The organism is Gorillibacterium timonense, from assembly GCF_001457415.1.
In the GTDB taxonomy this organism is placed as follows: Bacteria; Bacillota; Bacilli; order Paenibacillales; family NBRC-103111; genus Gorillibacterium; species Gorillibacterium timonense.
This window is the reverse complement of sequence record NZ_LN881723.1, coordinates 343,246-400,916: the sequence shown is the minus strand read 5'-3', so window position 1 is coordinate 400,916 and position 57,671 is coordinate 343,246. Positions and strand designations below refer to the sequence as shown.

Annotated in this window: 50 protein-coding genes and 1 pseudogene (1 of these 51 running past the window's edge); 43 read left to right on the top strand and 8 right to left on the bottom strand. The window is 54.9% G+C overall.

What is annotated here, in order from left to right:
* Window positions 1-425: the 3' end of a leucine--tRNA ligase gene (gene leuS / locus BN2684_RS09655; RefSeq protein WP_058301964.1), read on the top strand. The gene continues 2,056 nt to the left of window position 1, outside the view; only the last 425 of its 2,481 coding nucleotides appear in the window; its start codon lies beyond the left edge, outside the window; its stop codon occupies window positions 423-425.
* A gap of 154 nt (window positions 426-579) precedes the next feature.
* On the opposite strand, the gene comER is transcribed toward leuS, so the two are convergent.
* Window positions 580-1,404, bottom strand: coding sequence for a late competence protein ComER (gene comER / locus BN2684_RS09650; RefSeq protein ID WP_108722186.1), 825 nt, complete (start codon window positions 1,402-1,404; stop codon window positions 580-582).
* A 285-nt stretch (window positions 1,405-1,689) separates the two neighbouring features.
* On the opposite strand from comER, the gene BN2684_RS09645 reads away from it, so the two are divergent.
* From BN2684_RS09645 to holA, 6 genes are all read left to right on the top strand, one after another.
* Complete coding sequence (locus BN2684_RS09645; protein WP_058301963.1) at window positions 1,690-2,355, top strand: ComEA family DNA-binding protein; 666 nt, start codon at window positions 1,690-1,692, stop codon at window positions 2,353-2,355.
* 93 nt (window positions 2,356-2,448) lie between these two features.
* Complete coding sequence (locus tag BN2684_RS09640; protein WP_058301962.1) at window positions 2,449-2,961, top strand: deoxycytidylate deaminase; 513 nt, start codon at window positions 2,449-2,451, stop codon at window positions 2,959-2,961.
* A 125-nt stretch (window positions 2,962-3,086) separates the two neighbouring features.
* Window positions 3,087-5,684, top strand: a complete 2,598-nt coding sequence (locus BN2684_RS09635) for a ComEC/Rec2 family competence protein (protein ID WP_058301961.1) — start codon at window positions 3,087-3,089, stop codon at window positions 5,682-5,684.
* 217 nt (window positions 5,685-5,901) lie between these two features.
* Window positions 5,902-6,450 carry an RNA polymerase sigma factor gene (locus BN2684_RS09630; protein WP_058301960.1) on the top strand — a complete coding sequence of 183 codons (549 nt, stop codon included), beginning with the start codon at window positions 5,902-5,904 and terminating at the stop codon, window positions 6,448-6,450.
* Window positions 6,447-7,616 (top strand): zf-HC2 domain-containing protein, encoded by a 1,170-nt coding sequence (locus tag BN2684_RS09625; RefSeq protein WP_058301959.1) that lies wholly within the window; start codon window positions 6,447-6,449, stop codon window positions 7,614-7,616. The genes BN2684_RS09630 and BN2684_RS09625 overlap by 4 nt, the downstream gene beginning before the upstream one ends.
* A gap of 188 nt (window positions 7,617-7,804) precedes the next feature.
* Window positions 7,805-8,791, top strand: a complete 987-nt coding sequence (gene holA / locus BN2684_RS09620; RefSeq protein WP_058301958.1) for a DNA polymerase III subunit delta — start codon at window positions 7,805-7,807, stop codon at window positions 8,789-8,791.
* 215 nt (window positions 8,792-9,006) lie between these two features.
* Here holA and rpsT read toward each other — a convergent pair whose 3' ends face one another.
* Window positions 9,007-9,279 (bottom strand): 30S ribosomal protein S20, encoded by a 273-nt coding sequence (rpsT, locus tag BN2684_RS09615; protein ID WP_058301957.1) that lies wholly within the window; start codon window positions 9,277-9,279, stop codon window positions 9,007-9,009.
* Between the two features lie 178 nt (window positions 9,280-9,457).
* On the opposite strand from rpsT, the gene gpr reads away from it, so the two are divergent.
* The 8 genes from gpr (at window position 9,458) to BN2684_RS09575 (ending at window position 18,728) form a co-directional block, all read left to right on the top strand.
* Complete coding sequence (gene gpr, locus BN2684_RS09610) at window positions 9,458-10,456, top strand: GPR endopeptidase (RefSeq protein ID WP_058301956.1); 999 nt, start codon at window positions 9,458-9,460, stop codon at window positions 10,454-10,456.
* 213 nt (window positions 10,457-10,669) lie between these two features.
* Window positions 10,670-11,443 (top strand): HAD family hydrolase, encoded by a 774-nt coding sequence (locus BN2684_RS09605; protein ID WP_058301955.1) that lies wholly within the window; start codon window positions 10,670-10,672, stop codon window positions 11,441-11,443.
* A gap of 226 nt (window positions 11,444-11,669) precedes the next feature.
* Window positions 11,670-12,953: a stage II sporulation protein P gene (locus BN2684_RS09600; protein WP_058301954.1), complete on the top strand. Its 1,284-nt coding sequence runs from the start codon at window positions 11,670-11,672 to the stop codon at window positions 12,951-12,953.
* Between the two features lie 3 nt (window positions 12,954-12,956).
* Window positions 12,957-13,442 (top strand): hypothetical protein, encoded by a 486-nt coding sequence (locus BN2684_RS09595; protein WP_058301953.1) that lies wholly within the window; start codon window positions 12,957-12,959, stop codon window positions 13,440-13,442.
* A gap of 199 nt (window positions 13,443-13,641) precedes the next feature.
* A complete protein-coding gene (gene lepA / locus BN2684_RS09590) occupies window positions 13,642-15,456 on the top strand; it encodes a translation elongation factor 4 (RefSeq protein WP_058301952.1) in 1,815 nt (604 codons plus the stop codon).
* 206 nt (window positions 15,457-15,662) lie between these two features.
* The gene (gene hemW / locus BN2684_RS09585) at window positions 15,663-16,817 is read left to right on the top strand and encodes a radical SAM family heme chaperone HemW (RefSeq protein ID WP_058301951.1); all 1,155 of its coding nucleotides are present in this window, start codon (window positions 15,663-15,665) and stop codon (window positions 16,815-16,817) included.
* A gap of 833 nt (window positions 16,818-17,650) precedes the next feature.
* On the top strand, window positions 17,651-17,986 hold the full coding sequence (locus tag BN2684_RS09580; RefSeq protein ID WP_058301950.1) for an SMI1/KNR4 family protein: 336 nt from the start codon (window positions 17,651-17,653) through the stop codon (window positions 17,984-17,986).
* A gap of 286 nt (window positions 17,987-18,272) precedes the next feature.
* Window positions 18,273-18,728, top strand: coding sequence for a hypothetical protein (locus BN2684_RS09575; protein ID WP_058301949.1), 456 nt, complete (start codon window positions 18,273-18,275; stop codon window positions 18,726-18,728).
* A gap of 278 nt (window positions 18,729-19,006) precedes the next feature.
* On the opposite strand, the gene BN2684_RS09570 is transcribed toward BN2684_RS09575, so the two are convergent.
* Window positions 19,007-19,504: a DoxX family protein gene (locus tag BN2684_RS09570; RefSeq protein WP_058301948.1), complete on the bottom strand. Its 498-nt coding sequence runs from the start codon at window positions 19,502-19,504 to the stop codon at window positions 19,007-19,009.
* A gap of 471 nt (window positions 19,505-19,975) precedes the next feature.
* Between BN2684_RS09570 and BN2684_RS25175 the strand changes: the two genes are divergently transcribed.
* From BN2684_RS25175 to dnaJ, 8 genes are all read left to right on the top strand, one after another.
* The gene (locus BN2684_RS25175; protein WP_058301947.1) at window positions 19,976-20,392 is read left to right on the top strand and encodes a MarR family winged helix-turn-helix transcriptional regulator; all 417 of its coding nucleotides are present in this window, start codon (window positions 19,976-19,978) and stop codon (window positions 20,390-20,392) included.
* 441 nt (window positions 20,393-20,833) lie between these two features.
* A complete protein-coding gene (locus tag BN2684_RS09555; protein ID WP_058301945.1) occupies window positions 20,834-21,301 on the top strand; it encodes an N-acetyltransferase in 468 nt (155 codons plus the stop codon).
* Window positions 21,302-21,598: 297 nt separating this feature from the next.
* Window positions 21,599-22,627 (top strand): heat-inducible transcriptional repressor HrcA, encoded by a 1,029-nt coding sequence (gene hrcA, locus BN2684_RS09550; RefSeq protein ID WP_058301944.1) that lies wholly within the window; start codon window positions 21,599-21,601, stop codon window positions 22,625-22,627.
* Between the two features lie 31 nt (window positions 22,628-22,658).
* Window positions 22,659-23,570 carry a TCP-1/cpn60 chaperonin family protein gene (locus BN2684_RS09545; protein WP_058301943.1) on the top strand — a complete coding sequence of 304 codons (912 nt, stop codon included), beginning with the start codon at window positions 22,659-22,661 and terminating at the stop codon, window positions 23,568-23,570.
* A complete protein-coding gene (locus tag BN2684_RS24930; RefSeq protein ID WP_058301942.1) occupies window positions 23,546-23,896 on the top strand; it encodes a TCP-1/cpn60 chaperonin family protein in 351 nt (116 codons plus the stop codon). The genes BN2684_RS09545 and BN2684_RS24930 overlap by 25 nt, the downstream gene beginning before the upstream one ends.
* A gap of 373 nt (window positions 23,897-24,269) precedes the next feature.
* The gene (gene grpE / locus BN2684_RS09535; RefSeq protein ID WP_058301941.1) at window positions 24,270-24,836 is read left to right on the top strand and encodes a nucleotide exchange factor GrpE; all 567 of its coding nucleotides are present in this window, start codon (window positions 24,270-24,272) and stop codon (window positions 24,834-24,836) included.
* A 140-nt stretch (window positions 24,837-24,976) separates the two neighbouring features.
* Window positions 24,977-26,818: a molecular chaperone DnaK gene (dnaK, locus tag BN2684_RS09530; RefSeq protein ID WP_058301940.1), complete on the top strand. Its 1,842-nt coding sequence runs from the start codon at window positions 24,977-24,979 to the stop codon at window positions 26,816-26,818.
* A gap of 119 nt (window positions 26,819-26,937) precedes the next feature.
* A complete protein-coding gene (gene dnaJ / locus BN2684_RS09525; protein WP_058301939.1) occupies window positions 26,938-28,053 on the top strand; it encodes a molecular chaperone DnaJ in 1,116 nt (371 codons plus the stop codon).
* 239 nt (window positions 28,054-28,292) lie between these two features.
* Here dnaJ and BN2684_RS09520 read toward each other — a convergent pair whose 3' ends face one another.
* The gene (locus BN2684_RS09520; protein ID WP_148449932.1) at window positions 28,293-28,586 is read right to left on the bottom strand and encodes a hypothetical protein; all 294 of its coding nucleotides are present in this window, start codon (window positions 28,584-28,586) and stop codon (window positions 28,293-28,295) included.
* A gap of 434 nt (window positions 28,587-29,020) precedes the next feature.
* Here BN2684_RS09520 and BN2684_RS09515 point away from each other — a divergent pair, with 434 nt between their 5' ends.
* The 9 genes from BN2684_RS09515 to BN2684_RS09475 all read left to right on the top strand — a co-directional run bounded on the left by BN2684_RS09515 (window position 29,021) and on the right by BN2684_RS09475 (window position 37,220).
* A complete protein-coding gene (locus BN2684_RS09515) occupies window positions 29,021-29,260 on the top strand; it encodes a hypothetical protein (protein WP_058301937.1) in 240 nt (79 codons plus the stop codon).
* On the top strand, window positions 29,253-29,624 hold the full coding sequence (locus BN2684_RS09510; protein ID WP_058301936.1) for a hypothetical protein: 372 nt from the start codon (window positions 29,253-29,255) through the stop codon (window positions 29,622-29,624). The genes BN2684_RS09515 and BN2684_RS09510 overlap by 8 nt, the downstream gene beginning before the upstream one ends.
* Before the next feature lie 283 nt (window positions 29,625-29,907).
* Window positions 29,908-30,960 (top strand): 50S ribosomal protein L11 methyltransferase, encoded by a 1,053-nt coding sequence (prmA, locus tag BN2684_RS09505; protein WP_058301935.1) that lies wholly within the window; start codon window positions 29,908-29,910, stop codon window positions 30,958-30,960.
* Between the two features lies 1 nt (window position 30,961).
* On the top strand, window positions 30,962-31,669 hold the full coding sequence (locus BN2684_RS09500) for a site-2 protease family protein (RefSeq protein WP_058301934.1): 708 nt from the start codon (window positions 30,962-30,964) through the stop codon (window positions 31,667-31,669).
* Between the two features lie 148 nt (window positions 31,670-31,817).
* Window positions 31,818-32,696, top strand: a complete 879-nt coding sequence (locus tag BN2684_RS09495; RefSeq protein ID WP_058301933.1) for an RsmE family RNA methyltransferase — start codon at window positions 31,818-31,820, stop codon at window positions 32,694-32,696.
* Between the two features lie 7 nt (window positions 32,697-32,703).
* Entirely contained in the window at window positions 32,704-34,050 is a 1,347-nt protein-coding gene (mtaB, locus tag BN2684_RS09490) for a tRNA (N(6)-L-threonylcarbamoyladenosine(37)-C(2))-methylthiotransferase MtaB (RefSeq protein ID WP_058301932.1), read from the top strand.
* 70 nt (window positions 34,051-34,120) lie between these two features.
* Window positions 34,121-34,546 (top strand): NUDIX hydrolase, encoded by a 426-nt coding sequence (locus tag BN2684_RS09485; protein ID WP_058301931.1) that lies wholly within the window; start codon window positions 34,121-34,123, stop codon window positions 34,544-34,546.
* Window positions 34,543-35,229 carry a deoxyribose-phosphate aldolase gene (gene deoC, locus BN2684_RS09480; protein WP_058301930.1) on the top strand — a complete coding sequence of 229 codons (687 nt, stop codon included), beginning with the start codon at window positions 34,543-34,545 and terminating at the stop codon, window positions 35,227-35,229. The genes BN2684_RS09485 and deoC overlap by 4 nt, the downstream gene beginning before the upstream one ends.
* Window positions 35,230-35,507: 278 nt before the next feature.
* A complete protein-coding gene (locus BN2684_RS09475) occupies window positions 35,508-37,220 on the top strand; it encodes a methyl-accepting chemotaxis protein (RefSeq protein WP_058301929.1) in 1,713 nt (570 codons plus the stop codon).
* A gap of 60 nt (window positions 37,221-37,280) precedes the next feature.
* Here BN2684_RS09475 and BN2684_RS09470 read toward each other — a convergent pair whose 3' ends face one another.
* Window positions 37,281-38,240, bottom strand: a complete 960-nt coding sequence (locus tag BN2684_RS09470; protein ID WP_058301928.1) for a Na/Pi cotransporter family protein — start codon at window positions 38,238-38,240, stop codon at window positions 37,281-37,283.
* 103 nt (window positions 38,241-38,343) lie between these two features.
* On the opposite strand from BN2684_RS09470, the gene BN2684_RS09465 reads away from it, so the two are divergent.
* The 6 genes from BN2684_RS09465 (at window position 38,344) to BN2684_RS09445 (ending at window position 43,462) form a co-directional block, all read left to right on the top strand.
* Window positions 38,344-39,726: a class I SAM-dependent rRNA methyltransferase gene (locus BN2684_RS09465; RefSeq protein WP_392389006.1), complete on the top strand. Its 1,383-nt coding sequence runs from the start codon at window positions 38,344-38,346 to the stop codon at window positions 39,724-39,726.
* A 263-nt stretch (window positions 39,727-39,989) separates the two neighbouring features.
* Window positions 39,990-41,000, top strand: a complete 1,011-nt coding sequence (locus BN2684_RS09460) for a tetratricopeptide repeat protein (protein ID WP_058301926.1) — start codon at window positions 39,990-39,992, stop codon at window positions 40,998-41,000.
* 10 nt (window positions 41,001-41,010) lie between these two features.
* Entirely contained in the window at window positions 41,011-41,550 is a 540-nt protein-coding gene (locus BN2684_RS09455) for a metalloprotease family protein (protein WP_058301925.1), read from the top strand.
* 176 nt (window positions 41,551-41,726) lie between these two features.
* Window positions 41,727-41,894, top strand: coding sequence for a hypothetical protein (locus BN2684_RS24480; RefSeq protein WP_159065779.1), 168 nt, complete (start codon window positions 41,727-41,729; stop codon window positions 41,892-41,894).
* Between the two features lie 103 nt (window positions 41,895-41,997).
* Window positions 41,998-42,699 (top strand): lysophospholipid acyltransferase family protein, encoded by a 702-nt coding sequence (locus BN2684_RS09450; protein WP_058301924.1) that lies wholly within the window; start codon window positions 41,998-42,000, stop codon window positions 42,697-42,699.
* 109 nt (window positions 42,700-42,808) lie between these two features.
* Window positions 42,809-43,462, top strand: coding sequence for a tetratricopeptide repeat protein (locus tag BN2684_RS09445; protein WP_058301923.1), 654 nt, complete (start codon window positions 42,809-42,811; stop codon window positions 43,460-43,462).
* Between the two features lie 215 nt (window positions 43,463-43,677).
* Here BN2684_RS09445 and BN2684_RS09440 read toward each other — a convergent pair whose 3' ends face one another.
* From BN2684_RS09440 to BN2684_RS24475, 3 genes are all read right to left on the bottom strand, one after another.
* Window positions 43,678-44,046, bottom strand: a complete 369-nt coding sequence (locus BN2684_RS09440) for a VOC family protein (protein ID WP_058301922.1) — start codon at window positions 44,044-44,046, stop codon at window positions 43,678-43,680.
* A 92-nt stretch (window positions 44,047-44,138) separates the two neighbouring features.
* A complete protein-coding gene (locus BN2684_RS09435) occupies window positions 44,139-45,029 on the bottom strand; it encodes a carbohydrate kinase family protein (protein ID WP_058301921.1) in 891 nt (296 codons plus the stop codon).
* Between the two features lie 160 nt (window positions 45,030-45,189).
* Window positions 45,190-45,330, bottom strand: a complete 141-nt coding sequence (locus BN2684_RS24475) for a hypothetical protein (RefSeq protein ID WP_159065778.1) — start codon at window positions 45,328-45,330, stop codon at window positions 45,190-45,192.
* 166 nt (window positions 45,331-45,496) lie between these two features.
* Here BN2684_RS24475 and BN2684_RS09430 point away from each other — a divergent pair, with 166 nt between their 5' ends.
* From BN2684_RS09430 to BN2684_RS09410, 5 genes and pseudogenes are all read left to right on the top strand, one after another.
* A complete protein-coding gene (locus BN2684_RS09430; protein ID WP_159065777.1) occupies window positions 45,497-46,552 on the top strand; it encodes an ArsR/SmtB family transcription factor in 1,056 nt (351 codons plus the stop codon).
* 98 nt (window positions 46,553-46,650) lie between these two features.
* Window positions 46,651-50,397, top strand: a complete 3,747-nt coding sequence (locus BN2684_RS09425) for a PD-(D/E)XK nuclease family protein (RefSeq protein WP_058301919.1) — start codon at window positions 46,651-46,653, stop codon at window positions 50,395-50,397.
* Window positions 50,394-54,860 (top strand): UvrD-helicase domain-containing protein, encoded by a 4,467-nt coding sequence (locus BN2684_RS09420; protein WP_058301918.1) that lies wholly within the window; start codon window positions 50,394-50,396, stop codon window positions 54,858-54,860. Before BN2684_RS09425 ends, BN2684_RS09420 begins: the two co-directional genes overlap by 4 nt.
* Before the next feature lie 113 nt (window positions 54,861-54,973).
* Window positions 54,974-56,146, top strand: a pseudogene (locus BN2684_RS09415) (exonuclease SbcCD subunit D); the annotation flags it as partial.
* A 218-nt stretch (window positions 56,147-56,364) separates the two neighbouring features.
* On the top strand, window positions 56,365-57,671 hold a 1,307-nt coding region (locus BN2684_RS09410; RefSeq protein ID WP_148449962.1), incomplete at its 3' end, for an AAA family ATPase.

Sequence of the window (57,671 nt, the reverse complement as noted above, 5' to 3'; positions counted from 1 at the left end):
TCACCGAGGATTATGAAGCGCTCCGCTTCAATACCGCGATCAGCCAGCTCATGATCTTCGTCAATGAAGCCTACAAGACCGAATCTCTGCCGCGTCAGGCGATGGAGAACTTCGTGCAGCTGCTTTCGCCGCTTGCTCCTCATATCGCGGAAGAGCTGTGGGAGCAGCTCGGGCATACGGGCTCGATCACCTATGTCGCATGGCCGGCTTATGAGGAAGCGCTGACGGTAGACGATGAAGTGGAAATCGTCGTGCAAGTGAACGGCAAGATCGCCGACCGCGTGAAGATCGCCGCCAATCTCGACCAGCAAGCCATGCAGGAAGCGGCGATGGCGCTGCCCAAGGTGCAGGAGGTAACGGCGGGCAAGACGGTCGTCAAGGTGATTGCGGTCAAAGGCAAGCTGGTCAATATTGTGGTGAAATAATCGTACGCAGCGCTGAATGCGCTGTGATGGGTCAGCGGTTCCGGGGTCGTGCAAGAGTAAGATAACGTACCGCGCTTGTCCAAACGAAATCGAGAAAAAGGGAAGAGCGAGCCGTCAGGAGGCTTTGCTCTTCCCTTTTTCATGACGGTAAGGCTTATCCGCGCTCGAACAGCTCCGCCACCTTCTCCGCATCCTCGCGGAACTTGGCATGGGTGCTTCCGATCAGGCGGGTGAAGGTGCTCCCGAGCTCCTTTTCGAGCAAGCGGAGCGCCTCTTCGGTTATTCCTCCGGGAACTGCAACTCGCTTGATGACGTCCTCTGGGGACATTCCGCCCGCAGTCAGCAGCATCCCTGTCCCGAGCAGCATCTCGCTGGCCATCCGCTCCGCTTCGGAGCGGTTGATGGCTGCGATCTCGACAGCGGCATCAACCAGCTTGGCGAGCAGGAAGGAGAGAAACGCCGGACCGCAGCTGGATAAGTCGGAGCTGATCCGAGTATGCTCCTCGCTCACCTCGAGCGGGCGGCTGATCGGGGCGAGCAGCTGTTCCAGACGCGCTTTATCTTCGGGCCGGACGCGGCTTCCGTAGATGCATAGCGCTGCGCCGCTCAGCACATAGTTGGTTACGCTCGGGATGACCTTGATGATCTTGCCGGGCAAGCGCTCTTCCAATTGGCTCAGCATGACGGGACTGGTGATGGATACGATGAGCTGGTCCTCCCGGCATAGCGGAGCGATCACCTTTAGCAGAGCGGGAAAGTCTCCCGGTTTTACGCACAGAAAGAGGATGTCGCTGTCGGCCGCGACTTCCACGGCACTGCTTGCCGACCGCAACCCGGGAAATCGTAACGCAAGCTGTTCGGCTTTGGCGGGAGTGCGGTTGGCAGCTACAATCTCTTCCGGACGCAGGGCACCCGAGCGGATGAAAGCTTCGATGAGAATGCTCCCCATACTTCCGGTACCGATAAAGCCTGTCAACACGTGAATCCCTCCTTATCCGTGCAAGGAGCCCGGAACGGAATATAAAAGTTCCCTTCACTCTATGCAGGCAGCGGCGATTGTATTCCTGTACGAATCGAGAAAGGGCGGCCGGGGAATTGGACTTGCCTAATGAAAGTGGAAGGGTTATAGTGGAAGAAATGGAAAAATGGTCGGCGGAAGCACCGCCTCTGTTCATCGATAACGGTGAATGGAGGCGGTGTTTTCTTGTTCGAGTAAGGAACGAAGTTCAGGTGAACGAATTTTAAGGGAGAGGATGAAGCGGATATGGGAATGATGATCCTCCAATACCGCAAGCGGATCGTGCTTGCGTTCATCGCGCTGATGCTTACGGGAGGCGGATTCATGCTGGGGCGCTTAACGGAACGGGAGCCGGAGCAGGCGAGCGGCTTATCCCGGATGAACGAACAGGTGGAAGCGGCGTTACACGTGGAGCCGAAGGTGACCAAACCGAGCGCATCCCTACAGGATCAGGAGACAGAACCGGCGACGGAACCAGCCGCGAAAGCAGCTGTGAGCACTTCTCCGCTTAGGAGCTCGGAATCCGAGCAGAAGCCTGCGGAAGCCGCTCCGTCGCAGGCGACAGAGGTGAATACCGGCACCGTCCCAACCAGCGGGTCCGCTCCGGCAACGAGACCAACGGATCAAACGGATGTCGCCTCAGCTGCAGGAGGCATCATCCCAGCGCCATCCGAACCCAGCGCCGCACCGGTTGCGGCGGAAACCCGTGCATCGGGTTTGCTGGATCTGAACACGGCTACCTTGGAGGAATTGATGGAGCTTCCCCGTATCGGAGAAACGAAGGCGAAGGCGATCCTCCAGTACCGAGAGCAACATGGCGGCTTCCGCTCCGCGAGCGAGATCACCGAGGTGAAGGGTATTGGGGAGAAAACGTATGAGTCCTTCAAAGACCGGATTACGGTGATTCGATGATTCCAAGCGCAGCGGGCCGCTAAATCCTTCCCTTTTCTCCCTAGGTGTGAGAAAATAGGCACAAATTCGAGGCTTGGCCCACAGGAGGCGCACATGGCAATCAAAAAAGATTGGGATACCTACTTTATGGATATCGCCTTCATGGCTTCAACTCGTTCCCAATGCCCGCGCAGGCATGTCGGTGCCGTGCTGGTGCAGGGGAAGAAGCTGCTCGGCTCCGCCTACAACGGTGCCCCGATGGGAGTACCGGATTGCAATGAAGCCGGCTGCATGCTTACGGAGGAATACGAGGTGCAGGTGATCGACGGGCAGGAGAAGGTCGTCAAGAAGCAGCGCTGCATCCGTACCATCCATGCGGAGCAAAACCTGCTGCTCTTCACCGACCGAATCGACCGGGAAGGCTCGACCGTGTATGTCACCGACCAGCCGTGCTGGACTTGCGCAAACATGCTGGCGAACAGCGGGATCAAGGAAATCGTCTACCATCGGCCTTATCCCAAGGATAACGAGAAGGTGCTTCAATTGATGCAGGCGAGAGGGATCGTCTTTCGCCAGTTGAACGTGTATGAACCGCCGGAGAATACCCTCACGGAAATTGTCAATTGAAGCTTATGCAGCGCCTAGCGACCCATACCGCCTAAATCGCATATCGGCAATTCGGAGGAAGAACCCCGCCTGATGGATGGCGGGGTTATCTTTTTATATGAGGGAAAGAAGGGAGACCAGACCGCTTGAAAAGTCGGCTCGTCAGAGGAACAATGGCCTTACTTGGGGGCTATACCACTGCCATTTCGGTTGGACCGATTCCCGCTTCAGGCTTTTTGCTGCTGGTTTCCTTGCTCATTCTCGTCGGAACAGCGGTTTATTCGGCGCTCGCTCCGAATGGGGGAACGAATGTATCTCGTAATCGAGGCATTGGCGGCGGGATCGCCCGCAAGGCTTATCCGCTTCTGCTGCTCGCGTTGTCCTCCTGCTTCTATTACAGTTGGACCGACTCTCGCAATGAGACGAAGCTGCCGTTAGCAGGGGCTTATGATCAGGTGGAGGGGTATGCAGATGTGACCGGCGTTATCCTCGCGCCCGTCGATGTGGATGGAGATCGGGCTACCTTCTATTTAGAAGCGTCGAGGGTGGATCTTGCGAATTACCCCGTTTACCAAGGTAGCGAGAAATTGCGGGTGACGGTGCGTCTGCTTCATCAGGAGGAGCAAGCATCCGCAGCTTCATGGAAACGGGGCGATCTCTTACGCTTGTCGGGCGAGCTGCTTCGCCCGGAGCCAGCGCGCAACTTTGGAGGTTTTGATTACCGAGAGTACTTGCGCCGCCAGCATGTTCATTTCCTGCTCAGCGTGAAGGGAGTCGATGGAATCGAGCGGGAGGAGCATGCTTCGTCCGCATTCTCCCTCACGACCTTGCTTAGAAGTGTCGATGCCCTGCGGGAAAAGCTTGCTCTGGCGGTTGCCGCTGCCTTTCCGGAGGATCAAGCCGGGTATATGAGCGGGCTCATCCTCGGGATTACAGACGGCATCGATCCCGAGCAGTACGAGCAGTTCTCCGAGCTTGGCCTGACGCATCTTCTCGCGATTTCTGGCCTCCATGTCGCCGTGTTTGTCGCTGCTTTTTTGTGGCTGTTCGGCTTGCTTCGCATCCCGAAGGAAACCGGCAGCCTGATCGTGATGGGGCTTCTTCCGTTCTACGTTCTTCTGACCGGCGCGGCTCCATCTATCCTTCGCGCAGGCTTGATGGCGATGCTGGCTCTCTATGCCGCCCGGAAGAATCGCTTGAAAGATGGGCTCCATTTGGTGTGTCTAGCCGCCATCGCCATGCTGCTGTGGAACCCGTTCTATGCACTGGATGTTGGGTTCCAGCTGTCCTTTCTCGTCACGGCGGGCCTGATCCTCGGCGTTCCCGCGATGTCCCGCCTCCTGCCGGTCAAGCCGCTTATGCTGAACGGATCGTTGTCCGTCGCCTTAGTCGCCCAATTGGTCTCCTTTCCGCTCACTGTTTTTTATTTCAATCAAGTCTCTCTTCTGTCCTTGGCAGCAAACCTTTTACTCGTCTCACTCGTCAGTTTCATAGTGACTCCCGGAGGGACTCTGGCGATGCTGGCGGCGCTTGCTCATCCACAAGCTGCGAAGCTGCTGGCCTGGCCGGTATCTGCCATAAACCGGGTTACGTTCGGTATTATTGCTTGGATGAACGGATTCCCCCAGTTCCGGGTCGTTTGGCCGTCTCCACCCGCCTGGTGGATTCCGCTGTATTACGGCTGCGGAGGAATCCTGCTACTCACAGCGGCGAAAGCAAAGGACGCAAAATCACGGAGAAAGCTGGGGCTTGATTTGCCCGAACGGCGTTGGATCGGGGAAAAGGTGAACGGGCTCAGCCTATCGCGCGTCCGAAATGTTTCCGGGGTTCTGCTCGTCCTTCTGCTCGTTTTCGGCTGCGTCCCGCAAGAGGAGAGATCCGGTGCGATAGGCACGATTTCCTTCCTCGACGTTGGTCAGGGAGACTCGATTCTCATCCGCACCCCTGGACACCGGAACCTGTTGATCGACGGCGGCGGAACCGTCCTCTTTCGCAAGTCCGGAGAAGAGTGGAAGGAACGCCGCGACCCTTATGAGGTCGGAAGAAAGCTCCTGGTACCCCTCTTGAAGAAAAGAGGGATCGGGACGATCGATACCCTCATCGTCACCCATCTGGATGATGATCATTTCGGGGGCCTTCAAGCGCTTTTGGAGCAACTGACGGTGCATCGGATCGTATTTAATGGTACCCTAAAAGAGAGTAGCAGCGCGGAACGGTTCTTTCGTACAGCCGCCCGGAAGGGAATTCCGCTCCTGCAGGCGAGGGCGGGGACCCGGTTTATTCCTGATTCCGATACGGAGCTTCTCTTTCTAAGTCCAAATAGAGAAGCAGATGTTTTGGCGGAAGCTGCAGAGCAGAACGAGATTTCCCTCGTCTTTCAACTGACGATGTTTGACAGCCGGTTTCTCTTCACCGGAGACATGGGCCAGACCACCGAGCGTTCCTTACTGGAGGGGGAGACCCTGCCGCATGGATCGTTACTCGGAATCGATGTTTTAAAGGTCGCTCACCATGGCAGCAAGAATTCGACAGGGGTGAGTTGGCTCTCTTATTGGCATCCCCGTTATGCCGTCATCTCCGCGGGTAAGAACAACCGGTACGGGCATCCCTCTGAGGAGACACTGAAGCGGTTGCAAATCGCCCAGGCGGAAGTCCTGCGGACCGATCTGCAAGGGGAAATCCGCATGAAGGTGACCCGCAAGGGACTGCGAATCGAGTCGAAGCTGGGTGGAGAATTGAAGTAGACTCGCATATCCATTGGAAAATGTGACCGCGAAGGCAGGGAATCGGCTTTCGGCGGAGAAATAGGAAGAGGGGCCCGTGCGCCCTTATTTAGGGTTGTCCGGATTTCATGACTTTTCTTATCGAACAATCCAATGATTGGATCGACACTTTTTCTTAGAACCTGCAACCTTTTGACTGTACGCTCCGTCTGAGAGGTTGCAAGAGAGGGGGACCTCCGTGGTAGCGCCTGAAACCATCAAGGCGGCACAAGCGGGAGACCGTGATTCACTCGTCACTCTTTTGCGGGAAATCGAGCCGCATGTCTATAAGACGGCCTTTTACATCTTAAACAATGAACAGGATGCCATGGACGCCTCTCAGGAAGCCTTGATCCGCATCTACCAGAAGATCGGGACGTACGAAGAGCGCGCCATGTTCAAAACATGGGTGCAGCGGATCGTAACCAACATCTGCATCGATAAATTTAGACGGACCAAGCCCTCGGTCTCCATTGACGAGCACGAGATGGTCTTTCCGTCGGGGCAATTCGTCGAGGACGAGGTTCTTGCGACGTTCGCCTCCAAGGATATTGTCGAGGCCATCGACAAGCTGCCGGTTCAGCACCGGACGGTTGTCGTGCTTCGCTATCTCCAGGACTTTAGCTATGCCGAGATCGCGGATTCGTTGAATTTGCCGATCAATACGGTCAAATCCTACTTGTTCCGGGCGAGACAGCAATTGCAGCATTTACTCCAAGATTATCAGAAGGGTGGTGTTCGGGGATGAGTTGTTCGGAAGTGATGGAACTCATGCAGAGATATTTGGATCATGACCTTACCGAAATGGAACAGCAGACCATGGTTTCGCATTTCAGTCACTGCCCCGAATGTGCGGCGATGTTCGAGCGTCTGCAGCAGCTATCCGAAGGGCTGGAGGCATTGCCGGATGTTCGCCCGCCCTATAGCATCGTCGATTCCATTCTGCCCATATTGGATGAGCCGCTGCCGGAGAAGCCCGTATTCACCTCGGTTCCCGGCGGCCGTCAAACCGCAGCCCGCAAGGATCGCCGCAAGCTTCTTCCTCGCGTGATGTATGGCGGGACGGCTGCAGCGGCGCTCATTCTTGGCGTGTTTCTCTTCCAGTCCTATTACTCCGGTATGCACTCCGGCGCGGAGAACACCGCCATCGATGCCGGGGCACCTTCCGTAGGAGGACAAATCGGAAGCGGAGCTCCCGAAGCGGGGGATGTGAACCCCCAACAACCTGAGAAAACCATGCTCGCCGATAAAATGGCAAGCCCGTCTCCGGATGAGGGTTCAGAGGCGAAATCGAAGCTGATGACTCCGAATACGGCGGATTCGCACCCGGCGGCAGATTCTCTCCGCGCACAAGATCAATTCGGTCAAGCTGCTTTTAACGGGAGCGATGCCAAGCGAAGCGCTTCGACCGAACAAGCCGCTGCTCCCGATCGGGGATTGACATCATCCATCGCAACCGCCCCGGAGGAAAGCAGCAGCACTCCTGATTCCGGCAGCGGCGAGCATTCGATTACCGGTCTTGTACCGGAAACCAAACTTCCGGAGACGCCTACAAGTGGAACCGGAGCCTTTGTCAAACCGGTCGAGATTTCGAAGGACGACACGCTGGATGCAGCGAAATCCGGCCTATCCAACTACAGCAGCGGCGTGCTACTGAGCAGCAACGTGGATTTGTCTCGGCTGGCCTCTCCCAATGACAAGTACCTGGCCTCGGTGGAGAATCAGCGGGTTACGATCCGTGACACGAGTGGAACGATTGTTTTTGGTTCACCTGTTCAATGGGAAGACGGGGATACGGTGCAGTTGACCGAATGGGCAAACAACTATCAGCTTCTGTACGTGGTGAAGAGAAGCGACGGAGATCTCTACGAATACATGATCGATTTGGCGCTCAAAAAAGAGCTAAAGAAATAAATCGGCGATGCATTTCGGATAAGCCCTCTGCATATGCTACTGTAACGGATGTACAAGGCGTATAATCGCCTATGCGAGGGTTTCTAGAGCCTTAAGCAGGGTGTTTATATAAAGGGACGGCGTACTGCCACAAGGCGGCGCGCCGTTTCTTTGTGTTATAATGATCGTACTTATGTGGAGGTGCGGTTATGGCGGACGTTAGCCCTGTGCTGGTGTGTTACGGTACGGAGAAATTTCTTCGGGAGGAGTTCCTGAACCGGCAGATTGATCAAACGATCGATCCCGAGCTTCGCGATTTTGCACTTATCCGGTACGATCTGGCGGAGACGCCTCTTGACGCCGTTCTAGAGGAAGCGGAGACGATTCCGTTCATGGCGGAACGGAAAATCGTCATCGCGGCGAATGCGATATTCTTAACCGGTGCAAAGGATCCGTCGAAGGTGGAGCACCGGACGGATTTGCTGCTCGCTTATTTAGGGGCGCCTGCCCCTCATACCCAGTTGATCTTTACCGTCGATGCGGAGAAGCTGGACGAACGGAAGAAGCTGGTCAAGGCTTTAAAAGAAAAGAAGCTGGTTAAGGCCTTTACACCCTTATCCGCCGAGGAATTGCCCGGATGGGTAGAACGGAGAGCTCAGAAGCGGGGGATCGGGTTTGAGCGTCCCGCTCTTGATCGGTTTGTGCTGTACACAGGCGGCCAATTGCAAGCGATGGATTCCGAGTTGGCTAAGCTCGAATTATTTGCCGGAAGCGATTCGATGATCACCCTGGAAACCGTGGAGATGCTCGTCCCCCGAAGCGTGGAGCAAAATGTCTTTCTTCTCATGGAGGATATCGTCAGCCGAAGGCTGGACAAAGCCATGGATCAGCTTCATGAGCTGCTCAAGCAGAAGGAGGAGCCGATCAAGCTGGTCATGCTAATGGCTCGTCAATTTCGGCTGATTCTGCAGGTCAAGGATCTGTATGCGCAAGGATATTCTCAGCAGCAGACCGCTGCTCACATCGGCTCCCATCCATACCCGGTCAAGCTGGCAGCGGAGCAAGGGCGAGCGTACAATACGGAGCAATTGAAGGGAATCCTAACGGAGATTGCGGATCTGGATTACGCGATGAAGACGGGGAGAACCGACAAAGTGCTGGGTCTGGAGCTGTTGCTGTTGAAACTGGCGGCTTGATAACCTTAAAGGTAACCGATCGCATTCATGGAGGGAGCGGCATTTGTCCGCTCCTTTTCCTTTTGGATGAGTAAGGTTCCGTGTCATGGCGTAAGGAATAGGAATTCGGGATGCTGACAAAGCAGCAGCGTGTGATCAGCAATTCCGATAAAAGGAGAATTCTCCGTATACGCAAACGGACCGCCCGAGGGCGGTCCGTACCGTTTGAAAGAAGCTTACGCTTGAGTGCTGAGAGCGTTCAGTTTCTTGGCCAAGCGGGATTTTTTGCGGTTGGCGGTGTTTTTATGGATCAAGCCCTTCGTAGCAGCTTTATCGATCTTCTTCGTCGCCTGTACCAAAGCTTCTTTGGTGGATTCCACATTACCGGTGCTGGCGGTGTTCTCAAAAGTCTTGATGGCCGTACGCAGGGCGGACTTTTGGGAAGCGTTGCGCAGACGGCGGGAATCATTCGTCTTCACGCGTTTAATAGCGGATTTAATGTTCGGCATCACGTTCACCTCCTACTCGAAAAACCATACCATTTCCATATGGCTGACAACTTTAAATATTTTATCATGGCCCATATGAAAAAGCAAGACCTGGAATGGAGATGACAATGGCTTCTAACAGGTATAACTCCCCTCCTTCTTCGCACACTAATGACATGCATAAAAGGGAGGGAGCTTCATGGAAACCGATCCGATTTATTCGGGCAGCACCGACCTAGCTCTGGAAGCGAACGAGCTGGCTTCGCTCCGCAGAGGCGATCCGGTGCCAGGCGTGGAGAAGGAGGTTCATGAGCAGGACGGCATCAAAACGACGATCCTGGATATCCGTACCGAGGAGGCGGGCCGTTCCATCGGGAAGCTTCCGGGTCATTATGTCACCCTGGAGGTTCCGGGACTGCGCCGCAAGGACTCCGCTCTGCAGGATCTCGTCGCAACCCGGTTCGCCGGCGAGTTCGGCGATTTCCTGAAGCGGATCGGCATCGATCCGGATGCGAAGGTGCTCATCATCGGCCTCGGAAACTGGAATGTGACGGCGGACGCGCTCGGCCCCATCGTGGTGGAGAATGTTCTCGTCACCCGCCATTATTTCGAGCTGATGCCGGGGCAGGTGGAATACGGCTACCGGGAGGTCAGCGCCATTGCGCCTGGAGTCCTTGGGACGACCGGAATCGAAAGCAGCGAGATCGTCCAGGGGATCGTCGAGAAGACGAAACCCGATCTGATCATCGCGATAGACGCGTTGGCGTCGCGCTCCCTGGACCGGGTGAATACGACGATTCAGATCGCGGACACCGGGGTTCACCCGGGTTCAGGCATCGGCAACAAACGCAAGGGGTTGACCAAGGAGATTCTCGGTGTTCCCACCATCGCGATCGGAGTGCCGACCGTCGTGTACGCGTCCACCATCGTGGACAACAGCATCGACCTCATGGCGGCTCATTTCCGCAAGCAGACGCAGAGCTCGGACAAAATTCTCGGCATGCTGGACAAGCTATCGGATCAGGAGAGGCTTCAACTCGTGAAGGAAGTGCTGGACCCGATCGGCCAGGATCTTCTGGTTACGCCGAAGGAGATCGACCAGTTCATCGAAGACATCGCGAATATCATTGCCAGCGGGCTCAATGCGGCTCTCCATGCCGCCGTGGATTCCGATAATGTGGCCGCGTATACCCACTGATGCCTCCTTTCGCAGCCAGGAAGAGGAACGGCCGACCGTCTGAGCCTGAAGATGTCGTCGGCTGCTCGCGGCACTGAACCTGTGAGAATCACGCGGGGCTCAGCGCCGAGTTCCGCTTCCTGCTCTTTTTTTTTGGATAGCATTTTGATATAGTCAGGAGAAAATAACCTGCCCTCATTCACAGGTGCTTGGGATAGAGAGGGGGGCGCGGACATGAACCCGCAGCTCATTCTGTTTGACATGGACGACACGCTTAGCCATTGCAATATTTATTTCGATATGGTCATTGATCAGTTTAGCGATCAGCTCACGACTTGGTTCGCCTCTTATAAGATAGCGGCCGGCGCCGTCAAGGATAAGCAGTATGAGATCGATACGCTCGGGGTGACCGAGCTCGGCTTCACGGAGGATCATTTTCCGATTTCCTTGGTTGAGACGTACCGCTATTTTTCGAAAATGACGGGGAGGCCCGAAAGCGAAGAGGAAGCCGAAGGGCTCCTTCAGCTCGGACGTTCGGTTTATGACCGGAATGTAGAGCCTTATCCGGATATGGTGGAGACACTGACCCGGCTTCGCGATGAGGGACATGAGCTGTTTCTGTACACCGGAGGCGTTGAATCCATACAGAAACGGAAGGTGGAAACTCTGAGGCTCGGCGATTTCTTCGGAGATCGCATCTTCATCCGCCAGCACAAAAATTCCGACGCGCTCGAAGCCATTCTGCGCGACAACCAATTTGACCGGTCCCGGTCGTGGATGGTCGGCAACTCTCTTCGAACCGATATCCTCCCCGCTTTGGAACGGGGAATCAAAGCGATCTACGTCCCCGCGATCCGGGAATGGGACTATAACATCGTGGAACTGACCGTGAAGCCGGAAGGCGCGTATTTTACGGTACCCACCCTGAAGGATGTGCCCGGAACGATCAACAGTTACCTAAACGGCCAATTTGTTAGCGAGCCGGGGGAGCAGATCGCTGGCAATTGATCCAAGCTCTGTCGGAGCAATCGAAGGAAGCAAACTTCTTGAACCGCCTGTAAAATCTAGCGTTAGCCCTGCACGCGTAGACGCCTTGCTCCGCACTCTCTCAATTTGGGTGATGAACGGAGGAGGCGTCTTTTTTTGCGGTTCTATTCGATAGAAGAGATTCATAGAGTCTAGTAAACGGGAAATTCGGACTCTTCCTGAAACTCGCGATCGGAGGATACCTCAAATGAAATGGACTTCCTTAACCCTCGACCTCAGCAAAATTCGCAAGCTTTGGCAGCGCGCCACCGCTATGCTAAGAACGATGGGAACTCTCGTCCTGTGCACCTTTTTGCTTTTTCTCTTAATCGGTCTGGCCGCTTTCGCCAACAGCAAGCTGGACCGCGCTCCCGTTTCTCCCATGAAGGGCTGGGCCGCCGCGATTTCGAACGCCTTTTTCATAGATGCCATGGGACTTGAGATTCCTCATCTGCAAAAGGACCCTGAATCCTCCTCCTTCAGCGAATCGAGCATGTTCAGCTTCGCTTTCCGGCTGCTGACGGACGTCAATCTGAAGGACCCGCGGACGTTCCTCGCCCGGGAGGTTCCGGGGTTGAATGCCGATAAAGCCATCCTCCTGCGCAAACCAGCGGGAACCGGAGACGACTTCAGCGGCCCGGAAGACTACACCCCCTCCGAAAACACAGGAAAAGGCACAGACCCGGGGTTTCCTGACCCGAACGCCGCCGCTCAGAGTCCTTCGCCGTCAGACCATCCTGAGCCGGATTCGACGCCGCAGCCAACAGGAGAGAAAGCTTCTTCCCCGAAGCCTGCTGCTACACCTAAGGCCGGCCATTCTACGGACGAAAAGATTGTTTTGATCTACTCCTCCCACAACCGCGAATCTTATCTACCCAACCTCAATAATGTGACAGACCCGGACAAGGCCTACAGCGCCAAGACCAACGTAACGCTAGTCGGTGATCGGCTCGCCGCACAGCTGGAGAAGCGCGGAGTGGGCGCGGTCAACTACAACACGGATTACACGAGCGTAGTCAAAAACTTCAATTATCTCTATTCCTATAAATATTCCAACAAGACGGTCAAAGAGGCTTTCGCCGCACACCCGGAAATCAAGTTCGTCTTCGACGTCCATCGCGATTCCTTGAAGAGAAGCAAGACGACAGCGACCATCAACGGCAAAGCGTATGCTCAAATTTACTTTATCATCGGTCAGCGGAACCCTCACTGGCAAAAGAACGAAGCCTTTGCAGCTCAAATCCATGAGCTGTTGGAGAACCGCATGCCGGGTCTCTCCCGGGGCATCTGGGGTAAAACTCCGCATGAAGGAAACGCCGAGTACAACCAGACGCTGGCGGATAATAGCGTGCTGGTCGAGATCGGCGGCCCCTATAACTCTCTGGAGGAATGCTACCGGACGGCGGATATTCTCGCAGAGGTGATCGCGGAGCTGGCGAACGGAGCCTTGAAGGCAGACGCCCCGCAAGCTTCCAGCGGCAAGGAGGGCTGACGAATGCGAAGGGCATGGAAAACAGGCTGGATCCTCTTCCTAGTCGGCTTCGGGGTCTTCTTCGGAATTGATCAGGCGGCGAAGCAGCAGGGGGAGAACCCTGCGGCGGTGCACCGCTCCTACTGGCCGCAGGCAGACGGGAGCCAATCGGGAGGCGCGAGCGGGTTGAACGGAAGCCCGCAGGAGCTTGGAACCCGTTCGAATACCGGCACGAGCCGAATGGACACGGCAGGCTCTGCTTCAGTGGGGAAGTCTGAACAAACGGCGACGGCCTCAGGCTATCGTGACCCGCAAGCCGGAACGATTCGTCCGGTGCCCGTCGGAGTCGGAGCGGAGCAAGTGAATTGGGGAGAGCCGACCAGCGGGGCGAACGGCTCATCCGATTCGTTTCTCAACCGACTTGGCAACAAGCTCGGTGAGGCGGTTCGGGCGTTCTTTTCCGCGGTGATCGGGTGGATTGTGGATCTGTTCAATCGAATTTTAGGATGAAGATCTCTTCGAATCCGAGATCGCCGATGCCGCGCTCATGATGGATCTTGTTGTGCATTCTCCGCAATTCTGGTGCTCAGCTGTGGCTCTGATTGGCGAGGAGATCGATCGGTTTGGCTGGGTTTCATCTCTTCATTGCTGTCCCCCTTCCGAACTGGTATACTACATTTAATTGTGACTTTTTTTCGGAGGCTTGAGGATGGCAGATATTCGGCAACGACAGCAGCAAATCAGAAATTTTTCGATCATCGCCCATATTGACCACGGCAAGTCCACGCTTGCCGACCGCATTCTGGAGTACACAGGCGCTCTGTCTTCGCGCGAAATGCAGGAGCAGGTGCTCGATCAGATGGACCTGGAGCGGGAACGGGGGATTACGATCAAATTGCAGGCGGTCCGCCTGACCTATAAAGCCGATGACGGCCAGGAGTACATCCTGAACCTCATCGACACCCCAGGACACGTCGACTTTACGTACGAGGTTTCCCGCAGCTTGGCCGCTTGCGAAGGGGCCTTGCTTGTCGTGGACGCCGCCCAGGGTATCGAAGCGCAGACGCTGGCCAACGTGTACTTGGCTCTCGACAACAACCTGGAGATTCTACCGGTCATCAACAAGATCGACCTTCCGAGCGCAGAGCCGGAGCGAGTTAAGAACGAGATCGAGGAAGTCATCGGGCTCGATGCAAGCGAAGCCGTGCTCGCTTCGGCCAAGGCAGGGATCGGCATCAAGGAGATCCTCGAGCAGGTGGTAACCAAGGTTCCGGCGCCAACCGGTGATCCCGACAAACCGCTTAAAGCGCTCATCTTCGACTCCCACTATGATCCGTACAAAGGCGTCATTGTGTACGTCCGCGTCATTGACGGCTCCATACGCGCTGGCTCGAAGATCAAATTCATGGCGACCGACAAAACCTTTGAGGTCATTGAGGTCGGGGCGTTCAAGCCGCGAATGACAGTCGTAGACGAGCTGGCGGTAGGGGATGTCGGCTTCATCGTCGCTTCGATCAAGAATGTCAAGGATACTCGCGTCGGGGATACGGTTACGGATGCGAGTCGTCCGGCGACAGAAGCCTTGCCCGGCTACCGGCGGATCAATCCGATGGTATTCTGCGGGCTGTACCCGATCGAATCGACAGACTACAACGACCTGCGAGACGCGCTGGAAAAGCTTGAGCTGAACGATGCTTCTCTTCGTTTTGAACCGGAAACCTCGACAGCTCTCGGCTTCGGCTTCCGCTGCGGCTTCCTCGGGTTGCTGCACATGGAGATCATTCAGGAACGGATCGAACGCGAATTCAACATTCCGCTGATCACGACCGCGCCGAGCGTTATCTACAAAGTTACGTTGACCAACGGTGAGGTCATCGAGATCGACAACCCGTCCAATTACCCGGAAGTCGGCCGCATTGATCATGTCGAGGAGCCGTACGTGAAAGCAGCCATCATCGTGCCCAATGACTTTGTTGGAACGATTATGGAACTGTGCCAAGGCAAACGCGGCGAGTTTGTTAACATGGAATACCTCGACACGAACCGGGTCACCTTGACCTATGAGATGCCGTTGTCCGAAATCGTCTATGACTTCTTCGACCAGCTGAAGTCGAGCACGAAGGGCTATGCCTCCTTCGATTACGAGGTATCGGGCTACAAGACCTCGAATCTCGTTAAGATGGACATTCTGCTCAACAACGAGCAGGTGGACGCCTTGTCGTTCATTGTTCACCGCGACCGCGCCTATAACCGAGGAAGGATCATCTGCGAGAAGCTCAGAGGGCTTATCCCGCGGCAGATGTTCGAGGTACCGATTCAAGCGGCCATCGGGCAGAAGATCATTTCCCGGGAAACCGTCAAGGCTCTGCGCAAAAACGTTCTGGCCAAGTGCTACGGCGGCGACATCTCGCGGAAGCGGAAGCTGCTGGAGAAGCAAAAGGAAGGCAAGAAGCGCATGAAGCAGGTTGGCAGCGTCGAGGTGCCGCAGGAAGCCTTCATGGCCGTGCTCAAGATCGACGAGTAATGGTAAAGAGCTAACGATCAGGAGCTGAGAAGCAGCGCTAGGTTCGATCAGCAACGACATCACACAAGATAAGGAGCGAGCGCCTTCGGGCGTCCATCACCGGTCGTTCTTCCGGAACGAACCGGGGGGATGCGCGGACGGCCAGCTCCTTTTTTACCTATTCCTGAGAGAATGATTCTCAGGCGGACAACAAGGAGGGGAACCCGATGGCATGGCCGGAGATGACGCCGGAATCGGTGTATTTGCATATTCCGTTTTGCACGAACAAATGTCACTACTGCGATTTCAATTCCTACGTGTTGAAGGGGCAGCCGGTGATGGACTACCTGGACGCCATGGAGCGGGAGATGGAGCGAACGGTTCGGGCCATTCCTCCTGGCCGAATTCGCACCTTCTTCGTAGGAGGCGGCACGCCGACGGTGCTGACGCCCGAGCAGATGGAGAGCTTCCTCAAGCGAGTGCTCGCTTACTTCCCCGATCGCACGGAGGATGTGGAGTTCACGATGGAAGCGAACCCGGGGACGGTTGATCCGGACAAGCTGGCCGCCATGAAAGAAGGCGGAGTAAACCGCGTCAGCTTCGGGGCGCAGTCCTTCGATAACGCGCTGCTGGAGCGGATCGGCCGCATCCATGAAGCCGATGATGTACTTCGCAGCATTGAGAACGCCTGTGCCGCCGGCTTCGACAACCTGTCGATCGACCTCATGTTCGGCCTGCCCGGCCAGACGCTGGAGATCCTCGACCGCTCACTCGAAACGGCGCTGTCGCTTGATCTGAAGCACTACTCCATCTACGGCCTCAAGGTGGAAGAGAACACGTTGTTCCACACCCTCTACATGCGCGACAAGTTGCCCCTGCCCGCCGAGGAAGAGGAAGCCGCGATGTTTGCGCGAATCATGGAGCGGCTTAGCGCTGCGGGATACGGGCAGTACGAGATCAGCAATTTCGCGAAGCCCGGCTTTGAGAGCCGCCACAACTGCGCCTATTGGGAGAACCGGGCCTACTACGGCATCGGCGCCGGCGCTCATGGCTACGCTAGAGGAGAGCGTCATATGAACATCAAGGGCGTGAATCCTTATATCGAAGCGAGCCGGGAGCGACTGCCCCGATTGGAGACGAATCCGGTAACGAGGCGGGAAGCGATGGAGGACTTCATGATGGTCGGCCTGCGCAAGCTGAGCGGCGTCCACGACGCAGACTTCCGCGCCCAATTCGGCGAGTCGATGTGGGAGACCTTTGGCGCTCAGATTGCCAAAGAAGAGGCGCTTGGGATGATCACGCGCATCGGTGACGGTTTCAAGCTGTCAGACAAGGGGATTTTCCTCGGTAATGAAGTGTTTGCGGAGTTTATCGGAGGATAACAAGTACCTACAACAATAAGGGAAAAGCTCTTGCTGCCGAATGGGGATTGCCCCCGTTAGGAAGACAAGGATCCATACACATAGCAAGGTTAAGCAGCCAGTCGTCGGAAATCAACAGACGACTGGCTATTTCGTTTGTTTGATTGCAAATAAAGGTAGGAGGTGAAGTAGTTTCGAACGGTCTGGCAGTTGATTCCACTCATATGACCTGTGGGGCAAACCTCAAGCAAAACAAGAGACATTCGTAACCCTTTTCGTTACTCCGGAGAGTATTGGACGCTAGCATAAATCTTCAATACTTGCGTGCCAGATGGTATGATCCAAATATAGGGTGCTTTCTTACAGAGGACTCCTACCAAGGAGAGTAACAATCCTCTTACGATGAACTTGTACACCTATGTGGAGAGCAATCCGTTAACTCATGTCGATCCGTCTGGACACGCAAGTTATAAAGATGATGGTAGGGATGGAGGTAAAGCAGGAGGATACTATACCTATAGAGGTGGAGGCAGAAAGACGAGTTATCCTTCAGTTTCTTCACAAAGGCCGAAGATACAGAAGATAACATCAAAACGCAGTCCTTCCTCAAAAACCTCTCAGGGTGTTCAAATTTTTGTCAATAAATCTGGAAAACCATACTCAGAAGTAAAAGACCCTCGGACTCAAAATAATATTCCACATCCAGAAGGGAAATTGCAGGAAGTACCCAAGGGTGATAGGGTGCGGCGACCATTCGATTTGGAATATAGTTCTAATTTTAAGATCAACACTTCAAAGTCATCTTAATCCTTACTGGTTGGGTTACTAAATAATTTTATAAGGAGGGATACTAGATGAACTCTGTTCTTTCTTTAAAGAAAAGATTGACAGCATCTAACACATTAATCGTGCAGAATGAAGGCGGATACTTGGACGAGGTAGGTTTTGAATGGAACACTCCTACTAAGGATAAGGAAATTCAAAAATTCGAAACTGATAATGGGGTTAGATTACCAGAAAGTTATAAACAGTTTTTATTAATATCTAATGGAGCAACTCTATTCAAAGATGTTAAGCAGAGAGAAACGAAAAACGAGCAGAAGGAAATTTCAAGCCGTACTCAATCGAATGAAGACATGGATAAAGGCGAACCGAACCCTGCGGGTCAAGTCACTGCTCGAACAACTTAAAGCAAAACTCGTGGGACACTACAGATGCTACGGAATCACCGACAATGGCCACTGGTATGGCACAATGAAGTTGATATTTAAATGGTAAGAGCCACGTGTGAAACTTCTGATGAGGAGCCGTGTGCGTGAATAGGCAAGCACGGTTCTGCGAGGGGAAAGTGAACAATCCGTGAGGAAAGGCACTCTTCTACTCTACACTCGGTATAGGAGATTCTCCCGGAAAGGAGAATGAACCTCTTATGGTAAGTGCTGACCGATCCGTTCCGATTGGGGTGATTTTTCTTTCATGGAGTTATTTACAGATGAAACTATAAAAGAATACATGGAATACAAGTTAGCCAACTTACAAAATTTTAGTTGGTGGAATTATGTAAATATAAAAGCTGACTTACAGACAGCCCTAGCGTTCGCAAAGTTCTATTACCCTGAAATAATTGAGATAGAGAAATACTTCTTACTTAAAGATAAGTTTAATGATGATTTATTTGAAAAGTGGAAAGTTAGTTGTCAAGGTGATAAGTGCTCCGTTGAAAAAATGATGAACTTGTACGAAATAAAGGATTTCTTTCATATTAATGTAAATGATGACGAAGATATTTCTATACAAATACCAATCTTAGGTGACGTTTTAAAATTATTTTGGACTATGAGTTTCAAACAGAGGTTTCCTTCTAGAAATATTTCTGTAGAGGTTTATGAGGAATGGGAATCTATGTTTATAACAGTATTTGAGACAGAATAATCACGTTATTTCGGTGAGGGCTAGGGGCTGTCAATAGTTATGTGAAAACTCGATAGACGAAACTCTACAAGAAGGGAGAATGAACCCTCATACGGTAAGTGCTGGCTGATCGGTCTGGGAATAGTTCTGAGAGCCGCAGGAGCATTCGTCCAAGTTTAGATTGGGAATCCAACAGCTGCTTATCATTGACAAACACCCGCTGTCAGGACAAGTGAACCTTGTCTTTGCCAGCGGGTGTTTTCAGTATGGTGTGTCATGTGAATCAGATGAGCTACGATTTATAGGGCCTCGCTGCGGGTGTTTTTGTGGAAGAGGCTTCTCAGGTAGCTCAGTACCCAACGGTCCAGACCGATCTTGCCGGCGTTAGCTGCAGCGACGATGATGATGACTTCCATGAGCAACAGTTGAACGTTCGTGCTGACCGTACCGGAGAGCAGGTACGAGGCGTTCATGACCAGTCCCATCAGTGCGGCGAAGGTCGTGAAGGTGCCGAGAATCAAGCCCAGGCCGACCAGAAACTCGCCGTAAGGGACCAGAACATTAAAGAAGCTAACATTCGGCAGCGCGGCATGCTGGAGGAAGCTGGCCCACCAGGCTTGTACAGCTGGATTTTCGCCGGTGCTTTTGGCAATGGCGCCTTTGAGGAAACCGGAAGCATCGAAGCCCCCGGTAAGCTTGTGCCAGCCGGCCTCGATCCATTTGTACCCGACATATAGCCGAACGATCGTAAGCAGCACCATAGCTACTTTATTTGTACGGAACCAATTGTTGAACATAGTCTCCACTCCTAAAAGTTTTGTAGGATTGCTTCCTGGATGAGCTTCGCAAAACTACATCGAAAGCATAGGCCAAGTTTTGTAGGATTGCTTCCTGGATGAGCTTCGCAAAACTACATCGAAAGCATAGGCCAAGTTTTGTAGGATTGCTTCCTGGAATGAACTGCGCAAAACTTTCATCGGAAGCATAAGCCTAGATGTTGGGATGCTTCTCTGTGAGGTCCGTTGGAAGCATATTCCCTGTCTCTTGTCTGTGATTTTTGTATCGGATGATCATCTTCGACACCCTTATCATACGTGCTTTATTTCACTTTGTCGTGTGATTTAAGTCACAAAGTTCGAAAATAATTTTATATCAAACTAATTTCCAGATCCTCCCTACAAATATTTAGAAGCTAAGGAATTGATAGTGATTGTATTTCATGCTGGCGGGGTCTTGACACTCATTTTGAGAAAAATTAACATGGGGGCATGGACGAAAAAAAGATTTTGGCAACCATCGGTCGCATTCACCGACGCGGAAATAAATATATCGAGCATGAGCTGAAAAAACATAATCTTCCTGGCCTCGCTCCTTCGCATGGGGATATTTTATTTCAGTTATTTACTCAGGAAGAGCTCACAATGAATCAGCTGTCCTGCTACATCGACAGGGACAAGTCTACCATTACAGCTTTGGTCGACAAGCTGGAACGACTCGACTATGTGAAACGAGGGGAGGATCAAGTGGACGGGAGGATCGTTCGCTTAACTCTTACGAAGAAGGGAAGAGAGCTTGAGCCGATCTTTCGGGCGATATCGGAATCCTTACAGGCGGCGATTTACGAAGAGTTTTCCCTTGAAGAAAGGCAGCAGCTGCTCGGTTTGCTGGAGAAGATCAAGCTGTAGCCAACTTGACTTGTTAAGTCAGACGATGGCGGTGGGAGATTAATTCTTGTACCGCTTTACGTGTTTTGCAGACAAAAAGTGCAAGCCAATGGTTACAGCCGGGAATCGTCATCCTCGATGTCTCCCAATTCCTCACGCTTGGTCTGAAGCAGGATGGCACTCTGGTCCTTGCAGGGACCTGCCGCTCCTCCGGGGCGGAATAAGCGAGTGTGGAAGGGGTTTCGGTTCTTTTCGTGCCAACCGTGAATATTTATCCTGAATCGAGCATAGAAAAGATCCGCCGCGATGCGGGCTGCCCGCTCTTCGTATGTGAGGAATAAAGCGAGAAGACACTCGGATTTCCAACGAGATTTTATTTCTGATAAACGCAAAAAACCTGTTGTGCATCCATTCGCTCTGATGTATATTTATTCATATCCTTGAGAAGCGGTGGTGATAGCCATGACGACAAGTACGGTAGCGTGCAGACAGGCGTCGGAGCAAGATTTGGATCAATTGGCGGAAATTATCGAGGGGTATGCCCGTCAAGGGATTATGCTTCCGCGCACGAAGGAAATGCTGCGCTATTCGCTCGACTCGTTCGTCGTGGCGGAGGTGGACGGCAAGCTGATCGGCTGTGGTTCGCTGTGCCAACTGGGACAGGATCTCGTCGAAATCCGCTCGCTCGGCATCTCGAACGGCTACAAGGGCCAAGGGATCGGACGCAAGCTTGTAGAGACGCTGGTGAAGCAGGCGAAAGCGGCGGGAATCCCCAAGGTGATGGCCTTGACTTATGAGGATGCGTTCTTTCAAAGAGTCGGATTCACGGTGGTGGAGAAGGAGATTTTCCCAGAGAAGGTTTGGAAAGACTGCATCCATTGCTCCAAGCAGCATTGCTGCGACGAAATCGCGGTGCTGATGGAGTTGTAATAGCGTTACCTGTTTGATCAAGAGCGTGTCTACAACTCCGTGAATCGGACGTATCGATGATGAGGATCGCGAGGTTGTGGCTCAATCATTTCATGAAGCGAAATTCGCGTGATCGAATCGGTCTATGATTGGGAGTAAAGACACGCTCAAATCGACCCCGATCCTGCGGCCCTTTGACTTGACAACCGCCCTTCACGGGTGGTATTTTTGTATTGTTGATTAGCACTCATTAGATGCGAGTGCTAACGAGCCGGGAGGCTAAGCCGCCTGACTTATGAATACAGGGAGGGAATCCGAATGTTAACGGAACGCCAACAGTTGATTTTGAATGCGATCATTGACGATTACATCGGTACGGCGGAGCCGGTCGGTTCCCGTAGCCTGTCCAAGAGAGGCGATATCAAGTTCAGTCCCGCGACGATCCGCAACGAGATGGCGGACCTGGAGGAGCTTGGTTTTCTGGAGCAGCCGCACACCTCGGCCGGACGCATTCCTTCCAATAAGGGCTATCGGTATTATGTCGATCATCTTTTGAAATATGGGGCTCTTTCGAGCCATGAGCTAACGGTGATGAAATCCTTTTTCGCCGACCGGATGTCTCAGATGGAGCAGGTCATTCAACAGGTCGCATCGATCCTGTCGGGTCTGACGAATTATACCTCCATCGTCCTCGGCCCCGAGGTGTTCAGTACGACGCTGAAGCATCTTCAGGTCGTTCCGCTGAATGAGAAGAAGGCGGTGGCGATTATCGTCACCAACACCGGTCAGGTGGAGAACCGGACGGTGGATATCCCCGAGGGCATTCCGATCGGGGAAATCGAGAAGGTCGTCAATCTCCTGAATGAGAAGCTGCGCGACGTGCCGCTGCTCCATCTGAGATCGAAGCTGTACAGCGAGATCGGTGCTGAGCTCGGCCGTTATGTCAACGGCTGCGAGGAGCTGATCGGCATTCTGGAAGAGGTCTTCGCTTCGAAGGAAGATGAGGACCGGGTGTTCCTTAGTGGAGCTACGAACATGCTGAACCAGCCGGAGTTCAAGGATGTCGACAAGGTGAAGCATATCCTCGATCTGCTGGCCGAGACGCCGATTCTGATGAGGATGATTTCGTCCCAGTCGGATGGCATTCAAGTGCGGATCGGTTCGGAAAATCACTTGGCGGCGATTCGCGATTGCAGCTTGATTACAGCTACTTATTCGCTTGAAGGCAAGAACATCGGGACCATCGGCATTCTCGGGCCCACCCGAATGGAATATGCGAAAGTGATGGGCATTGTGGACCATCTGTCCAAGCAGCTGCCGATCATTCTCGGACGCTGGTACGCCTGATCCGAGCAAGTCGGAAAGGAAGAGACCCTTCATGGAGGCAACGAAATCGGGCGGTCGAGAAGGCGATGAACGCTTCGCCGCCCTCCTGAACAACACCTCAGCGATTCGGGCTGTGTGCTCCGCTGTTGAGGGGACGCTAGGTCCGAAAGGGCTCGATACGATGCTGGTCGGCGCGAGCGGCGATGTGCTGATCACCAATGACGGGGTTACCATCCTGGAAAAGATGGATGTCTCGCATCCCGCCGCCCGGCTGCTCGTGCAGGTTGCCCGTTCGCAGCAGGCGGAGATCGGTGACGGAACGACGACCGCTACCGTGCTGGCGGGCGCGATGGTCGCAGAAGGCTCCGCTCAAGTGCTGAAGGGCGTGCCGGTCGCCAAGGTGGTGGCAGGCATAGAGGCTGGGGCACAGCTGGCAGCGGAGCTGATCGAGGCGAATGCCGTGCCGATCGACGGACTGGACGATCCGATGCTGTTCCGGATCGCATACATAGCTGGCAGAGAGCATGCCGATTTGGCCGGTCTCGTGCTGGAAGCGGCGCGGCTCGTCGGCCGGGAACGGCTGAGGGACGAGCGGTTCCGCCTTTCGGCAGCGGTAGCTCCGCTGCCGGGTGGCAAGAGCGAGGTCGTGCCTGGGCTGCTCCTGGCGAAGAAGCCCGCCGGCTTCTTCGAGCAGGAGGAGGCGTTAGGGATGGGCGTCCTCGTGCTGATGGACGCCCTCGAGCCGGCGAAGCCCGCCGAAGAGGCTCTCGCCACCGAGGCGGGCTACCGCGAGTACGCCGCGAGCCGCGAGAGCTTCCGCGCCGAGCTCGAGCGGCTCGCGGAGCTCGGGGTCGGCCTGATCGCAGCCGATCGCGGCGTTTCGTCAGATGAGACTCATAGGCGATCCGCGTTGTATGCTCCAGTTGATTCACAGACTATGTGCCTGTCTCTTATACACATCTAGATGGGTATAAGAGACACGCCGCTGTCGCGGAAGCGCTGCGCAAGCCTCTCGCCCAGATCGCCGTCAACGCGGGCCTCAGCCCGCTGGAGAAGGTCGAGGAAGCGAAAGCAGCTCAAGCGGTCGCGAATTCCGCCGCGCTCGCCATCGACTGCGACACCGGCGAGGTGGTGGACATGATCCGGCTCGAGATCGTCGATCCTGCGCCGGTGAAGCTTCATGCCATTCGCGCCGCCGGCGAGGTAGCGGCGGCCGTGCTGCGCATCCGCACGGTCATCAAGATGCGGTCATCCGAGGCGGATGAACGAGGCGATGCCGACTTGACATGACGGACCGGAGCTAGAGGACCGCTGCAAGCCGCGAGCTGCGAATTGCGAGAAGAAGCGTAGCTTCACCAACGCTTCCATAGCGCTTCGATCTTGAGGATTGGAGCGTGAAGCTTGGGTGTTCGCGCGGGACATGAAACCTTTTCCCGACTCGCCCCGTATTCATGGGATGCTCCGTTTTGGGCGATTTTCCGAATGAATGGGGAACGCTAGATGGAATCGGTCCGCCTGCACGACCCGGGTGACGAAGCTGCGAACCCGAATGAATGAGACGAATACAAAACGACAGAGAAGGTACTGTCCGGTTGGAAGGGTAAGGAAGAGTAAGCTTCCTCCCTTCGCTCGGACCGATTTGGTTAAGGAGGTGAACCACACTGTGAGTCAACACGATACACACGAAAACCCGCAAGCCGAAGAACTCAAGCGGGACGAAGAGGTTCTTGAGCAGGAAACGGCAGAAGCCGGACAAGAAGAAACCGTCGTGGGTGATGCCGCTGATCAGGTAGCCCGACTGGAAAAGGAATTGCAGGAATCCCTTGAGCGCAGTCTTCGCGCCCAGGCCGACTTTGACAATTTCCGCCGCCGCACCCGTCAAGAGAAGGAAGAGTTCGCTAAATACGCGTCTTCCAAGGTGATCGGCAGCCTGCTGCCCGTCGTCGATAATTTCGAACGTGCGCTCGATTCGAGCCGCGAAACCCGCGATTTCGACGCTTTGCTGAAAGGCCTCGAGATGACCTTCCGCCAATTGGAACAGCTGCTGAGCCAAGAGGGCGTTACGAAGATGGAAACCGTCGGCCAGCCGTTTAACCCGGAGCTCCATCAGGCCGTTATGCAGGTTGAGTCGGATGAATACGAGGAAGGAACCGTCGTTGAGGAAGTGATGAAGGGCTACACTTTGGGCGACAAGATCCTTCGACCCGCTATGGTGAAGGTAAGCTCTTAAGCTTCTGAGAGGCACCGCTCTCCTTACTCTTCTCAACCCTTACATTGATACCTGAAAACGCGATCCCGCAGCACTTTACGAACAAAGGACAGGGAGTACCTGTCCGAGAGACGAACTTTTTTAAGGAGGAAAATAGAATCATGGGCAAAGTCATCGGTATTGACCTTGGAACCACCAACTCTTGCGTGGCTGTGATGGAAGGCGGCGAAGCTGTCGTCATCCCCAACCCGGAAGGCAACCGCACGACCCCTTCGGTCGTCGGCTTCAAGAAGGACGGCGAACGGATCGTCGGCGAAAGCGCCAAGCGCCAAGCAATCACGAATCCGGACCGCACGGTGAGCTCGATCAAGCGTCATATGGGCACCAACCACAAGGAAACGATCGGCGATAAATCGTATACCCCGCCGGAAATCTCGGCCATGATCCTGCAAAAGCTGAAATCCGACGCCGAAGCTTACCTCGGCTCGACCGTCACGCAAGCGGTCATCACGGTTCCGGCTTATTTCAACGACAGCCAGCGCCAAGCGACCAAGGATGCGGGCAAAATTGCCGGTCTTGAGGTTCTTCGGATCGTCAACGAACCGACCGCAGCCGCACTTGCTTACGGCCTCGACAAAGACAAGGAAGAAACGATCCTCGTATTCGACCTCGGCGGCGGCACGTTCGACGTTTCGATTCTGGAGCTGGACAGCGGCACGTTCGAAGTCCGCGCCACGAGCGGCGACAACCACCTGGGCGGCGACGACTTCGACCAGAAGATCATCGACTACCTCGCAGCTGAGTTCAAGAAGGATCAAGGCATTGACCTGAGCAAGGACAAGGCAGCGGTTCAACGCTTGAAGGATGCAGCGGAAAAAGCGAAGAAAGAGCTCTCCGGCGTTCTCACCTCGACGATCTCCCTGCCGTTCATCACGATGGTAGACGGAGTGCCGCAGCACTTGGAAATGAACCTGACCCGTGCCAAATTTGACGAGATCACAGCCGATTTGGTTGAACGCACCCTCGGCCCGACTCGCCAAGCGATGTCGGATGCCGGCCTGAACGCGAGCCAAATCGATAAGATCGTCTTGGTCGGCGGTTCTACGCGGATTCCTGCCGTTCAAGATGCCGTCAAGAAGCTGACCGGCAAAGAACCGCACAAAGGCGTTAACCCGGACGAAGTCGTCGCTCTCGGCGCAGCCATTCAAGCGGGTGTTCTGACCGGCGATGTGAAGGACGTTCTACTCTTGGACGTTACCCCGCTGTCCCTCGGGATTGAAACCGCAGGCGGCGTGTTCACCAAGATGATCGAACGCAACACGACGATCCCGACGAGCAAATCCCAGGTGTTCAGCACCTTTGCCGACAACCAGACGAGCGTAGAGATTCACGTCCTGCAAGGGGAACGCTCGATGGCCTCCGGCAATAAAACGCTCGGCAAGTTCATGCTCGGCGATATTCCTCCGGCTCCTCGCGGCGTACCGCAAATCGAAGTCACCTTCAACATCGACTCGAACGGCATCGTGAACGTGTCCGCTCAGGACAAGGGAACCGGCAAGAGCCAAAACATCACCATCACCTCCTCGGGCGGCTTGACCGATGATGAGATCGACCGTATGATGAAGGATGCCGAAGCGCATGCGGAAGAAGACCGCAGCCGCAAGGAAGAGGTCGAAATCCGCAACTCGGCGGACCAACTGGTCTACACGGTCGACAAGACGATCAAGGATCTCGGCGACAAGGTGGATCAAGGCGAGATCGCCAAAGCCGAAGCGGCCAAGGATACGCTCAAGAAGGCGCTGGAAGGCAGCGATATCGAAGCCATCAAGAAAGCCTCTGACGAGCTGACGGAAATCGTCCAGCAGCTTTCTGTGAAGCTGTATGAGCAAGCGGCGGCTGCCCAACAAGCGGGTGGGGCTGCAGGCGGCGAAGCGGGCGGCAAAGGCAAAGACAATGTAGTGGACGCCGATTACACGGTTGTCGACGAAGACGACAAGCAATAAGAATCGGCCAAGAACGATAGACCCATCGGGCAGAAGTCAAAGCCGCGCCAGCGGCTTTGACTTTGCTTGATATCTTGACCCTTTTTTCAATCGGGACCCAATTAGGTGGTGGTGAAGCTTTGAGCAAGCGCGATTTTTACGAGGTGCTGGGAGTAGCGAAGGACGCTTCGGCCGACGAGATTAAGAAGGCTTACCGGAAGCTCGCCCGACAGTATCATCCGGACGTCAACAAGGAAGCGGACGCCGAGGACAAATTCAAGGAAATCAATGCGGCCTACGAGGTGTTGAGCGATGATCAGAAGCGCGCCTCCTATGACCGCTTCGGGCATGAGGACCCGACCCAGGGGATGGGCGGTGCCGGAGGAATGGACTTCGGCGGCTTCGGAGACATCTTCGATATGTTCTTCGGCGGCGGGGGCCAACGGCGCAATCCGAATGCTCCCCAGCGCGGCAATGATCTTCAATATACGATGACCCTCGAGTTCAAGGAAGCGGTGTTCGGCAAGGAGACGGAGATTTCCATTCCCCGCACCGAGACCTGCTCTCGCTGTCACGGCTCAGGCGCGAAGGCGGGCACCAAGCCAGAGACCTGTACGGTCTGCAAAGGCACCGGCCAGCAGGAAGTCATTCAGAACACGGCGTTCGGACGGATCGTCAACCGCCGCGTCTGCCAGAACTGCAACGGCCAAGGCCAGATCATCAAGGAAAAATGCGGCGACTGCCAAGGCTCCGGCAAGGTGCGGACGCAGCGCAAGATTCAGATCAAGGTGCCGGCTGGCGTGGACGATGGCGCACAGCTGCGCGTAACCGGAGAAGGCGAAGCCGGATCGAAGGGCGGCCCTCCCGGCGATCTCTTCATCGTCATCCGCGTGAAGCCGCACGACTTCTTCGAACGCGAAGGCGACGATATCTACTGCGAGGTCCCGCTCACGTTCGCGCAAGCGGCGCTCGGTGATGAGATCGAGATTCCGACGCTGACGGAGAAGGTCAAGCTGAAGATTCCCGCTGGAACGCAGACGGACACGTATTTCCGGCTGAAGGGCAAGGGAGTTCCCCGGATGCGCGGCTACGGCCAAGGGGATCAGCATGTGAAGGTGGTTATCGTAACTCCGACCACTCTGAACGATCAACAGAAGGATCTGCTGCGCGAGTTTGCTTCACTGAGCGGCGAGCAGACGCATGAGCAATCGAAGACCATCTTCGAACGGATGAAGAAGGCGTTCCTCGGAGATTAACGCTCAAGAGATCAGCCAGAGCGAATCTGGAGACTCGCGCTCATCCGATAATAGCCCCGCATGACGGGGAAGCGGGAACCTTTGAAGCAGGTTTCGGTTTCCTTAGAGCGTGTTTGCAAACTCATTCGACCGAAGGTCGGGTTTGCAAACACACTCCCCGTCATGCGGGGCTTTTTGGTTCCCTTTTGCTATGAGCGTTTCCGCTCTCGCATCACTGCGATGGCTTCGAAAGCTCCGATTTATTTGAACTTCACCGTAAGCGGAACAGACAGAAGGTGGGGCTTTCCCAGATTCCTGTCCAAATTGAAGTCCGCTTGCACCTTGATCTCGTAGGTTCCGGCGGGGAACTCCGGCTTTTCATAGAAAGCTTGCAGCCCCTCTCGGTCCGGGGTATCCTCGAACAAAAGCACGTCTCCTTTGCGGTACTTTTCGTGGTAGGCGCCCCCGCTTTCGAGTGTTGTGTGAAACAAAGGCTGATTGATCACCTTGCCGCCTTCGCTCTTCCAAGACAGTTCCTTCTCGGTGAACAGCAACGGACTTTCCACATGCCAGATTGTGACGCTTCCTGTGCCGGTGTAGCACAATTCCGCCCGGATATCCGGTTTTGTATTGGCCGGATAGACCGCTTGGGCCGAGATTATACGCAGGACAAAATCGCCCTCCCCTTGTTCGGCGTATATGGCCGGACTTTCGGTTTTGTTCGGACACAGCGATCGGGCGGGAGCTTCAGTTGTAGGTACCCGGTAATTCCCAGCGCCATACCCAATGAGGAGCAGTAATGCACATGCGAGCAGGCTGAATAAGCTTTTTTCGATCCGGTGCTTGTGGGTCAGCAGAAATTACCTCCTCCTTCGAATGCTTTTCCCTAGTAAACGAATCCATTCCTGGAAATGTTGCGGAAACGAGGCGTAGAGCGGGAAGAAAGTGGGTAAGATACGGGTGAACTCACTCTAGGGAGGGAACAAGCATGAAGGACGAACACCTGCAGGACGATCTCAACATCAAACAGTCCTCCTGGCATCTGGAGGATGTGGAGAGGGCTCTTCAATCGGAGCAGAACGACTCGGCCACCTTGGAGATTCACGACGGTCGGGCGGAGGATATCGTGAAGAACGAAGCGACTCTAGACGAAGACGACCGGGAAGCGGAAGTGAGAGCAGCGGCGGCGGATGCTCGTGCGTTGTCTGGAGAAGACGTCCATGACTGAGAAAAGCATTCTCGCGTATTTCCGAACCCGTGAAGAAGCGGAAGAGGCGGCTCAGAAGCTGCGGTCGCTTCGCGCGCTCGATGCGCGTGTCGATTCCTTCAGCCGGTTTCCCGGAGGGGGAAGTCAGGGACTTGTCTCGCCGGTGACGGGGAATGTATCGGGTCTCGCCAGCATGACCTTGAACGCGGATGTGGACAGCCGCGATACCGGTGTGCTGCTCGCAGCCGACCCGAGCGCAAGCGGCCTGTCGGATGGAGGCTCCCCAACGGTAACCGGACACAACTACGTGCTGTCCGCCGTCGTGACGGAGGACGCTCATCATCAGGCCTTGAGCGTGGTGGAACAGGCTGGCGGTTATTTCTGATAACGAATAGCGAGACGAGCCGGATAAAACCGTCGCAGGCAGCGGCGGTTTTCGATTTTCTCGCAACCCGTACGCTGCTAGCCCTAATCGTGTGGATATGAATCGGCGTCAATCAGTATGGGAAGTTGTGCGGAGACTACGGTTTTTAAGCTGATAGCGTACTAGCAGCAGCCTTGCCAGCGGTAGTCCTCGGCGCTTTTGCCCAACCCTCCGGTCTATAGTACAATAGATAGGTTATTACGCCTGACTCACTAGACTTTGGATCGGTTTGAAGGAGGACGCTATGCGCTGGCATGAAATCACTATACATACAACGGAAGAAGCCATTGAAATGATATCCAACCATCTGCACGAGCTCGGTGCGGGCGGTGTTTCCATTGAGGAATCCGGGACGCTGAACAAGGAACGGGACACTTCGTTCGGGCAGTGGTATGAGAAGCCGCTCAACGATATTCCGGAAGGGCGCGCCGAGATCAAGGGGTATTTTTCCGAGGATTACAACGTCGAAGAGCTGCTGACCAATCTGACTGCTTTCTATGCGGAGCTCGAGAGCTACGAGATCGATACCGGTGAACCCCGGATGGAGACGAAGCTCGTAGACGAGGAAGATTGGGCGCATGCCTGGAAAGCCTATTTCAAGCCGATTCGCGTGTCCGAACGGTTGACGATCAAGCCGACCTGGGAGGATTACGAGCCGGAATCCCCGGATGAGCTCATCCTTGAGATGGACCCAGGTATGGCGTTCGGCACCGGCACTCACGCGACCACGTCGCTCTGCTTGCGCACCCTGGAAAAGGTCGTTCAGCCTGGCGACGATGTCATCGATGTCGGCACCGGTTCCGGCATTCTCGCGGTTGCGGCGGTCAAGCTGGGGGCGCGGCATGTGCTGGCGCTGGACCTGGACCCTGTGGCCGTGTCGAGCGCAACGGAGAACGCCGAGCAGAACGGCTTGAAGGAGAACATCACGATCCACCTGAGCGACCTGCTCGGCGTGCTCGGAGGGACGACCGTTGCGGCGATCAACGAAGCGCTGGATGCCGACGGACATATCTCTGAGACCGCTACCCAAGAGAGCGAATCGACGCTGCCCGCAAACGAGCTGGGCGTTCACCTGCCGGTGCGCGTGGTCGTCGCGAATATATTGGCGGAGATTATCATGACCTTCACGGACGATGTCTACCGCGCCTTGCAGCCTGGCGGTGTCTATATCGCTTCCGGGATCATTGAGGCAAAGGAAGAGGCGGTGAAGGACACGCTTCGCAAGTCGGGATTCACGATCAAGGATACCTACCGAGAAGAGGATTGGGTCGCGATTGTAGCAGAGAAGGGGCTGTAAGATGGGACTCACCGAGCTGACCGCCCATCCCGAGCGTCTGCCCTTCTACTTGCTCGTGCTTATGCTGGCGTTTGCCTTCCATGAATTTGCCCACGCCTACTCGGCAGACCGCTTTGGAGATCCGACGCCGCGCTCGATGGGGAGAGTCACGCTTAATCCGCGCGTCCATCTCGATCTGCTCGGCACGATTCTGATTTTACTCGTTGGGTTCGGCTGGGCGAAGCCGGTGCTGATCAATCCGAATCACTTTCGCCGCCCGCGCCTCATGAACCTCATCGTCTCAGTGGCCGGTCCGCTCGCCAATTTGGTTCTTGCTGCCCTCGGGATGCTCGGGCTCTATATCCTTCAAGCAACGGGGGCATTTGACTCGATGTCGCACGGGGTTCTGGTCGCGGTTTCACTCTTTTTCACGCTTCACATCATGCTCAATCTGGTGCTGTTCCTGTTCAACCTGCTTCCCATCCCCCCTCTGGACGGGTATCGCATCCTGGAATCGTTCCTGCCGCTGTCGCTCCGGATCAAGCTGGCCGGCGTCACCCAGTGGTTTGTCTTCGTCTTTCTGCTGTTTGTCTTTGTCCCGTCGTTGTCCTCGGTGACCATCGGCCGTTTGTTTGCGCTGCGATGGCCGATCATGGCCGGGATCGATCAAGGGCTTTCCGTGCTATTCGGATTTTCCTTCAATTGGGATTTGCTGGTTATCCCCTCGTAAGCGGAGAGCCGGTATTCGGCTGGTGCCTGCCAGTGGCACTGGCTTTTTGCCGTGGTTCGGGGTATATTGGAATTTGGCGCGACCGAATGGTGAATCGCGCTTTCCTTGAGTTTCAGACTACATTTGGTTGGAAAAGGCAGGTCCGTACATGCAACGCTATTTTTTGCCACCGGAGGGCTTCGGTCCGGACCGGGTTCACATCACGGGCGATGACGCCCATCACCTCATTCGGGTCATGCGGGCGCAGCCGGGCGATGAAATCATCTGCTGCGACGGCTTCGGAAGAACCGTGCTCGCAAGATTGACGGATATCGAGAAAGCCGACGTTACCGGAGTCATTGTGGAGGAGCTTCCCGCAAGCGGCGAGCCTTCCGTCGAGGTGTGGGTGGCCCAGAGTCTTCCGAAGGGAGACAAGCTGGAGACTGTTCTGCAAAAATGCACGGAGCTCGGGGCGGCGAAGTTTCTTCCGTTCTTATCCGAGCGCACCGTGGTTCAATATGATGCCAAAAAGGAAGTGAAGCGGCTCGACCGCTGGCGTAAAATCGTCAAAGAGGCGGCGGAGCAGTCGCACCGCAGCGTCGTTCCGGAGGTGCTTGCGCCGCTTTCGTGGAAGAGCCTGCTGAAGCTTATTCCCGAGACCGAGCTTGCTATTTTGTGTTACGAGAAAGAATCCGGTTTGCAGTTGAGAACGCTTCTTAGAGAAGCAGGCGATTTGCGTCAAAGCCTGCAGCAGAAAGCGAAATCCGGCACGGACCTTACACCGGAACAAAAAGCGGAACCAAAACCGGAACAAGCAGCTTCCGAACCCAATCCTGTGGCCACCCAGAAGACTTCGCCGAGCGGGATCAAACCGCGTATTCTGGTCATCATTGGGCCAGAGGGCGGCATCACGGAACGCGAGGCGGAGGAAGCGGAGCAGGTGGGTGCCCGTTCCACCGGTCTCGGTCCGCGCATCCTTCGCACCGAGACGGCAGGTATGGTGGCGACAGCATGCATCCTATACGAATATGGAGAAATGGGAGGGTGAATTTCGGATGCCGAGCGTAGCTTTTCATACCTTGGGCTGTAAAGTGAATTATTACGAATCCGAGGGAATCTGGCAGTTGTTCAAGAACGAAGGATACGACCAGACCGATTTCGAATCCCCGGCCGACGTCTACATCATTAATACATGCACGGTTACGAATACCGGAGACAAGAAGAGCCGGCAGATCATCCGCCGAGCGATTCGGCGCAATCCCGATGCGATCGTCTGCGTCACCGGCTGCTACGCCCAGACGGCTCCAGCCGAGATCGCGGCGATTCCCGGGGTGGATATCGTCATCGGCACGCAGGATCGGGACAAGATTTTGCCCCTCGTGAACCGCTACCGGCAGGAACGGCAGCCGATCAACGTCGTGCGGAACATTATGAAGACGCGCGAATTTGAAGAGCTGGACGTTCCGGAGTTTGAAGACCGCACCCGAGGGTTTCTCAAGATTCAGGAAGGCTGCAACAATTTTTGCACCTTCTGCATCATTCCCTGGTCGCGGGGGCTCTTGCGCAGCCGAAAGCCGGAGAACGTGCTTCAGCAGGCGCGCCAGCTTGTGGAAGGCGGGTATCAGGAGATCGTCCTGACAGGCATCCACACAGGAGGCTACGGTGAAGATCTGGAAGGCTACAGCCTGGCGGATCTGCTTTGCGATCTCGACCGGATCGACGGGCTGGAGCGCATCCGCATCAGCTCCATCGAAGCGAGTCAGATTACGGACGGCGTCCTGGAGGTGCTGGGAAGCTCGTCAAAGCTGTGCCGCCATTTCCATATCCCCCTGCAAGCGGGAGAGGATTCCGTTCTGAAGCGGATGCGTCGGAAATACACCGCTCAGGAATACGGCGAGAAGATCGCTCGCATCCATGACATCTTCCCGGAAGTCGGGATTACGACGGACGTGATCGTCGGTTTTCCCGGAGAGACCGACGAACAGTTTGAAGCAGGCTACCGGTTCATGAAGGAGATGGCCTTCTCCGAGATGCATGTCTTTCCGTATTCGAAGCGGACGGGAACTCCAGCCGCCCGGATGGAGGACCAAATTGATGAAGAGATCAAGACAGCACGGGTGCATCGCCTGATCGATCTCTCCGAAGAGATGCAGCTGGCTTATGCCCGCAAGTTTGTCGGGAAGACGCTTGATGTCATTCCGGACCGAATCTTGAAGGAAGGCCCGAAGGCGGGGTATTTGGCCGGTTACACGGACAATTACATGCAAGTGGCGTTCCCCGGCACTCCGGAGCAGATGCGCAGGCTCACGAAGGTGCGCGTCACGGAAGCGGGCATTAACGAAAGCTTTGGCGAAGCCTTGGTGAAGACGGCCGCAGACACCGCGAGGATCGTCATCGCTTAGGAAGTGAGCGGCTGTAGGAAGTGAAATGGATGATACTGGATAAGGCAAACTGCAAGCAGGAGGGACCGACATGTTGGTGATATCAGCGGGAGGAGTCGTGTACCGCAAAGGGGAAAACGGGCTGGAGATCCAGCTCATCAAGGACCGTTTCGGCAAGATGACCCTGGCAAAGGGAAAGCTGGAAGCAGGAGAAACGGTGGAGGAAGCCGCGCTCCGGGAAATTGCCGAGGAGACCGGAACCGTCGGCCGAATCGTCGATAAGCTGGTCAACATTTCGTACGAGGACAAGGTTCATGCATCCATGAAGGAGGTTCATTATTTCCTGGTGGAAGCGATTGGCGGCGACGACCGCGTTCAAGTCGAAGAAATCGACGGACTCGGCTGGTATAAGCCGGAGGAAGCGTGGAAGCTCCAACGGAGCTCCGGCTACGGCAACAATGAAGAAGTATTGGCGAAGGCGTTCGCGCTATTAAAACTGGAGGGACCACACAAATGACAAACCTGGACAGCAAAACCATCGCATCTTGGATCGACCACACCCTGCTCAAGCCGGATGCTACGGAACAAGCGATCGAGCAGTTGTGCTTCGAAGCGCTCACTCACAAATTTCACAGCGTATGCGTCAACGGACGTTGGACCAACCTGTGCAAAGAAATTCTTGGAGACTCCGGCGTCTCCATCGCGGTAGTCGTTGGCTTCCCGCTCGGTGCTAACCATACGCCGGTGAAGAGCTTTGAGGCAGCGGTGGCCGCAGCAGGCGGAGCGACGGAAATCGACATGGTGCTCCAGATCGGACAGTTGCTTGAAGGTAATTACCGGGCGGTGGAGAATGACATCCGAGAAGTGGTTCAAGCGGTCTCTGGCCAGGCGATCGTCAAGGTCATCTTCGAGACCGGCTTCCTGAACGAGGAGCAAAAGATTACGGCGTGCAAGCTCTCGGAAGAGGCTGGCGCTCACTTCGTGAAGACGTCGACCGGATTTGGCCCCGGCGGAGCAACCGTTGAAGACATCCGACTGATGCGCAGCAACGTTTCGTCGGCGCTGCAAGTGAAGGCATCCGGCGGAATCCGCGACCTGGAAACGGCTGTACGCATGATCGAAGCCGGAGCTACGCGTCTCGGCACAAGCTCGGGCGTCGCCATCATCAAGGGTCTGAAGGACCAGGACGCCACCTATTAAGCCCGGACCAAAGGACGGAAGAACCGCCTGCTTTCGATTCCGATCGAGAGCGGGCGGTTCTATTTTTGAGTGCTATATTATTCCATTTCTAGCTAGTGAAAGGAGAAATTGCGGCAAATCTCTTACTTTTTGGGTTTTTGGTCGAAATGGGTCTAGTCTATTTGGGCTATATCATATAAAATCATTATATTTACATAAAAAATTCCTTTGATCAGTTGATTCAGACAGAGATAGAGTGCGGCTCATAGGAAGAGGACCATAACTGGAGGGATTAGTTGATGAAGCTGAGTTTTAAGACGATGGGATTAAAATCCAAGCTCATGATCATGCTCGGAATCGTCATTATCATCGGAAGCTCGGTCGTCACGAGTTTTGCCGCGTTTCGGATGAAAATTGCGACGGAGCGTCAGCTGGAAAACTTTGTTGTCACGACCTTTAAGGCGGGCAAAGAGCTGATGGAGGAGAAAAACCCCGGTTTTTGGAACATCGAGCAGGGCAAGCTGTTAAAAGGCATGCAGCCGATTAACGACAATCACTTTTTTATCGATAACCTGGTTCCCCGGCTCGGTAACGAGGATATTCGCATGTCCGTCAGCCAAGGAGAGACGCTGGTGGCTACGAACATCAAGGTAGGAGACCAATATGCAGTCGGTGAGACGATTGCGGATGACGTCCGCAAGACCACCTTGGAGAAGGGCGAAACTTATAAAGGCTATACCAAGGTATCCGGAGTTCGTTATTACGCAGTGTATGATCCGATCAAAACGGAGGCTGGTGAGTCGATTGGTGTCCTAAGCTTCCTCGTCCCCACTTCCGAGACGGACAAGCAAATCTCGGATTTCATCCTGTGGCTCGTTGTCATCGCTATTGGGATTCTCGTCTCCAGCCTGGCCATGGCCTTCTTCTTCACCCATCAGTTGACCCGATTGTTGAAGAAGGTCGGGGTGATGTCCAACCGCATCGCAGACGGCGACCTTCTAGTGGAACCTGTCAAGATCATCTCTCATGACGAGGTCGGGATGGTTTCGGAATCCATCAACCGCATGATCGACAACCTGCGTGGTATTGTCGGCAAAGTGGATGCCGCGGTCGGGCAGGTCGGCCAATCGTCCAACAACCTCGCTGAAAGCGCGGAACAGGCCAAAGCGGTAACGAATGAGATCGCGGAGACGATGTCGATGCTGGCCGCTTCCTCGGACGGCCAGGTGAGGACCTCGGAGGAAAGCTCTCTTGCCGTAGCCGCCATGGCGGAGGATATTCAGAACGCAGCCGCTTCCTCTGCCTTGGTCTTCCAGGAGTCCAAGCACATGACCGAACAGGCCGTTCGGGGCATCGAATCGATTGAAGCGGCCGTGAGTCAGATGACGGTCGTCAACGATACCGTGAACAAAACCTCCGACTCCATCGAGCATCTCAATCACATGTCCGTACAGATCGAACAGATCGCGGCGGTCATCGAAGGGATCGCCTCCCAAACGAACCTTCTCGCCCTCAATGCGGCGATTGAAGCCGCACGAGCAGGCGAATCCGGTCGAGGCTTCGCCGTTGTCGCGGATGAGATCCGCAAGCTGTCCTATCAGACGGAGCAATCCGCGAAGCAGATCGCCGGCCTTGTCACGAAGGTTCTTACGGCAGCCAACGATGCCGATGTGAGCATGCAGCGCGGCAAAAAGGAATTCACCGAAGGCTTCGAGCGGGTGGATCGGGCGAGCGCCGTCTTCCGGCTGATCGCAGACAGCGCAAGCAGCATCACCGGAAAGATGGAAGAGATGTCGGCCTTCTCCGAGCGGATGTCCGCAAGCACCGAAGAAGTTGCGGCTTCCGTCGAGGAGATTTCAGGCTCTGCTCGTCAAGCGGCAATCGGGGTTCATGGAGCTGCCGCCATGACCGAAGAAGAATCGGCGACGATGGAAGAGGTCGCACACGCAGCAGCTGTCCTTCGCGAGTTGGCGGAGGACTTGAAGCAAGCCATCTCACAGTTTAAACTATAAAGGAATGGTTGGGTTTCGACTTGGCTTTCCTTCGGTTTTCAAGAAACGGATGCCGTCCGCTCACGGACGGCCGATCCGTTTCTTCTTGTTTTGCCAGGGGAGCAAGTAACAGAGAGGAAGGGCTAGGAGAGAGCTGAGCACGTTGAACAGCGTCTGCGCCCGGGCCATTTGCACAGCCGCATCGGCGCTCATCTGTGTGACCAGATCGGCTATGGGCGGGATGAAGGGATAAAAGAGTGCCGCGCCGCCGATATTGAGTAACGTATGGGTCCAGGCAACGTAAGCTCCATACCGGCTGCCGCCGATGGAAGCGAGAAGCGCGGTGGCGCAGGTGCCGACATTCGCGCCGAAGATGATGGCGATGCCGAGCTCGGGGGGGAAGGCTCCCGACCCGACGAGGCTCATGGTCATCGCAATGGTGGCGGCACTGCTGTGGATGACAGCCGTAACAGCGGCGCCTGCGAGCACTCCCCACAACCGGCTTTCTTGGGACTTGTGGATGAGCCAGGTGAACATTCCCCGCGCTTCCAGCTCAGGGGTAAGTCCCTGCATCATTCCGACGCCGAGCAGGATGCAGGCGAAGCCTGCCGTCGCCAGGGCCGTGAACCCGACCTTGGACGCCTTCGGTTTCCGGTCCACGAATGCCATGGCAATAAGCCATACGGCCGTCGAGGAGAGGAGCATCGGCAGCGCGATCTTACCGAGACTCAAGCCGATCAGTTCCGTGGTCAAGCAGGTGCCGATGTTGGTGCCCAGAATGATGCCGATGGTTTGGCTGAACCGCATCAACCCTGCATTGACGAGGCCGATCGTCACCACGGTGACGGCGGTGCTGCTCTGCATGAGCGCCGTGAGGACGGAGGAGGCGGCCATGCCGCGAAGCGGTGTGCCGGTGAAGCGCTTCAGCAGCTCCGGCAGGCGTGGACCCGCCGCCCGTTCCAGGGCGAATTCCATCGTCTTCATGCCGAAGAGAAGCAGGACAAGCCCGACGGCGAGCGGAATCACTAGGGAATGAATCATTTGGTCTCTCCTTACCTGCGAAATCTCGAAATGAAGGGGACAGCCTCGGCTGACTTGTCCCAAGCGAAGGATACTATTACCATATGATGTTGAAAAACGAGTCATGATAGGAGAGAAGCTTGTGGCAAACATAATCCTGCTGAAGAGCCGGAAGAAACGAATCGAACAAGGACATCCGTGGGTCTACCAGAGCGAAGTGGAAAGGTTGGAAGGGGAAGCAGCTCCGGGTGATGTGGTGACCGTTTCCTCTCACCAGGGGAAGGTGCTCGGAAGCGGATACTACAATCCCAAGTCGCAGCTTGTCGTGCGGCTCATCAGCTTCGGTTCTCTCGTCGAAATGAATGTCGCCTTCTTCGAGGAACGGTTCAAGCGCTGTCTTGCCCATCGGGAACGGTTCGTCCCCGGAGCCGATTCCTGCCGGATGGTCTATGGAGAGGCCGACTTCCTTCCCGGTCTTATCGTGGATAAATTCGCGGATATCCTGGTTGTGCAGATTTTAACGCTGGGCATGGATTTGCGCCGGAAGGAGATCACAGAGGCGCTCGTCTCCGTCTTCCATCCCGCTGGAATCTACGAGCGAAGCGATGTGTCGGTTCGCGAACTGGAAGGGCTGGAGGAGAATACGGGGCTTCTCTATGGAGAATGTCCGGAGACCGTGCAGATCACGGAGAATGGGTTGAAGATCGAGGTGGACATTCGCCACGGTCAGAAGACGGGGTATTTCTTCGATCAGCGGGAAAACCGCGCTTCCATCGCGCCGCTCATGCTCGGTTGGGGAGCCCGCAGCGGCATCCGGCTGGAGGAGCAGGAGACGGAGGAAGGCCTTCGTACGGTACCGGTCAATGCAAGCGGCAAGCCCGTAACCTTCCCGTATTGGGACGGAGCGACCGTCCTCGAATGCTTCGCGCATACCGGCAGCTTTACGCTGCATGCCTGCAAGTATGGAGCGAAGAAGGTGACCTGCCTCGACGTGTCCGAGCATGCGATTGTTAGCGCCAGACGGAATGTTGAGCTTAACGGCTTTACCGACCGAGTGGAATTCGTCACGGCGGACGCCTTCGAGTACTTGCGCTCGCAGGTGCAGGGGCTCACTGACCGTCGGGAACGGGCCCAAGCAGGAGACAAGAAGGTAGACACCTCCAAGAAGCTCGCTACGAGCGGCCGCACCTGGGATGTTGTCGTCCTGGACCCGCCCGCCTTCGCCAAGAACCGCCGTTCCATCCCTGGCGCCTGCCGCGGCTACAAGGATATCAACCTGCACGGCATGAAGCTCGTCAACGAAGGCGGCTACCTGGTAACGGCAAGCTGCAGCTATCACATCTCCGCCGAGCTGTTCCTGCAGACGGTGCACGAAGCTGCAATCGACGCGGGCAAGCAGCTGCGACTCGTGGAATTCCGTGCCGCAGGCAAGGACCATCCGCGCATCCTCGGCGTCGACGAGGGGAATTATTTGAAGTTTGCGATCTTCGAAGTGACCTCCCGGTAGGTCGTTTGACAAGTTGATAGGTCCTACACCTGATAAGCACCCTTTAGAGCGTACGCTGAACGTCCCGGTGGCGGTTCAGATCAAGCCTGGGGTGCTTTTTTGTAGCATTATTACAAAATTCGACAACATTTGAAGAGATCACAAAGTACAATAATCCAGTCGGCATGGATACTTTTTCACAATTGATTAGTACGATTTGTCGACAGGAGTCGGATTCAGTACCAGGCTCGAACCGTCAAAACCAGCGATAAAGGGGAGAAATGATGAACGACAAAGAAGAAGCTTTATACGAAATAACGGAAGGAACGGAGAACCCATATGGGGAACCGTTAAAATTCCATGTCCCTCTTAAGGTTGTGGGGTTGTTGGTCCTTGTCGCGGTCTTATACGTGATCTGCATGTTCCAGTTTCCAAAGGTGCTCAAGGACTATCAGGTTTACATAATGGCGGAGGAACGCCTAGCAAAAGGAGAGACTTCTTCTGCCATCGGAGATTTGTCGGAGCTCGCGGAGAAGTATCCGCGTTCCTCGGAGATCATGGTTGAGCTGGTCGATCTGTCTATGAAAGTCGGTTACTATGATACAGCCGCTGCAACCATTGACAACCATTTGGTGGGGGAAAAGCTTGGCAAGGAGGACTACGACAAAATTACCCGGTATACCGAGCAGCTGGAGCGGTTTTATCGTTCTTATGATGCCGTGCAGAAGATTGTGGAAGCCTCCCCCAGTCAAAATCCAGCCGATGAAGCTGCTCGCAAGGGGATGAAGAAGCAATTGATCCAACTGCTCGACCAAACCGATTTGGATCAGGCCTATCTCTACTATACGCTCGGAGCCATAGAGCCGGATGCAACGACTGCCAGGGACTACCTGCAAAAATGCTACGCTATCGATCCCGAGCAAGGGGATGTCCGCGTGCGGCTTAGCATCATGAACAGAAAGCTCGATGACATGCAACAGGCCTCCCGTTACGGTCAAGAAGCCTTGCATAAGGATAAACGGGATACCGGGGCTCTTCGCGCCCTGTCAACGATCTCATTGGTCGAAGGCGATCTTCCACAAGGGCTGCAATACGCAGAAGAGGCATACCGAATAAATCCGGAAGGCATCTATATCCGAGATACCTACGCGGTCGCGTTGTATGCCAATGGGAAATTGCAGGAAGCACAGGAGATCAAGAAAGAATTAGAGAGCAGCGGCCAACCCTTGGACGAGAGCATCACCCGTTTTCTGAATGGCGAGATGACTCTCCGAGACTATTACGTAGGGAAGTAGGTTTAAAGATATGTTAATACCTGGACTCGGACTCATCCTTTCGATCATTACCTTTCCTGGAGTGATCGTGCACGAGCTGGCCCATCAAATCTTCTGTTACCTGTGCAAGCTGAAGGTTTATGAAGTTAAATACTTCCGAGTGGGCAATCCTTGCGGGTATGTCATCCACGAAACATCGGATGATCCGCGCAAGATTTTTCTCGTCTCGATGGGACCCTTCTTTGTAAATACGCTCCTGGGAATGATCATTGTTTTACCGGCATCGATCAAGGTAATTGCTTTCGAGGATTATAGCAATTTTTCCGTACTGCTTCTGGCTTGGCTCGGCTTTTCCATTCTGATGCACGCCTTTCCAAGCACGGGAGATGCCAAGGTGATGGTGAGCGGTATCTTGAAAAATAAAAAAGTTGGCATCCTGCCCAAGGTGATCTCGGCTCCATTCATATTGCTGGTTTATGTCGGCGCAATCGGTTCCGTCGTTTGGCTTGATGCGGTTTATGCGGTAGCTGTAGCGATGGTTGTTCCGGACCTGTTGGTCCATCTGATTTAAGTTTTGAGGGGGCATCCCCCTCCTTTTTCGTACCCGCCACCGTTCGTAGAATTGGATATCGAAATGAGGATAAGGAATGTTAGAATCTACCTGTGAGCTGTGGAGCTTGCGGGTGGATTTTTGTGCTAAAGTCATCCATTTGTATGATATATTGGATTAAAAATGGAGGGCTTCACATGGATAAAGGGATTCCTGTTTATCTTCGGAGATTATCAAGTAACGATATTTCACTTGTTGAAGAATGGTTAAACAAGCCGCACATAATAAAATGGTTCGGCGATCCTCAAGAATGGTTGAATGAAATCCATAATGACCAGGAACAGGACTCTACAAGTTTATCGTAAATGATCAAGAGGACTAATCCTACGCGAGACCATGTGGTGGAGCCATCTGTTCTCATGGGTTCGACTGCTTGATCGAGTATAAATATTCTGGAGGAGTAAGCAAATGATATCCACTACAGCGGCAAAAATGATCAATCGTTTACCGGATAGATTGGTTACCTACCTATCTAAAAAAATTGTAGATCACTACTTAAAAAAATATGCCCATATAACCATAGAAGGTAGTGAAAACTTAAAGGGAATCATAACACCCACGATTTTTATATGTAATCATTTAAGCAATTCGGATGGATTGGTTTTAGACAAGGCTTTAAAAGAGATTGATCCCACTTTTGTAGCAGGTGAAAAACTGTCAAATCATGCTGTTACAAGTATTGGGGTTCATGTAATAAAAACGACAACGATTAAACCCAATACTGCTGATAAAGAGGGTCTCGAGAAAATAATTAGGCTTGTGAAGCAAGGGGAAAGCTTATTGATATTCCCAGAAGGAACTAGAAGTAGAGGTAGTAGTTTGATCGAAGCGAAGAAAGGAATCCTTCTTATCGCAAGAATGACAGGAGCTCCTATTGTACCTATTGGATTATATGGGACCGAAAAACTGTTGCCGATAAATAAAGAAGGAGATATGAGGGCGGAAACCTTTCATGATGCAGATGTTCATATCAACATTGGAAAACAATTTGAAATTCATAAGAGAGAAAAAGAACAAGATAAAAAAGAATATGAAGAATATTCCATAAATTATTTAATGAAGAAAATAGCGGAATTATTGCCTGATAATTATAGAGGAGTATATAGATAAGTAGACAGAAAGTGCAGCGTACTCAAAGTGGAACTGCAATCCATTCTCCCGAATCGTATTGCTATTGTTCAACAGATCAGCGGTTTCCATAAAAAGGTAGGGGATTAACATGAAACCTTATGACAAAGGGGATCAATTATACTCGGATGGAAAATTTTCAGAGGCCGCTAATGTGTTTAGAGAGTGTATTGATTTGGGGATAGACCTAATCGATAGCATGAATTACTTAGGTTGTTGTGAGATGCAACTGGGCAATTACGAAGCGGCGCATCATTGGCTTGATAAGGCAATTTCGCTAGAACCGGTGTGGGAAAGACTCTATACCAATAAGAGCAGAATCTATATGAAACAAGGGAATGATTTAAAGGCGAAAGAGCTTTTGGACAGATCTCTCGAATTACATATTGAAAACGAGGATACTTTATATTACTTAGGTCTGTTTCATGAAAGGCAGGGAGACTTGGACCGGGCTAGAGAAGCCTATAAAAAATCCTTAGAAATTGACCCAAATCAATCGGGAACCCTTCTTAATTATGGAGTAGTTGAATATCGGCTCGATCATAAAGAAGAAGCCAAGAGTCTTTTTGAAAGGGTGCTAACTCTTGATTCGAAAGAAAGCTTGGCATATTGGAATTTGTCACAAATTTATATCGATTCAAATAGATATACAGAAGCAATTATTTATTTAAATCAATATATCGAATTAAACGAACAAGATAGAGAAGCGATAGAGTTACGAAAGGAATTAGAAGCTCCCAGATAAGATATACCTAGTTTTCTGTTTGATCAGTAAATTCCAGGTGCATCAGGAACTCGTTTTTAGAGACCAAATTTATATCGAAATCAGATGTTCAATGGTCTGCCAAATGGGAATCGTAGAAGCTGAAATCAGACAGGTAATTCTTCGAGGGTAAGGGCGGAATTGCCCGGTACTGACGACGATTAAGCCTCTTGGGTTCATGAATGTAAGGCGAATTATTAATCTCCGATTTCGATAAGATTCCCCTCAGGGTCTGCAATAAAGAAGTTTCTCTGACCCCATGGCTGAGTGGCCAACTCGGTTACGATCCTGACTTGGAGGTTTTTCAACCGTTCATATTCTTGATCAAGCTCAGGTGTGGCAAAGGTCAGGTACATCTCCATCGTAAGATTAATTCCGCTTGGCGGATAATACGTTACACCAATGGACTTTGCGAAATCTTTTCGATCATACATAAATAATCCATCATTGCCTTTTTTGAAACTGGCAAACAGTCCACCGTCCCAATCCGTTTCGAAGTTCAAAATATCGGTATAAAACGAAACCATCTTTTTCATGTCTTCAACAAATATCCCCACATTATGCATAGAACAACCCCCTCATCATATGTGAAATGTTGCACCTTTGCGATTGTAAATAATTTCAATATTGACCGTCAATAGAATGATGGATCCATTTTTCAACCGAAGTGTTTAGCATACTCCTGCAGCAAGAGCTGTTCGTTCAAATTCGGATAGACGAGCTCCTTCGCTGTGATGCACAAGCCAGCACAGATCGTGGCTAAGCGCATACATTCCTCTAGGGTTCGATTACGCAAGTATCCGTACAGAAAGCCAGAGAAGAAACTGTCGCCAGCGCCATTCGCATCCGTTAAGGTGTAATCCTCAATAATGTCGATATCTCCCCATACACCATCTTCGCTTAAGTAAGTCGCTCCCTTTTTCCCATGGGTACATACCACCAGCTTCTTGCCTCGATGTTGAAGATCTGCCATGACCTTTCGATAGTCAGTCAACTGATCGGAGCTTAGAAATATAGAGTCGGCTGCTTCGATATACTCCTCATGATAGCTGTTTATCCCGTCATAATCATGTAAATCGGTCCAGATGGGTTTCTTGTATTTCTGACAGAGGCTGATCAATGCTTTCGTATACCCGATAATGTTTAGAACGACGAGATCGCATTGACGAATGAGTTCTTCTAGCTTGATCATATCTAGCGGTGGATTCGAAGAGGACTGAGTCACAAAAATCGAAATTCGATTCCCTTGCTGATCCATGATATTAACATGACGCTCGGTACCTTGTGGATCAAGATCGTAGCGAAAGTCTACTCCCGACTGTTCAAGAGCCTCCTTAATGAGTTGACCATAGAGATCGTCCCCGATAATGGAATGTAAGAAGCAAGGCACGTCGAGCTTATGCAAATTGAGCGCTTTGCCCGCGCCCGTTGAGCCGATGGTTTCGTGAAAAGGAGCATAATGAATGGTATGTGACTTTAGCTGAGGAAGCTGGGGCAAGGAAATAATCGAATCGTAGGTTGTGCCGCCTAAAATGAGCACGTTCAACATGGTTGTATCCTCCCTAGTTAAGATTGAGCTGCTCCCAATCGTAAGGCTAACTCTTTGATCGTTTGAGATAGCTTCTGATTTACCGGATAGATGCTTTCTAAATAATTCAATATTCGGAGTGCGGATTGAGGAAGCTTATGGTATCCCTGCAGCATCTCACCTAAATGGACAGAGAAGTCGGGAAATCTAGCTCCAGTCCAATTGATCGATAAAACGCGCTACGCAGCCGGGCTTGATCATTCTTGTTCAGGCTCTGTCCGATGGCATCCAACCGTTCTAGTAAACGTTCTTTGGGGATCATGCTGCCACTCCTTTCGGATGAGGATACAAACCGATTATACATTAGATAAACATGAAATCAATATAGATTAGATAATTATTTAATACATTGACTTGATTTGAAAAGTTTTTGTATGATGAATTGGATGTTCATCGAATTCAAATCAGGAATGGTGGGGCTGGTTTCCATGAAAAAAGCGATAGCGATTCGGATAAGCACACCGATGGAGTTTTTATATTCCCTGTTTGCGGTGGGGACGGATAAGGGCTTTATCGAGATGATCCGGGCCTTTGACCTGGAGCCCAATGATCAAATAACCGGTATCCTTCAGGAAATGAAGAAGAGACTATCGCAGTACCTCTTGCAGGAAATGACCTACTTTTTTGATGCAAGCGGATGCGGGTTTATCCTGTATAAATACATAGTCCGTAACCCAACGATAAATAAGGTAAGCGAAATCATAGAGCAGGTTCAAAGGGACTCCGCGGATGATTTGGTTTGGAAAATCATCGAAAGCGTCTGTAAGAATACATTGCCGGAAAAAGAGACTCCCGCTTACAAAGAACTGTTAGGAAATCGGCATAAGCTCTTACAGCTTCTCGGTGAAACGAGGTTTCAAGACGAGAAGAGAAGGAGTAGGGTCATTGAAGCAGTGGATAATCCGGAGGAGATCAAGCAGCGATTTCTTTTGTTAGTGAGTCGATTTTATGCCGTCGGGTTTGCCCCGTTTGAAGCGGATATCCTGCAGGCGATCGAAGCGGAAAAGCCCAAATACGATGATCTGCTGGAGGAAAAGCCTGAGCTGGTTGTCAGCCAATATTTGAATATCGATCGCTTATTGGACCATCCGAAGGGATATATCCTTCATTTGAGCTTTTTCAAATATGTGAGCTGCCATGCTTATTCTTCTTATCAGGAAGACTTAGCGGATTGGTTTGTCCTAGGGATCTATTCGGATCGTTTGTACGATGACTTAGCGGCTGTAGAAAGACAGGCTCAGTTTTTTAAGGTTTTATCAGATGTCAACCGAATCGCGATTATCCGACGCCTGGCTGAGCGCCCTTGGTTTGGACAGGAGCTGGCAGAAGCCTTGAATATTTCGCCGCCAACCGTTTCCTATCATATGGGGTTTCTTCAACAAATCGGTGTGGTTAGCTTTACCCGAACGGACAACCGGTTCTATTACGAGCTGGATCGTTCGAAGCTGCTGAAGCCTCTTGAAGGCTTTATCAAATCCATATAGGGGATAAGAACATTTGCTCCCTTTTTTGCGAGCTTGGTTCGACGTTTTATGCTAAAATGAAAGAATCGAGAATGCGGCAAGGTTGGGAGCGGGATGGAATGCCATTGCAAGTTGTGATTGGACGTGCCGGGAGCGGCAAGACGGCCCATTGTCTGGGCGAGATCGGAGAACGGCTGAGGAGCGACCCAGAAGGCGGGCCACTTCTTCTGCTTGTTCCGGAGCAGGCGACGTTTCAGGCGGAGCAAGCTTTGCTCGCGCTGCCCGGAGTAGCCGGCTATATGCGGGCGCAGGTATTCAGCTTTCGCCGTCTCGCTTGGCGGGCTATGCAGGAGCTGGGAGGAACGGCGGGCGTGCCGGTGAGCGACCTCGGCAAGACGATGCTGCTGGAGCGCCTTCTCCATCAGCATGAACAGGAGCTGCGGGTGTTTCGGCAGCCTCCTGGCAAGCTCGGCGTGGCGCAGTCGTTGAATGGACTATTCAAGGATTTGCAGCGGAATCTGATCGCTTCGGAGCAACTGAGCGCCGCTGCTAGAAGGCTGATGGACGACCCGGAAGGACCATCATTGGATGAACGGCAAGAAGCCGAACCAATAAGCGAGCTGGCGCCTTCGGGCAGCGACCGCCTCACCGAGAAGCTGGGCGAGCTCTCTCTCTTGTACGGGGATTATCGCCGGACCTTGTCCGGGCGTTTTCTGGATAGCGAGACCTTTCTCGACCGACTTGCGGAAGGAGCGAGCCAGATTTCGTGGCTGAAGGAAGCCGAGATTTGGGTGGACGGCTTCTACGGCTTCACTCCACAGGAACGGCGGGTTCTCGTCCGGCTTGCGCTCCATTCCCGGAAAATGACGATCGCTCTGCCCTTGGATCGTCCTTACCAGGCAGGAGACGAACCGGATGAATTCGGCCTGTTTTATTCTCCGGCGAAGGCGATGGCTCAGCTTCTTCAGAAAGCGGACGAGGCTGGGGTCGAGATTGCCGACCCTCTCGTACTGCCATCTGACGCCATGCCACGCTTTCGGAGAAGCCCGATGCTTGCCCATCTGGAGCGGACCTTTGAGGATCGGGCGGCTGCGCGGCGAATTGTTTACCCGGAAAGCCGATTCGGCTCGGACATCGTGATGGCCGCAGCCGTGAATCGGAGGGCGGAGGTAGAGGGCTGTGCACGGGAAATCGTGCGGCTCTCGCGCGATGAAGGTCGCCGCTACCGGGAGATGGCCATCCGCGTGCGGCGAATGGACGAGTATGCCGACTTGATCCAGCAGGTGTTCACCTCCTTTGGAATTCCTCACTTCCTCGATGAGCGGCGCCCCGTGCTGCATCACCCCCTCATGGAGTTCATACGATCCGCTCAGGAGGTCGTGATCCGGGACTGGCCGTATGAAGCGGTGTTCCGCTGCGTCAAAACGGACTTTTTACTGGGGAATGGCACGGGACCGCTGGAAGGCGGAGTATCCACCATCAAGGGAGAAAAGGAGGGACGGGAGGCTGGCGAAGGCCAGCTGTCCTTCTTCGAAGAGGAGGAGGCTGCGGCTGCGCTTGATCCTTCCGCTCTGCCCCATCTGGATCGCCGGGGAGTGGACCTGTTGGAGAACTATGTCCTGGCGCGGGGAATTGCGGGCAGCCGCTGGAAGGATGACCGGTATTGGGAGCTTTACGTGCCGCTCCCTCTGGACGAGGAGGAAGAAGCTGTGCCGCGAGAAGCGACGGAAGCGGAGAAGGCTCGGCATGGCCTCATCAAGGGGAACCGAGATCATATTCTGCTCCGGTTTGCAGAGTTTGAGCGGCTGACGAAGAAGGCGAAGACGGTTCGCGAGCACGCCTCCGCCCTCTATACCCTGCTCACAAGCTGCGGAGTACCGGAGAAGCTGCAAAGCTGGTCGGATGAGGCGCTCCGCGCGGGCGAACCTGAGAAAGCCCAAGAACATGTTCAGCTCTGGGATAAGGTGATTGAGCTGTTCGATGAGCTGGTCGAGCTGATGGGCGACGAAGAGCTCGACGCCGAGCTGTTCGCTCGCTTGGTCGATACCGGGCTGGAGAGCTTGTGTCTCGGCCTTGTTCCGCCCGCGCTCGATCAGGTGCTGGTCGGTTCCATGGACCGGACTCGCTCGGAGCAGAAGTGGATCGTCTTCATCCTCGGAGCGAACGAAGGCGTTCTGCCGGCGAAGCCCGAAGAGGACGGCATCTGGAGCGATGCCGAGCGGCTTCGGCTGACGGATGCTGGACTTGAGCTGCCCGGAGGAGCCCGCAGGCGGCTTCTCGATGAGCAGCTTTTGCTCTATACCGGCTTAACCTCTCCTTCGGACCGACTGTGGCTCAGCTACACCTTGGCCGATGATGAAGGGAAAGCGCTGCTCCCATCGGAGATCATCCGGCAGTTGGGCGCTGTTTTCCCACTCGCGCGTGAGAACGAAAGGCTGCTTTATGCGGCTCCTCCTGCCGCGGCATCAAACGAAGAGACGCTGTCGTATCTGACACACCCGGACCGTGCTTTGTCAGATCTCGGCGTGTATTTACAGGAGGGGCTTGAAGGGCAACAGGTCCCGGAGGTTTGGCAGGATGTGTACCGCTGGCTGGATGGGAGTCATCGGTCTGATCTTGCCCTGATCCAAAGCTCCCTCACCTATGGAATTGGGCAGGAAAGGCTAGATTCCTTAACGGCAAAAGAGCTGTACGGAGACGTGCTCCGAGCGAGCGTATCGCGAATGGAGCGGTTTGTCGCATGCCCGTTTTCCCATTTTGCTTCCCACGGTCTTCGGCTGAAGGAACGCAGGCTGTTCCGGCTGGAAGCGCCCGATATCGGCCAGCTCTTCCATGCTGCGCTCAGTCAGGTGGTGCGGGAGCTGAACGCGGACGGGTTGAATTGGTCGGATTTGCCGATGGAGAGAGTGAAAGAAAAGGCATCGCAGGCGGTTGACCGGATCATTCCCCGGCTGCAAGGGGAAATCCTGCTCAGCAACAATCGGTACCGCTACATCGCGCGCAAGCTGAAGGAGATCGTCACGCGGGCTTCGGCTGTGGTGGCGGAGCATGCGCGGGGCAACGGGTTTTATCCGGTGGAGCTGGAGCTTGCCTTCGGTCCGGGGGAAAAGCTGCCTCCGCTCGTCTTTCCGCTGAATAGCGGCGGCCGGATGGAAATCGCCGGGAGAATCGACCGCGTAGATCGTGCAGACGGCGAGAAGGGCATGTACCTGCGCGTCATCGATTACAAATCGAGCGCCCGTTCGCTCGACTTGACGGAGCTGTACAGCGGCTTGTCTCTGCAGATGCTGACATACCTGGATGTGGTCGTCAGCCATTCCGAACGCTGGCTTGGCCAAAAGGCGATTCCTGCCGGCGTACTCTATTTCCACGTGCACAATCCGCTCCTCAGCATGCCGGGACGGCTTGATCCCGAAACAGCGGAAGCGGAGCTGCGTCGGCGCTTCAAGATGAAAGGGCTGCTGCTGGCGGACAAGGAATCTCTTGGGCTGATGGATGCGGCTCTGCAAGCCGATAGCGGAGCCTCGGATATCCTGCCGGTGGCGATCAAGAAGGACGGCACGTTCCGCAAGGGGGCGTCTGTCGCTAGCGAGGATCAGTGGTCTCTCTTGCAAAAGCATGTGCGCGGATCGGTGAAGCAGATCGGATCGCAAATCGCCGCGGGTGTCGCGAATGTGGAGCCGTACAAGCTCGGCAGGAAGACCGCATGCGACTACTGCCCCTACCTGGCCGTCTGCCAAATGGACACCGGGGTGCCGGGCGGCGAATTCCGCACGCTTCCCGCCTATGGGAGCGACGCGGTGTGGTCGGCGTTGGAGCGCTCGGCGGGCAAACCGGAGCAAGCGGACAAGGAGGCGAAGTCATGAGCGGATGGAGACTGGGTGCGAAGCCGGTCGGTTCGACATGGACGGATGAACAGTGGCAGGCCATCGCCTGCCGGGGACAGAATACGCTGGTCGCCGCTGCGGCCGGCTCCGGCAAGACAGCGGTGCTGGTCGAACGGATTATCCGCCGGGTATGCGATGAGGCGAATCCGCTCGACGTGGACCGGCTGCTCGTGGCGACCTTCACGAATGCCGCCGCAGCGGAGATGCGGGAGAGGATTCGCAGCGCGCTCGAGAACGAGCTGACGAAGAATCCGTCCTCGCGGCATCTGCGCTCGCAGCTTGCGCTTCTGCCGCGAGCTTCGATTACGACGCTGCATTCCTTATGCCTGGAAGTCATTCGCCGGCATTACCGCACGATCGGCCTCGATCCCGGCTTTCGCATCGCGAACGAGACGGAGGCCGAGCTGATCAAGCAGGAGCTGATCGAAGAATTGGTCGACAGCCGGTTTGCGTCCTCGGTGGAGGGCGACGGCTTCTGGCTCCTCGCTGACGGCTTCGGTGGTGAGAAAGGCGACGGGCAGCTGTTCAAGCTGATCGCGACCCTGTATGAGGCGTCGCGCAGCCACCCCGCACCGGCGGCTTGGGTTGCGGAGATGGCTTCCCGCTTCGCCGGAGCAGGTGAGGATCTTGTCGCGAGCACAGCGGATCGATCGGGTGATTCAGTTGAGGGCCAATCCGGTGGATCGGACGAGCTTCGTGCAGCTGTCAGCAAGGGACGAGCCGTGGGCGCAAGCCTGTGGTTTGCGAGCCTGCAGGCGGATGTCCGGTTGGAGCTCTCGGGGATCATCGGGCTTCTGGAGGAAGCGGGCCGCATCGCTTCTCTTCCAGCTGGTCCGCTCCCCTATAAAGCCAATCTGTCAGAGGAAGCGGAGGTGTTCCGCCATCTGCTGGCGCTTGCCGACGGAGAGTGGGACGAGCTGCAAGCCGCTACCGGGTTATCGATCTTCGGACGGCTGAAGCCCTGTCGCGGAGACGACTACGACAAAGTCCTGCAAAAGGCGGCACAGGAGCTGCGCGATGGAGCCAAAGCCCGCTGGGCGAAGATGAAAGAGGAGCTGTTCGATCGCACACGTGCTGACTACGAGAGCGAGCTGCAGCACATGGCTCCGGTCATGGACGCGCTGGCCCGGCTCATCATCGACTTCGCGGATCAGTATGGAGCCGCGAAGCGGGAGAAAGGGCTGGTCGACTTTTCCGATCTGGAGCACTACGCTTTGCAAATCCTGAGCGGAGGAACGGATGCGGAAGGAAAGCCTCTTCCCTCCGAAGCTGCCCTCGAGTACCGGAATCATTTTGAGGAAGTGCTGCTCGATGAATATCAAGATACGAACCGGGTGCAGGAGACCATTGTTTCGCTGATCTCACGCCCTGGCGCGGGCAATCGCTTCCTGGTCGGGGATGTGAAGCAGAGCATCTACCGGTTCCGCCTTGCCGAGCCCGGCCTCTTCCTGGAGAAGTACAAGGCTTATCGGAAAAGTGTGGAGGGGGCTATCGATCAGGAGGAGTCGTCCGAGCGGGAGGAGGCATTCCGCGGCCGTGCGGGAGCCGGGCTGCGCATCGATTTGGCCCGAAATTTCCGCAGCCGTACCGATGTGGTGAACGGGGTCAACTATCTTTTCCGGCAGATCATGGAAGAGCGGGTGGGCGAAATCCGCTACGATGCAAGCGCGGAGCTTGTACCGGGAGCGCGTTATCCCGAGGTGGATGCGGATCTGGCGGTGGAAGCGGTCATCCTGGACAAAGCCGGACAAACGGAGCTGCTGCAAGCCGATGAAGCTGGAACCGACAGGGATGGAACCGGCGGGAAGGAAGCGCCGACGGGAAGCCGTGTGGAAGGAGCGTTTGCTTCACAAATAAGCGGAATGGAAACGGCTAGCACGTCGAAAGCAAGCGGGACAGAGGCAAAAGGCGCGCCGAAAGCAGGCGAAGCGGATGCGGAAAAAGCGCTGAGAGCAGGCAGCGAGAGCGGAGACGGGACAAGCGGGCCGAATGGTGAAACGGGAGGCGTGACCGGCGATAACGCGGAGTCTGCCGACGAAGAAGGCGCATGGACGAGACAAGAGCAGGAAACGGCGAGGCTGGAGGCGCGCTTTGTTGCGGAGCGGATTCACCAATTGATGGGACAAGGCGGGCATTCTTCTTTTCCGGTATCGGCGAAAGGCTCAGAGCAGGCAAGACCTCTTGCGTACCGCGATATCGTCATCCTCATGCGCTCGACGGCGGGCTGGGCGCCTCTCTTTGCGGAGGAGCTCGGCAAGGCTGGCATCCCCGTCTATGCGGAGCTGGGGAGCGGCTTTTTCTCGGCCGTCGAGGTTGAGGTCATGCTGTCGCTGCTCAAGGTGATTGATAATCCGTACCAAGATATCCCTCTTGCCGGGGTCTTGCATTCGCCCTTGTTCGGCTTCAGTGCGGACGAGCTGGCGCAGCTTCGTGTGCATAAGCGGGATGGAGCCTTTTACGACGCGGTGTTGGCTTATGGACGTCCTGAGGCGGGAAGCGGCGTGGATGTCAATCCGGAGCTGGCGGATAAGCTGTACGGATTTCAGGAGCGGCTGGATCGCTGGCGTCGGGATGCGCGGCAGATGACCGTGGCTGAGCTGATCTGGAGGCTGTATCGGGAAACCAAGTATTACGACTTTGTCGGCGGCCTTCCCGGCGGGATACAGCGCCAGGCTAACCTGCGGGCTTTACACGACCGGGCGAAGCAGTATGAATCGACCTCGTTTCGCGGGCTGTTCCGGTTTTTGCGCTTTCTAAACCGGATGCGGGAGAGCGGCGGCGACCTTGGAGCGGCACGTTCCCTTGGCGAGCAGGAGGATGTCGTCAAGATCATGACCATCCACAAGAGCAAGGGGCTGGAGTTTCCCGTCGTTTTCGTGGCGGGCTTGTCCAAGCCTTTCAACCGGCAGGATCTGAATGGCTCCTTCCTGCTGCACAAGGATCTCGGCTTCGGCCCGAAATACATCGATCTCGGCCTGCGCTTGTCTTATCCGAGCCTGGCGACGCTGGCGATTCGCCGACGTCTGAAGCTGGAGGCGCTCGCCGAGGAAATGCGGGTGCTCTATGTCGCCTTGACGCGGGCGAGAGAGAAGTTGATTTTGGTCGGAACGGTCAAGGATGCCGCGAAGGAGACGGGCCAATGGCTGCGAGCCGGTTCAGGAGACGGCGAGACCTTGCCGGATTACGAGCTGGCCTCCGCATCCTGCTACCTCGATTGGATCGGCCCTGCGCTGATCCGGCACCCCGATGCAGAAGAATGGCTGCATGTGGCGGGCGCCGCTCTGGCGTTGCCCGGACAAGCGGACCCTTCCCGGTGGAAAATCTCTGTGCTTCCCGCAGACTCTTATGCACAAGCGAGAACAGACGGACAGAACCGGCAAGAGGAGGGCAATCGCGACTGGCTGGATGCATTGCGGCGGGGGGGACAGCTCCCGCTTCCGGGTACTGGTCTGGCGGAGGAAGTCAACCGGCGTTTGTCCTGGACTTATCCGCATGAAGCGGTGACTCGGCTCATCACGAAGACGACCGTAAGCGAATTGAAGCGGCTGGCGGAGCGCCAGCAGACGGCTTCCGAAGAGGAAGAAGCGGGCATAGATGGTCTGCGGATGATCCCAGGTATCGATAGAGCTGAGCAGGGAGCGGAAGGTCTGTCGGTGATCCCAGGTATCGATAGAGTTGAACAGGACGCGGAAGATCTGTCAGTGATCCCAGGTGTGAGAGCAGAGCAGGGAGCCGTAATGGCTGCTGATGGAACTGCCGGTAAAGCGGATGGTAGACGAGTGGGCGGTAAGCTCAGCTCGCCAATGAACTCCAGCATGATGGACATGCACGAGTCTTCCGCCTCTGCAGGCTCTTCATTTCCCGCGACCAAGGCGGCGGTATTCCGGCGTCCGAAGTTTGCCGAACATCGCGGCTTGAACGCAGCGGAACGAGGAACGGTCTATCACGCCGTCCTGCAGCGGCTTCCCCTTCATCCGGATTTATCGGAGGAGGATGTGCTGCGGACGGTCGAGCAGATGACCGCTCGGCGGCTATTGACGGCCGAGCAAGCGGCGGTGGTTGCCCCGGCGGAGCTCTTTCGCTTTTTCCAGACGGAGATTGGACGACGGCTGCTCTTTGCCGGGCGGGTGGAGAGGGAGCTCCCCTTCAGCTTGAAGCTGAAAGCAGGCGAGCTGTACCCTGGTTTACAGGGAAAAGATGCCGAGGAGACGATCCTCGTGCAGGGGATCATCGATTGCCTGTTCGAGGATGCAGGCGGACTCGTGTTGCTGGATTACAAAACTGATTCGTTGTGGCGGGAAGAGGCTGCCGGGCGCGCGGAACGATACCGGATTCAACTGGAGCTTTATGCGAAGGCGGTGGAGCAAATCCGCCACCGGAAGCCTGCTGAGATCCACGTTTATTTCTTTGACGGAGCACAGTCGGTTAAATTGATCGGGTAAGGCATAGAGGCTGGGAGCTGGCTCTCGGCCTCTATGCCCGTTTGAAGGGGAGGGTACTGTTCCCGGTCTTGGCGGGGATGGATTCTGCTCGGAATGAGAAAGAGGAGGCAGTTATGCGAATTTTACATACGGCGGATTGGCATCTGGGGCGAACGCTGGAGGGACGCAGCCGATTGGAGGAGCAGGAGCAGTTTCTCGATGAGCTCGTCCGGATTGTGCGCGAGGAAGAAATTGACTTGGTGCTGCTGGCGGGTGATATCTATGATACTGTGAATCCTCCCTCTGCGGCGGAAAAGCTATTCTTTGACTCGCTGTCCCGGCTTTCGGATGGAGGGGCGCGCCATGTGGCGGTCATCTCGGGCAATCACGACAACCCGGAGCGGCTTGCGGCAGCGGCACCGCTCGCGCTTCGGCACGGGATATCCCTGATCGGTCAGCCAATCTCGGAGCTGTTGGAGTTCGGAATATCCCGCACCGGGGAGCAGGTCCGACTCATGGCCTTGCCGTATCCGTCGGAATCGCGACTCCGCACGGTTCTGTCCGAGGAAGCGGATGAAGCGCTGCTGCATGCGGCATATGCCGACCGGGTGAAGGCTCTCGTCGCCCGTCAATGCGCGGGTTTTCGGCCGGATACCGTCAATTTGATCATGAGCCACCTCTTTGTGTTCGGAGGAGATACGAGTGATTCCGAGCGTCCGATTCATCAGCTCGGTACCGCGTATGCGGTCGATACCGATGCGTTGACAGCCGGAGCCCAGTATGTGGCGCTCGGTCATCTGCACCGTCCTCAGCAGCTGAATGCCCCCGATCCGATCCGTTATTCCGGGTCGCCGCTCGCGTACAGCTTCTCGGAAGCCGGCCAAGCCAAGTCGGTAACGGTGGCGGATCTAGCACCGGGGAAGCCTGCGGTCATCCGCGAGATTCCGTTATCGTCCGGGAGGCCGCTCGTTCGCTGGAAAGCGGCCCAAGGGCTTGCCGAGGTATATCGGTGGCTGGAAGAGGGACGCGATCCACGTGCATGGATCGATCTGGAGCTGCATCTCACGGATGCGATGTCGATGGAGCAGATTCAAAGCTTGCGCAAAGCGCGGGAGGGTATCGTCCACATCCGGCCGGTCTACGCGCAGGAAGAGTCCGAGCTGCGCTCCGAGGCGGGAGATAAGCTCCCGATCGACGAACTGTTCCGGCGCTTCTATGCCCGGCAAACCAAAGGGGCGGAACCGGAGCCGGAGCTGGTCCGGTTGTTTTTGGAGCTTTTGCATGAAGGGGACAGTGAGGAAGCTCTGGAAGAGAATGAGTTTCAAGAGACAGATGCAAAGGCGAAGGCGAGGGTTGAGGCTTATCCGAGCATCCGGCCTATCGCGGGAGTTGGCGGGATAGCGGTAGAAGCCGAAGCCCTGCAGGGTGAGGAACAGACCGGTACCGACTTGAATGAAAAGGCAAAAGCCGAATACGAGCGGCGAAGAGCAGGTATGGAAGCAGCGGCAGCTGGGGAGGGGGAAGCATGAAACCGATTCATTTGTCCCTCTCGGGACTGCAAAGCTACCGGCAAAAACAGGAAATCGACTTCACCGGCTTGAATGGCTCCGGTGTATTCGGTATTTTTGGCCCGACCGGAAGCGGCAAATCGTCCATTCTCGATGCCATCACGCTGGCGCTGTTTGGCGAAGTGGAGCGCGCCGTGAAAGGAACCCAGGGCATCATGAACCATGCCGAGTCCGTCCTAACGGTTTCTTTTACCTTCGAGTTGTCACGAAAAAACGGTCCGGAGCGCTACCGGGTGGATCGCCAGTTTAAACGCGAGGATGAGGTCTCTTTGTCCTCGTCCGTGAGCCGGATCATCCACTACCGGGACGGCGAGCAGGTGGTTCTGGCGGACAAGCACAAGGATGTGAACAGCAAGGTCCAGGAGGTGCTCGGGCTTTCCATGGCGGATTTCACCCGGGCCGTTGTGCTGCCCCAAGGGAAGTTTGCGGAATTTCTTGCGTTGAAAGGGGCGGAGCGGCGGAAAATGCTGCAGCGGCTGTTCCATCTGGAGGAATACGGGGAACAGCTGAACAAGCGGCTCGGTGCTCGCCTGGATCAAGCCAAGCAGGAAAAAGAACGGATCGCCGCCGAGCAGCAAGGGCTAGGAGATGCGTCTCCCGAGGCGGTCGAAGCGGCCCGGCTACGCCTTCTGGAAGCGGAAGAGACAGCGAAGAGCTGCCGGGTCCGTCGGGAGGAAACGGAGCGGCTCTTCGAGGAGCTCCGCCAGCTTCGTCAGTGGCAGGAAGAAGCGGCTCGCTATGAAGTGGAAGCGGCTGGACTCGCCGCGGACCGCGAGGAATGGCAGGAGCGCGAGCGCAAGCTGGAGCGGGCTTCGCTAGCCGCCCGGCTTAAGCCGCTGCTTGACTCGCTGCAAGCGGGGATACGCAGCGAAGCGGAGTGCGCAGTGAGGAACGCGGCGATGGAGGACGAGCGGAAGAGTATGGCGGCTCGCCACGAGGCGACGCGCCTCGCATACGAGCGGGCGAGAGACGAATGGGCGGCAGAGGACGCTCCGCTGTCGGTACGGCTGGAGCAGCTCGGGCAAGCGCTGCGGGAGCAGCAGGAGATTCGTGCCGCCGATACGCGGCTTCAGGAGCTGAGCGAGCAGCTGCTGCAGACCGAGCGTCGCTACGCGGAGGATTCCGCGGGGCTAGCGAGCGAGCGCGAGAAGCTCCGCTCGGGCAGCGCGCTGCAAGCCGAGCTGAAGGAGCAGCTGCTTCGCGCGGAGACGCGGCCCGAGGAGCGGGAGCGCCTGCGCGAAGCGGAGCGCGCTGCGCAAGCGCT

Bases quoted from the DNA above. Each gene is read 5' to 3' on its own strand.
- BN2684_RS09645 (WP_058301963.1), top strand. From the start codon at position 1,690: ATGGGAATGATGATCCTCCAATACCGCAAGCGGATCGTGCTTGCGTTC.
- BN2684_RS09640 (WP_058301962.1), top strand. From the start codon at position 2,449: ATGGCAATCAAAAAAGATTGGGATACCTACTTTATGGATATCGCCTTC.
- BN2684_RS09625 (WP_058301959.1), top strand. From the start codon at position 6,447: ATGAGTTGTTCGGAAGTGATGGAACTCATGCAGAGATATTTGGATCAT.
- holA (WP_058301958.1), top strand. From the start codon at position 7,805: ATGGCGGACGTTAGCCCTGTGCTGGTGTGTTACGGTACGGAGAAATTT.
- rpsT (WP_058301957.1), bottom strand. From the start codon at position 9,279: ATGCCGAACATTAAATCCGCTATTAAACGCGTGAAGACGAATGATTCC.
- gpr (WP_058301956.1), top strand. From the start codon at position 9,458: ATGGAAACCGATCCGATTTATTCGGGCAGCACCGACCTAGCTCTGGAA.
- BN2684_RS09605 (WP_058301955.1), top strand. From the start codon at position 10,670: ATGAACCCGCAGCTCATTCTGTTTGACATGGACGACACGCTTAGCCAT.
- BN2684_RS09600 (WP_058301954.1), top strand. From the start codon at position 11,670: ATGAAATGGACTTCCTTAACCCTCGACCTCAGCAAAATTCGCAAGCTT.
- BN2684_RS09595 (WP_058301953.1), top strand. From the start codon at position 12,957: ATGCGAAGGGCATGGAAAACAGGCTGGATCCTCTTCCTAGTCGGCTTC.
- lepA (WP_058301952.1), top strand. From the start codon at position 13,642: ATGGCAGATATTCGGCAACGACAGCAGCAAATCAGAAATTTTTCGATC.
- hemW (WP_058301951.1), top strand. From the start codon at position 15,663: ATGGCATGGCCGGAGATGACGCCGGAATCGGTGTATTTGCATATTCCG.
- BN2684_RS09580 (WP_058301950.1), top strand. From the start codon at position 17,651: ATGAACTCTGTTCTTTCTTTAAAGAAAAGATTGACAGCATCTAACACA.
- BN2684_RS09575 (WP_058301949.1), top strand. From the start codon at position 18,273: ATGGAGTTATTTACAGATGAAACTATAAAAGAATACATGGAATACAAG.
- BN2684_RS09570 (WP_058301948.1), bottom strand. From the start codon at position 19,504: ATGTTCAACAATTGGTTCCGTACAAATAAAGTAGCTATGGTGCTGCTT.
- BN2684_RS25175 (WP_058301947.1), top strand. From the start codon at position 19,976: ATGGACGAAAAAAAGATTTTGGCAACCATCGGTCGCATTCACCGACGC.
- BN2684_RS09555 (WP_058301945.1), top strand. From the start codon at position 20,834: ATGACGACAAGTACGGTAGCGTGCAGACAGGCGTCGGAGCAAGATTTG.
- hrcA (WP_058301944.1), top strand. From the start codon at position 21,599: ATGTTAACGGAACGCCAACAGTTGATTTTGAATGCGATCATTGACGAT.
- BN2684_RS09545 (WP_058301943.1), top strand. From the start codon at position 22,659: ATGGAGGCAACGAAATCGGGCGGTCGAGAAGGCGATGAACGCTTCGCC.
- dnaK (WP_058301940.1), top strand. From the start codon at position 24,977: ATGGGCAAAGTCATCGGTATTGACCTTGGAACCACCAACTCTTGCGTG.
- BN2684_RS09515 (WP_058301937.1), top strand. From the start codon at position 29,021: ATGAAGGACGAACACCTGCAGGACGATCTCAACATCAAACAGTCCTCC.
- BN2684_RS09510 (WP_058301936.1), top strand. From the start codon at position 29,253: ATGACTGAGAAAAGCATTCTCGCGTATTTCCGAACCCGTGAAGAAGCG.
- prmA (WP_058301935.1), top strand. From the start codon at position 29,908: ATGCGCTGGCATGAAATCACTATACATACAACGGAAGAAGCCATTGAA.
- BN2684_RS09500 (WP_058301934.1), top strand. From the start codon at position 30,962: ATGGGACTCACCGAGCTGACCGCCCATCCCGAGCGTCTGCCCTTCTAC.
- BN2684_RS09495 (WP_058301933.1), top strand. From the start codon at position 31,818: ATGCAACGCTATTTTTTGCCACCGGAGGGCTTCGGTCCGGACCGGGTT.
- mtaB (WP_058301932.1), top strand. From the start codon at position 32,704: ATGCCGAGCGTAGCTTTTCATACCTTGGGCTGTAAAGTGAATTATTAC.
- BN2684_RS09485 (WP_058301931.1), top strand. From the start codon at position 34,121: ATGTTGGTGATATCAGCGGGAGGAGTCGTGTACCGCAAAGGGGAAAAC.
- deoC (WP_058301930.1), top strand. From the start codon at position 34,543: ATGACAAACCTGGACAGCAAAACCATCGCATCTTGGATCGACCACACC.
- BN2684_RS09475 (WP_058301929.1), top strand. From the start codon at position 35,508: ATGAAGCTGAGTTTTAAGACGATGGGATTAAAATCCAAGCTCATGATC.
- BN2684_RS09470 (WP_058301928.1), bottom strand. From the start codon at position 38,240: ATGATTCATTCCCTAGTGATTCCGCTCGCCGTCGGGCTTGTCCTGCTT.
- BN2684_RS09465 (WP_392389006.1), top strand. From the start codon at position 38,344: ATGATAGGAGAGAAGCTTGTGGCAAACATAATCCTGCTGAAGAGCCGG.
- BN2684_RS09460 (WP_058301926.1), top strand. From the start codon at position 39,990: ATGAACGACAAAGAAGAAGCTTTATACGAAATAACGGAAGGAACGGAG.
- BN2684_RS09455 (WP_058301925.1), top strand. From the start codon at position 41,011: ATGTTAATACCTGGACTCGGACTCATCCTTTCGATCATTACCTTTCCT.
- BN2684_RS24480 (WP_159065779.1), top strand. From the start codon at position 41,727: ATGGATAAAGGGATTCCTGTTTATCTTCGGAGATTATCAAGTAACGAT.
- BN2684_RS09450 (WP_058301924.1), top strand. From the start codon at position 41,998: ATGATATCCACTACAGCGGCAAAAATGATCAATCGTTTACCGGATAGA.
- BN2684_RS09445 (WP_058301923.1), top strand. From the start codon at position 42,809: ATGAAACCTTATGACAAAGGGGATCAATTATACTCGGATGGAAAATTT.
- BN2684_RS09440 (WP_058301922.1), bottom strand. From the start codon at position 44,046: ATGCATAATGTGGGGATATTTGTTGAAGACATGAAAAAGATGGTTTCG.
- BN2684_RS09435 (WP_058301921.1), bottom strand. From the start codon at position 45,029: ATGTTGAACGTGCTCATTTTAGGCGGCACAACCTACGATTCGATTATT.
- BN2684_RS24475 (WP_159065778.1), bottom strand. From the start codon at position 45,330: ATGATCCCCAAAGAACGTTTACTAGAACGGTTGGATGCCATCGGACAG.
- BN2684_RS09430 (WP_159065777.1), top strand. From the start codon at position 45,497: ATGAAAAAAGCGATAGCGATTCGGATAAGCACACCGATGGAGTTTTTA.
- BN2684_RS09425 (WP_058301919.1), top strand. From the start codon at position 46,651: ATGCCATTGCAAGTTGTGATTGGACGTGCCGGGAGCGGCAAGACGGCC.
- BN2684_RS09420 (WP_058301918.1), top strand. From the start codon at position 50,394: ATGAGCGGATGGAGACTGGGTGCGAAGCCGGTCGGTTCGACATGGACG.